The sequence below is a fragment of the Saccharibacillus sacchari genome (genome assembly GCF_037722395.1).
GTDB lineage: Bacteria > Bacillota > Bacilli > Paenibacillales > Paenibacillaceae > Saccharibacillus > Saccharibacillus sacchari_A.
On the sequence record NZ_JBBKAR010000035.1, the window covers coordinates 57,672 to 101,492 of the forward strand.

The 43,821-nt window shown below is 53.8% G+C and carries 37 protein-coding genes and 1 pseudogene (1 of these 38 cut by a window edge); 25 read left to right on the forward strand and 13 right to left on the reverse strand.

Going from position 1 to position 43,821, the window contains the following annotated elements:
- The 3 genes from rlmH to WKI47_RS13800 all read left to right on the forward strand — a co-directional run.
- Nucleotides 1-28, forward strand: the 3' end of a protein-coding gene (rlmH, locus tag WKI47_RS13790) for a 23S rRNA (pseudouridine(1915)-N(3))-methyltransferase RlmH (protein WP_340227720.1). It extends 452 nt beyond the left edge of the window; 28 of the gene's 480 nt are visible here — the last part of the coding sequence; its start codon lies beyond the left edge, outside the window; the stop codon is at nt 26-28.
- Between the two features lie 119 nt (nt 29-147).
- A complete protein-coding gene (locus tag WKI47_RS13795; protein ID WP_340227721.1) occupies nt 148-1,236 on the forward strand; it encodes a 5-methyltetrahydropteroyltriglutamate--homocysteine S-methyltransferase in 1,089 nt (362 codons plus the stop codon).
- Nucleotides 1,237-1,368: 132 nt separating this feature from the next.
- A complete protein-coding gene (locus WKI47_RS13800; RefSeq protein WP_340227722.1) occupies nt 1,369-2,859 on the forward strand; it encodes an aldehyde dehydrogenase family protein in 1,491 nt (496 codons plus the stop codon).
- Nucleotides 2,860-3,036: 177 nt separating this feature from the next.
- On the opposite strand, the gene WKI47_RS13805 is transcribed toward WKI47_RS13800, so the two are convergent.
- Both WKI47_RS13805 and WKI47_RS13810 read right to left on the reverse strand, forming a co-directional pair.
- Nucleotides 3,037-3,936, reverse strand: coding sequence for a phosphotransferase (locus WKI47_RS13805; RefSeq protein ID WP_340227723.1), 900 nt, complete (start codon nt 3,934-3,936; stop codon nt 3,037-3,039).
- Nucleotides 3,937-4,080: 144 nt separating this feature from the next.
- Complete coding sequence (locus tag WKI47_RS13810) at nt 4,081-4,761, reverse strand: hypothetical protein (protein ID WP_340227724.1); 681 nt, start codon at nt 4,759-4,761, stop codon at nt 4,081-4,083.
- Nucleotides 4,762-4,933: 172 nt separating this feature from the next.
- On the opposite strand from WKI47_RS13810, the gene WKI47_RS13815 reads away from it, so the two are divergent.
- Nucleotides 4,934-5,881 carry a YafY family protein gene (locus WKI47_RS13815; RefSeq protein ID WP_340227725.1) on the forward strand — a complete coding sequence of 316 codons (948 nt, stop codon included), beginning with the start codon at nt 4,934-4,936 and terminating at the stop codon, nt 5,879-5,881.
- Nucleotides 5,882-6,194: 313 nt separating this feature from the next.
- Nucleotides 6,195-6,602, forward strand: coding sequence for a VOC family protein (locus WKI47_RS13820; RefSeq protein WP_340227726.1), 408 nt, complete (start codon nt 6,195-6,197; stop codon nt 6,600-6,602).
- Between the two features lie 339 nt (nt 6,603-6,941).
- Here the strand turns inward: WKI47_RS13820 and WKI47_RS13825 are convergent, their stop codons facing one another.
- The gene (locus WKI47_RS13825) at nt 6,942-7,328 is read right to left on the reverse strand and encodes a MerR family transcriptional regulator (RefSeq protein ID WP_340227728.1); all 387 of its coding nucleotides are present in this window, start codon (nt 7,326-7,328) and stop codon (nt 6,942-6,944) included.
- 82 nt (nt 7,329-7,410) lie between these two features.
- Here WKI47_RS13825 and WKI47_RS13830 point away from each other — a divergent pair, with 82 nt between their 5' ends.
- The 4 genes from WKI47_RS13830 to WKI47_RS13845 all read left to right on the forward strand — a co-directional run bounded on the left by WKI47_RS13830 (nt 7,411) and on the right by WKI47_RS13845 (nt 13,574).
- The gene (locus WKI47_RS13830; protein ID WP_340227729.1) at nt 7,411-8,067 is read left to right on the forward strand and encodes an NAD(P)-dependent oxidoreductase; all 657 of its coding nucleotides are present in this window, start codon (nt 7,411-7,413) and stop codon (nt 8,065-8,067) included.
- A 106-nt stretch (nt 8,068-8,173) separates the two neighbouring features.
- Nucleotides 8,174-11,293, forward strand: coding sequence for an S-layer homology domain-containing protein (locus tag WKI47_RS13835; protein ID WP_340227730.1), 3,120 nt, complete (start codon nt 8,174-8,176; stop codon nt 11,291-11,293).
- A 168-nt stretch (nt 11,294-11,461) separates the two neighbouring features.
- On the forward strand, nt 11,462-13,201 hold the full coding sequence (locus WKI47_RS13840) for an ABC-F family ATP-binding cassette domain-containing protein (RefSeq protein WP_340227731.1): 1,740 nt from the start codon (nt 11,462-11,464) through the stop codon (nt 13,199-13,201).
- 109 nt (nt 13,202-13,310) lie between these two features.
- Entirely contained in the window at nt 13,311-13,574 is a 264-nt protein-coding gene (locus tag WKI47_RS13845; protein WP_340227732.1) for a hypothetical protein, read from the forward strand.
- 118 nt (nt 13,575-13,692) lie between these two features.
- Here WKI47_RS13845 and WKI47_RS13850 read toward each other — a convergent pair whose 3' ends face one another.
- The gene (locus WKI47_RS13850) at nt 13,693-14,784 is read right to left on the reverse strand and encodes a GntR family transcriptional regulator (protein WP_340227733.1); all 1,092 of its coding nucleotides are present in this window, start codon (nt 14,782-14,784) and stop codon (nt 13,693-13,695) included.
- A 539-nt stretch (nt 14,785-15,323) separates the two neighbouring features.
- On the opposite strand from WKI47_RS13850, the gene WKI47_RS13855 reads away from it, so the two are divergent.
- From WKI47_RS13855 to WKI47_RS13870, 4 genes are all read left to right on the forward strand, one after another.
- Nucleotides 15,324-16,931 (forward strand): FGGY-family carbohydrate kinase, encoded by a 1,608-nt coding sequence (locus WKI47_RS13855; RefSeq protein ID WP_340227734.1) that lies wholly within the window; start codon nt 15,324-15,326, stop codon nt 16,929-16,931.
- Nucleotides 16,932-16,953: 22 nt separating this feature from the next.
- Nucleotides 16,954-17,649, forward strand: a complete 696-nt coding sequence (locus WKI47_RS13860) for an L-ribulose-5-phosphate 4-epimerase (protein ID WP_340227735.1) — start codon at nt 16,954-16,956, stop codon at nt 17,647-17,649.
- Nucleotides 17,650-17,725: 76 nt separating this feature from the next.
- Nucleotides 17,726-19,150, forward strand: a complete 1,425-nt coding sequence (gene araA, locus WKI47_RS13865) for an L-arabinose isomerase (protein WP_340227736.1) — start codon at nt 17,726-17,728, stop codon at nt 19,148-19,150.
- Nucleotides 19,151-19,340: 190 nt separating this feature from the next.
- Entirely contained in the window at nt 19,341-20,891 is a 1,551-nt protein-coding gene (locus WKI47_RS13870; protein ID WP_340227737.1) for an acetylhydrolase, read from the forward strand.
- Nucleotides 20,892-20,894: 3 nt separating this feature from the next.
- Here WKI47_RS13870 and WKI47_RS13875 read toward each other — a convergent pair whose 3' ends face one another.
- Nucleotides 20,895-21,893 (reverse strand): MerR family transcriptional regulator, encoded by a 999-nt coding sequence (locus tag WKI47_RS13875; protein ID WP_340227738.1) that lies wholly within the window; start codon nt 21,891-21,893, stop codon nt 20,895-20,897.
- A gap of 153 nt (nt 21,894-22,046) precedes the next feature.
- Here WKI47_RS13875 and WKI47_RS13880 point away from each other — a divergent pair, with 153 nt between their 5' ends.
- The 6 genes from WKI47_RS13880 (at nt 22,047) to dnaN (ending at nt 27,219) form a co-directional block, all read left to right on the forward strand.
- Nucleotides 22,047-22,634: a TetR/AcrR family transcriptional regulator gene (locus WKI47_RS13880; RefSeq protein WP_340227739.1), complete on the forward strand. Its 588-nt coding sequence runs from the start codon at nt 22,047-22,049 to the stop codon at nt 22,632-22,634.
- A 138-nt stretch (nt 22,635-22,772) separates the two neighbouring features.
- Nucleotides 22,773-24,185, forward strand: coding sequence for a DHA2 family efflux MFS transporter permease subunit (locus WKI47_RS13885; RefSeq protein ID WP_340227761.1), 1,413 nt, complete (start codon nt 22,773-22,775; stop codon nt 24,183-24,185).
- Nucleotides 24,186-24,329: 144 nt separating this feature from the next.
- Nucleotides 24,330-24,707 (forward strand): VOC family protein, encoded by a 378-nt coding sequence (locus WKI47_RS13890; RefSeq protein WP_340227740.1) that lies wholly within the window; start codon nt 24,330-24,332, stop codon nt 24,705-24,707.
- A 92-nt stretch (nt 24,708-24,799) separates the two neighbouring features.
- A complete protein-coding gene (locus WKI47_RS13895; RefSeq protein WP_340227741.1) occupies nt 24,800-25,588 on the forward strand; it encodes a nitroreductase family protein in 789 nt (262 codons plus the stop codon).
- Between the two features lie 221 nt (nt 25,589-25,809).
- Nucleotides 25,810-26,046: a ribbon-helix-helix domain-containing protein gene (locus WKI47_RS13900; RefSeq protein WP_340227742.1), complete on the forward strand. Its 237-nt coding sequence runs from the start codon at nt 25,810-25,812 to the stop codon at nt 26,044-26,046.
- 24 nt (nt 26,047-26,070) lie between these two features.
- Nucleotides 26,071-27,219 (forward strand): DNA polymerase III subunit beta, encoded by a 1,149-nt coding sequence (gene dnaN / locus WKI47_RS13905; protein WP_340227743.1) that lies wholly within the window; start codon nt 26,071-26,073, stop codon nt 27,217-27,219.
- A gap of 79 nt (nt 27,220-27,298) precedes the next feature.
- Here dnaN and WKI47_RS13910 read toward each other — a convergent pair whose 3' ends face one another.
- The 6 genes from WKI47_RS13910 to WKI47_RS13935 all read right to left on the reverse strand — a co-directional run bounded on the left by WKI47_RS13910 (nt 27,299) and on the right by WKI47_RS13935 (nt 36,302).
- On the reverse strand, nt 27,299-30,163 hold the full coding sequence (locus tag WKI47_RS13910; RefSeq protein WP_340227744.1) for an alpha-mannosidase: 2,865 nt from the start codon (nt 30,161-30,163) through the stop codon (nt 27,299-27,301).
- A gap of 107 nt (nt 30,164-30,270) precedes the next feature.
- Entirely contained in the window at nt 30,271-31,095 is an 825-nt protein-coding gene (locus WKI47_RS13915) for a carbohydrate ABC transporter permease (protein ID WP_340227745.1), read from the reverse strand.
- 21 nt (nt 31,096-31,116) lie between these two features.
- Nucleotides 31,117-31,983, reverse strand: a complete 867-nt coding sequence (locus WKI47_RS13920; protein WP_340227746.1) for a sugar ABC transporter permease — start codon at nt 31,981-31,983, stop codon at nt 31,117-31,119.
- Between the two features lie 160 nt (nt 31,984-32,143).
- Complete coding sequence (locus WKI47_RS13925) at nt 32,144-33,511, reverse strand: extracellular solute-binding protein (protein WP_340227747.1); 1,368 nt, start codon at nt 33,509-33,511, stop codon at nt 32,144-32,146.
- A gap of 35 nt (nt 33,512-33,546) precedes the next feature.
- Nucleotides 33,547-34,800, reverse strand: coding sequence for a glycoside hydrolase family 125 protein (locus WKI47_RS13930; protein ID WP_340227762.1), 1,254 nt, complete (start codon nt 34,798-34,800; stop codon nt 33,547-33,549).
- A gap of 296 nt (nt 34,801-35,096) precedes the next feature.
- The gene (locus tag WKI47_RS13935; protein WP_340227748.1) at nt 35,097-36,302 is read right to left on the reverse strand and encodes a GntR family transcriptional regulator; all 1,206 of its coding nucleotides are present in this window, start codon (nt 36,300-36,302) and stop codon (nt 35,097-35,099) included.
- A gap of 256 nt (nt 36,303-36,558) precedes the next feature.
- On the opposite strand from WKI47_RS13935, the gene WKI47_RS13940 reads away from it, so the two are divergent.
- A complete protein-coding gene (locus WKI47_RS13940; protein ID WP_340227749.1) occupies nt 36,559-37,545 on the forward strand; it encodes a DNA-3-methyladenine glycosylase in 987 nt (328 codons plus the stop codon).
- Between the two features lie 74 nt (nt 37,546-37,619).
- The gene (locus WKI47_RS13945) at nt 37,620-39,344 is read left to right on the forward strand and encodes a family 10 glycosylhydrolase (protein WP_340227750.1); all 1,725 of its coding nucleotides are present in this window, start codon (nt 37,620-37,622) and stop codon (nt 39,342-39,344) included.
- A 98-nt stretch (nt 39,345-39,442) separates the two neighbouring features.
- On the opposite strand, the gene WKI47_RS13950 is transcribed toward WKI47_RS13945, so the two are convergent.
- A complete protein-coding gene (locus WKI47_RS13950; protein ID WP_340227751.1) occupies nt 39,443-39,784 on the reverse strand; it encodes a helix-turn-helix domain-containing protein in 342 nt (113 codons plus the stop codon).
- A gap of 183 nt (nt 39,785-39,967) precedes the next feature.
- On the opposite strand from WKI47_RS13950, the gene WKI47_RS13955 reads away from it, so the two are divergent.
- The gene (locus WKI47_RS13955) at nt 39,968-40,693 is read left to right on the forward strand and encodes an SDR family oxidoreductase (protein WP_340227752.1); all 726 of its coding nucleotides are present in this window, start codon (nt 39,968-39,970) and stop codon (nt 40,691-40,693) included.
- Between the two features lie 83 nt (nt 40,694-40,776).
- On the opposite strand, the pseudogene WKI47_RS26200 reads toward WKI47_RS13955, so the two are convergent.
- Nucleotides 40,777-41,836: pseudogene (locus tag WKI47_RS26200) on the reverse strand (aldo/keto reductase).
- 321 nt (nt 41,837-42,157) lie between these two features.
- Here WKI47_RS26200 and WKI47_RS13970 point away from each other — a divergent pair.
- The 3 genes from WKI47_RS13970 to WKI47_RS13980 form a co-directional block, all read left to right on the forward strand.
- Nucleotides 42,158-42,763 (forward strand): TetR/AcrR family transcriptional regulator, encoded by a 606-nt coding sequence (locus tag WKI47_RS13970; protein ID WP_340227754.1) that lies wholly within the window; start codon nt 42,158-42,160, stop codon nt 42,761-42,763.
- Nucleotides 42,764-42,767: 4 nt separating this feature from the next.
- A complete protein-coding gene (locus WKI47_RS13975) occupies nt 42,768-43,115 on the forward strand; it encodes a DUF4260 domain-containing protein (RefSeq protein ID WP_340227755.1) in 348 nt (115 codons plus the stop codon).
- A 220-nt stretch (nt 43,116-43,335) separates the two neighbouring features.
- The coding region (locus WKI47_RS13980; protein ID WP_340227756.1) for an SLATT domain-containing protein at nt 43,336-43,821 on the forward strand (486 nt) is incomplete at its 3' end.

Sequence of the window (43,821 nt, forward strand, 5' to 3'; positions counted from 1 at the left end):
TAATAGGAATGAACCGTATCATAAATAACGGACATGAGCCCAGCTATCACCCAACCATATGACTAGACATGTTTTTTTCCTATAACAACCCTCCTCTCCGTACATGGTATACTCATTAGAACCAAAAACGCAGAAGGAGTACTTCATATGATCCCTTTCAGACACGACCATGTAGGCAGCTTTTTACGCCCTGCGGACTTAACCCAGGCGCGCGAACAATATAGATCAGGCAGCATCACGCACGACGAACTAAGAGCGGTGGAAGACCAAGAAATCATCCGCATCATTGAAAAGCAAAAGGAAAACGGCGTTCTCGCAGTCACGGACGGCGAATTGCGCAGAAGCTGGTGGCATTTCGATTTCTTGGGCGGTCTGGACGGCGTCGAGTTGTTTGAACAAATCGATGGCCCGAAATTCCACAACATGCAGACGCGCAAAGGCGGAATCCGCGTAGACGGCAAAGTCGATTTCTCGACGCATCCTTTCGTGGAAGACTTCAAGTTCGTGCAGCAGCATGCAGGCGACGCTGTAGCGAAACAAACTATCCCGAGTCCGAACATGCTTCTATATCGTTTGGAAAAAGACGCCAACACCTACTACACAGACAATGAGGCGTTCATTCAGGACACAATCGCGGCGTATCAAAAAGCGATCCAAGCCTTCTACGATGCCGGCTGCCGTTACCTCCAACTGGACGACACGGCTTGGGCCGATCTGTTCTCGGAAGCGGGTCATGACAAGCTGCGCGCCAAAGGCATGGAACCGGCAGCAGAGTTGAAAACGATGCAGCGCATGATTAACGAATCGCTGGCTCACAAACCGGCCGATCTCGTGGTGACGATGCATATCTGCCGCGGCAACTACAAATCCAATTACTTCTCCACGGGCGGCTACGACTACGCTTCCGAAGTGATCTTCGGCGGTTTGGACGTAGACGGATTGTTCCTGGAATTCGACGACGAGCGCTCCGGCGGTTTCGAATCGTTGAAGCACGTCAATCGCAAAGATTTGAAAATCGTACTCGGCCTGCTTACGTCCAAAACCGGCGAGCTGGAAGATAAAGAACAAATCAAAGCCCGCATTGCGGAAGCCGCAACCTATGTGCCTCTGGAGCAGCTTTGCTTGAGCCCGCAGTGCGGATTTTCCTCGACGGAAGAAGGCAATATTTTAACGGAAGACCAACAATGGCGCAAGCTTCGCTATGTCAAAGAAATCGCAGACGAAGTGTGGGGTTAAGATCGTCTCAGATTAAATAGTAGGATTTCGTTCGTCTGAAACGCGCATGGTTCTAGTGCGATTCAGACGGACGTAACCTTTCAGCTAATGAGACGATCCGTCTTTGCCATTCAAATAACGGAGGGATATCAAATGACAACTCAAGCCAGCCCGGAGGCTATTACCGTCGAAGCGTTAATTAACGGCCAGAACGTAAAGTCCCTTTCCCAATCTGCCAAAGAGAATCCGGCCAACCCAACCGAGATTGTGGGCTACTTCCCGGACACGACGCAAGAACAAGCCGTTGAAGCGATCGAGGCGGCGGCGGTTGCGTTTAAAACGTGGAAAAAAACCAGTATCGAAGAACGCGTAGCCAGCATGCGCAAAGCGATCGAGAAGATCCGGGCAGCCGAGAACGAGATCGTGAACCTGCTGTCCAGGGAGCACGGCAAACCGCTGTATGACGCGCACGGCGAGATTTATGTGGCGTTGATGTGGATGGAGTTTACTTGCAACGAAGCGGCGGCGGCTCTGCAAGAACAAGTTACCGAACACGATCACGGAAAAACGATTCTGTCTTACGATCCGATCGGCGTCGTGTCCGCGATCAGTCCGTGGAACTATCCGATTGCGTTGTCCACGATCAAGATCGCTCCTGCGCTGCTAGCGGGTAACGCGATCGTGCTGAAACCGAGTCCGTACGCGCCGCTGGCGGCAGCGAAGGTAGCGGAGATCATCGCGAGCGAGTTCCCGGCCGGCGTGATCAACGTGGTACATGGCGGTGCGGACGTGGGTGTTGAACTCACGACGAATCCGAAAGTGACAAAAATCGCCTTCACAGGCGGTACCGAAACAGCCAAGCATATTATCAAAGCCGCTTCCGACACGATCAAAGACATGACACTGGAGCTTGGCGGCAATGACGCGGCGATCTTCCTGGAGAGCTTTGACGTGAACGACGAACGCGCGATGCGCCGGATTGTCGTGTCCAACTTCCTGACGACCGGCCAGATCTGCATGATCGCCAAACGCGTCTATGTGCACCGTTCGATCTATGACGCGTTCGTGGACAAATATATCGAAGCGGCAAACCGTTGGATTCGTATCGGAGATCCGTTTGATCCCAAAACGACGGTAGGCCCGGTAAACAACCTGAAGCAAAAAGAGTATGTGTCGAGCCTAGTCGAAGACGCGAAGCAGCGCGGGGCGAAGGTTACTCCTCTCGGCACGATTCTGGATCAGAAGCTGTTTGACCAAGGCTACTACCTTCAACCTACGCTGGTTACCGGTTGCGACGCGCATGATCCAATCGTCGTGGAAGAGCAGTTCGGCCCTACGGTTCCGATTTTGCCTTTTGACGACGAAGATCAGGTCATCACTCTCCACAACGAAAGTATCTACGGATTGACGAGTTCGGTATGGGGAGCGGAAAAAGAGGCGATCGCCGTAGCGCGTCAACTCGAAGCCGGCACGACCATGATCAATACCGCTGCCGTGCAAGGACTCGACGTTCGTTTCCCGTTCGGCGGTTTCAAACAATCCGGTATCGGCCGCGAATACGGCACGGAAGGCATTCGCACGTACACCGAGCCGCATGTAATCAATGTGCCGAACATGCTGGATCTGCCTTATATTCCGGAGTAACAGCGATACGCGCTAACTAAACGCCCTGTTTATCGATTCTCAAGAATCGGTAAACAGGGCGTTTTTTGACCGAAAGTCAGTCCGTTTTACTTACTGGCTCAAGCAAGCTCAGGCTGATCTTCAATTAACCTATCGATTCCCGAACTGCTCTCCGCTAACGAGACTCCGACGGCAGATTTAAGACATTTCTCGATAAAGCTGCTTCGCATCGTTTAGCAGATCAGGAATCCAAGCGTCAGACCCCGGAATGATCGCCGTGCCGCCGTGGACCAGCCAATGCAGCGTTTTGATCAGCCAACAGATTCCGCCGATCGGAAGCTGCCGGCGCAGATCGTTGATATGAAGATCGGATGCTTCCAGAAAGGCCGAGAGCATTTCCGTTCTTGCCACCTGACTGCGAAAGCTCGCTTCACCCAACAAACAGTAGAGGTCGCCGAGATGAGGACTTAGGTAAGCGTTGGGCCAATCGATCGGCGCGATGCCGTTTTCTTGGATCACTAGGTTTTTGGCATGATAATCATGATGGATGATCGAGTTCGGAACCGTGCGGTAGAGTTTTTCCAAAGGATCAGGCAGCTTTTTTGCGAGTTGGGAAAGCACTTCGTTTCCTGCCAAATGTTCGGAATTCAATAAGTCGTCCAACAGCTTCAGAAAATCCTCCGCGGAAACGTAATGAGCGTCGATGGTTTCCGGAGAAATCTTTCGGTCTAAAAGGCGTGATGCCCGCGTTCTTAATCTTGCCAGTTCTCTCGCCGCTTCAAGGAAATGAGCAGGATGCGGCTGTTGTTCCACATTGTGCTCGCCGACATCTTCCATGACCATAACTCCGCTGTTCTCCAGTTGAACGAATGCCAAGATTCGAGGCGCTTTGATTTGCAGAGGCTGAACGAGGTTCCGATAAATGCCGGCTTCTCCGGCCATCTCGCTCCCGCCCCATTTCACGATGCGCGTTTCGCCGTCGGCGAGCTTGATCCGGTAGACTTCTGAAAGCGTCCATTTCCTCAATAACGACCATTCTGCCGCTTCATTCAGTACAGGGATTTTCGAGCTATATTCCGAAAAGCATGCAGGAATCATTGCAATGCTCCTTTCGCGGACTTCATGTTATTCGTCTATTTTACATAGGTGACGCCAAAGAGATCGTATTTCTTCAAAAAACGCAAAGCGCTACTGATAGGATGCTTTCAGCAGCATTTGCTTAAGATGGAACATGATCGTCTATTACATTACTCTATCCGAGTTTTCGATGACCTGCCGTCGGGTCGGCCGATCGTGCTTGCCTAAAAGCTTTTCGCTGACATACACGTTAAAGAAATGAATGATCGGTCCCAATCCGAACATGCACACCAGCGTCCCCAGCCCGATGATGCCGCCGAACAAAAAGCAGACCAGCGCGCAACAAGCATCCGTAAACATGCGGTGCCAGAAGTAGCTGACTCGCGGCAAAGCATCTTTCATCATCAGCGACAAAGCGTCGTAAGGCGCGATGCCGACGTTGGAAGTCTGGTACAGGGACACGCCGAAGCTGCATACCACGACGCCGATCGCGACCGTCACTACGCGCTGCCACAGCAGTTGAGGCTCGACCGCCAACCCGATCCAGATGTCGTAAAAGAACGTCACGAAATAACCCAGAAGAACCGCGTTCACAAGCGTTCCGGCTCCGATAAATCGTCGGCCCCAGATCAGTTGCACCACGAATAAAATCAGGTTGAGCAGGATCAGAAACCGCGCGTACGCGATCCCGCTCGTATCCGCAAGAGCCATGACCATGCCGCTGAACGGATCGTTGCCCAAGCCGGATAGTTTGAAAATGCTGATGCCCATGCCCAAAAAAACATTGCCGATCAGCATAAGGATCAATCGTTTCGGATCGAGTAGCGTGCCGAAGAAACTCTTCATATCCAACCGTCCTATAATCAGATTGTCAAGCGTGCAAGCGTAAACAACGCCGTCATTATAGCACAGTTTGCACAGCGGGACAGTGTCATTTTTTCAACGTTGATGCTTTAGGATAAGAGTTATTCCGTGACGCCGTACGAGATTCATCCGTCAAGACTCGAAAGGAGCGCCCATGAACAAAACAGACCGCCTGCTAGCCCTCATCCTGGAGCTTCAACGCCAACATACGATACGTGCCGAAGATCTGGCGGCGAGCTTCGAAGTCAGCGTGAGAACGATCTATCGCGACGTGCAAGCACTGAGCGAAGCGGGCGTGCCGATCGTCGGGACTACGGGCAACGGTTATTCTTTGATGGAAGGGTATTTTTTGCCGCCGATCAGCTTTACCGTGGAAGAAGCCGCGACGCTGCTGATCGGGACTTCTTTTATCGACCGGCAATTCGACGACGCGTACCGGGATCGGGCGAGCGCGGCCGGCAAAAAGATCGAAGCTCTATTATCCGACAACGTCCGCAGCGAGACTTCGCGTATACGCGGTTCGATGCGCCTGCTTGATCCTTACGATCAGAAGGCTTTGCCACATGAAAAAGAAAACCTGCGTCAAATCCGCCAAGCTTTTTCGGAAGGTCGCAAGATCAGCTTTGATTATTCGAAAAAAAACGCCGATTCCGCCGACAGCGATCCCGGCAGACGAACCGTCGCTCCTTACGGGCTGGTGTTCGTCGAAGGGGCTTGGATGCTGGTCGCCTTTTGCGATCTTCGCCGGGATATTCGTCATTTTCGCTTGTCGCGCATGAAGGAATTGACGCGGTTGGACGAACGGTACGAACTTCCCGCGCAGTTTGATTTACGAGCGTACATCCCTGCGGACGATCGCCGCTTGCGCATCGTTCTTCGATTTCAACCGACGGTTGCCGACGAGGTTGGAAAGTCTGGCTATCCTTATATGGAGGAAACGCACGAAGTTCCGAGCGGGTTGGACGTCGTGCTGCGCGTTCGTCGGCCGGACGAGGTGCTGCGATGGGTGCTGGGCTGGGGAGCGGATGTGACCGTGCTGGAACCGAAGTCTTTTCGGGAACGGATTCGGGAAGAAGCGCAAAAAATGCTGGAACGTTACTGACAGCATGGTGTGAGTAACGTTTCAGCTTATCGAGAAAGTTACGTGTGCGGGGGAAGCGAGAAGACTGCGAGAGAAATTCGTTTCAGTCGCGTGTTGAAATCGAGAAAAGGATTGAAATTTTTAGCGGAATTTTCTCGATTTCAAAGGCGAACGCTAGCGCTCTTACACTGAATTTCTCTCTCCGTCTTCTCGCTTCCAGCTACGTTGGATTTTCTCGATGCGTTAAAACGTTACTGACAGGATGCTGTCAGTAACGTTTTTTTATAATAGGAAAAGTAATGATCCAGTTTCATATTCAGAAAGGATGATCTTCATGAATTTCGCTTCGATACGTATCATCACTCAAGACGTAGACCGTCTTGTCCGTTTTTACGAGCAAGTCACCGGGGTCACCGCAGAGCGGCCTGCGCCTGTGTTCGCTGAATTCGTATTACCGTCCTGCGCGCTTGCGATCGCTCATGTCCAGACTGCGCAATTGTTCGGGGCCGATTCCGTAGAAGCCGCCAGCAACCGTACCGTCATCATCGAGTTTCTGGTCGAAGACGTCGAGGCCGAATATGCGCGGTTGAAGCCGCTTGTCGAGAACTGGGTACAAGCACCGACCACGATGCCGTGGGGCAACCGTTCTTTGCTATTCCGCGATCCCGACGGCAATCTATTGAATCTTTTTACGCCCGTAACGGAAGAAGCGATCCAGCGATTCAACCGCAGATCCCTATAATTCTTTCTATATAGAGTATAGAATCGAGAAAAGCAATGGTCTTTACCCGTCTCAACCCACCGAGAAAGTCTAACGTAACTGGAAGCGAAAAGACGGAGAGAGAAATTTAGTGTAGGTGAAGGCTTTCAAAGAAAGGCTCAACCCGCCGAGAAGGTATAACGTAGCTGGAAGACAGAAGACGGAGAGAGAAATTCAGTGAAGGAGCGATAGCGTTCGCCTTTGAAATCGGGAAAATTCCTTATACAATTCAATTCATTTTCCCGATTTCAACACGCGACCGGAACGAGTTTCTCTCGCAGTCTTCTGTCTTCCCGCGCATACGTAAGTTTCTCGACAGCCTTACGAGCGTTGCTCGATTTTCTCTTTGTTTTTCAAAAACATTAATTTCTCGCTCAACACCCCCTGAATCCGCTCCAACTCCTCGATATTCTCCCGAATCTGCTGCTGGTACCGTTCAAGATACTCCCTGCGCTCCCGCGTTCCGGCTTGCTGCCGACCCACGAATTCGTTGATGCCGATGCCGGTCGTTCGCAGCATTTTAACGATCTTGAGCCAGTCGATCTCCGCTTGCGAATAGTGGCGGTAACGATTGCGGTCCCGGGCGACGGGGCCGAGAACGCCGATCTGCTCGTAATAGCGCAGCGTGTCTTTGGACAGTCCGGTCAGCTCGACGGTTTGTTTCATGGAGTAACCTTCTTTTTCCGAATAGCCTTCTTTTTCGTTCAATGTCGTTCCCCCTTGCTATGGAGTCTACTCCATACTTTACTATGAAGACATCGGAAACGAAATCGGAACAGGAGGGGATCTTATGCAATCTTCCCGATCGAAAATACTGGTGTTGGGCGCGACCGGGCGAACCGGGCGGCATTTCATGTCTTTGGCTTTGGAAAAAGGGCATACCGTCAGAGCGTTGACCCGCGATGCGAGCAAAATGGAGCAGGCAAAGGCGAATCCGCAATGGGTTCAAGGTTCGATCACGGAAGAGCTGGACATGGACGCTTTGCTGCATGGGATCGACGCCGTCGTTATAATGCTCGGAGACGCCAAAAAGCAGCAAGAACAGACGATCAACACTCTTTTTATGCAAAAACTGATCCCCGCGATGCGCAAACACGGCGTTCGGCGTCTTCTGTACCAGGCAGGAGGATTCACCGCCCCTTATCCGCGAAGACTGCCTGTAGTCACCTGGATATTGAAAAACACGGTTGTAAGGCGCGCCGGGCTGCTCGGTCAGCATCGGGACAACGAAGCGGTGATCGAGTATTTGACGCGAGAAGCGCAGGACATCGACTGGATCGTGCACCGGGCCTGCATCGTGTCGGACGGCCTTTCGAAAGGCGCGCTGCAACGGCACCGAACGAAGTTCAGCCTGGCGACGTTCGAAGATTGCGCGGCCTATAACTACATGCTTTTGCAAAACGACTCCGCGATTCATACATGCGATTTGAGCAGGTACGCCAAATAGCCGGTTTTTCGCAGATTCTTTGCCTGATCCCTTATAAGTAGGGCCTTTTCGCACGATAAAGTATAAAGAGAGCTAACCCTATTCATACGGCGAGAGGATCATGCTTATGCGAAAAAAGAAATCGTACACCAGCTTGTTATTAGTCGTTGTGTTATTGTTTTCGCTTCCGCAAATCGCTTTTGCCATGCAAGTTTTCGTCAAAACGACTACGGGCAAAACGATTACGTTAGACGTGGAACCCAGCGATTCGATCGAAAACGTAAAAGCCAAAATCCAGGATAAAGAAGGTATAGACCCGGACGACATGCGGTTGATATTTGCCGGCAAACAGTTGGAGGACGGGCGCACGTTATCCGATTACAATATTCAAAAAGAATCGACGTTGCATCTGGTCGTGAACACGGACTCGAGATGGAAAAACGTAGGCACCGCGGGCCTTTCGTCAGGCATCGCCAGCGATGTATCTTTGGCTATAGATGGCAACGGAATTCCTTACGTGGTTTATCGGGACGAAGCGAACTTCAATAAAGCTACGGTCATGAAAAATGACGGAAGCGGTTGGGCGCCTGTAGGGATCGAAGGATTTTCGGCAGGCGAAGTACAGGAACCGTCGCTGGCGCTAGATAGCAACGGAACTCCGTTTGTCGCCTACGAGGACAATGCGAACGCATCCAAAGCCACCGTGATGAAGTTGGACGGAAGCAGTTGGATACCCGTAGGCACTGCGGGCTTTTCGGCGGACGCGATTAATCATATCGAGATCGCGTTAGATAGCAGCAATACGCCTTATGTAGCTTACAGCGATCTATCGGTCGGCGGAAAAGCCACGGTGATGAGATACGGACCATCCGGCTGGGAAGTCGTGGGGCAAGCAGGCTTTTCGGCAGGCAGCGCTGATAATCTGTCGATCGTGCTCGACGCAAGCGGCGCGCCTTATGTGTGGTTCCGCGATGCGGGCAACGCCGATCAAGCAACGGTCATGAAGTACGACGGAGGAAGCTGGACATTTGTAGGCGCAGCCGGCTTTTCGGCAGTCGGAACTTCGAAGACGGCGCTTGCGTTATCCGCGAGCGGCAATCCTTACGTGGTGTATAGCGACGGGGCAAACTCCGGCAAAGCTACCGTCATGACATACAGCGGCGGCAATTGGGAGCCTGTAGGCAGCGTAGGTTTTTCGGCGGGTTCGGTGGATTACGCGTCGATCGCGCTGGACGGAAGCGGCATCCCTTACGTCGTGTACAGCGATAGTGAAAATCAGCAAAAAGCGACCGTGATGAAGTATAGCGGAACCGGTTGGGAACTCGTCGGCAAACCCGGCTTCTCGGCAGGCGAAGCTTACGGCACTTCGATCGCGCTGGATCGCAAAGGCACGCCTTTTGTCGCATACCAGGATAATCCGAACGGGCAAAAAGCGACCGTGATGACCTTTTATCAAAAGCCGCAATCGATGTATACGGCGAGCGCTTCGGCCGCTTCGCCGATCGTGGGCGTCGGAGCGGATAATACGATCACGCTGACGGTAAAAGATTCGGCGAACGCCACGGACACTTCGTTGAACGGGGCGCGTCAGGTGACGATCTCCGGTTATGCCGCCGCGCCGAACGGATCGTACGGCAGCTTGGGCGGAATAGATTTGACGGAAGGGTCGACGATCGTTAGCGCGATGTTCGTGAACGGCGTAGCCGAAATGAATCTGACGCTGAACCAAGCGGCGGAGCAAAATATCGCGCTGAGCGTGGAAAGCGTGGCAACGCCGCAAACCAATACGCTGAAGATCACGCCTGTGGCGGGAACCGCGGCTTATATGGAACTGACGACGGATCTTGCGGCTCCGACCGTCAACGGAAGCGCGTTCGCTGCGCAACCGGTCATCACGCTGCGCGACGCTTACGGGAATACGAGCACGGGCGATAACGGCACCGTCGTCACCGTCTCGAAAAAGGACGCCGGCGCATGGACGCTGACCGGAACCGTATCCGTAACCGCGAAGGCGGGCGTCGTAACCTTTGCCGATCTGGGAGCGACGAACGATGCGGAAGTGACGGGCATGCAACTGTCGTTCGATGCTGCGGGGTTGACGCCGGTGACAAGTCGCACGGAGCCGCCGGTAACGCTCCCCTGGCCCGGAATCGGCGAGGCGGCTCCGAACCTGGCCGTTGTCGAAGCCGGTGACGGTCGCGTACGGTTGAAATGGAGTGCGGTGCAAAGCTCGGTGACCTATTCCGTGTATCAGGGAACGGCTTCCGGCATCTACGGAGAAGCTATCGCTGCCGTAACCGCAAACGAATACGAGGTCACCGGACTAGCGAACGGCACGACTTATTATTTTGTCGTCAAAGCCGTGAATCCGTCCGGAACAAGCGCAGCGTCCAACGAAGTGACAGCAACGCCGCAAACGCCGTCGGTTCCGGCGGAGCCTTCGCCGACGCAGCCGGTGCCTTCCGTACCTGCGCAAACGCCGGTTATCGCAAATCCGACGGCTCCTGTAGCAACGTCGCCTACGGTAGTCATACCGCCGGTAGTCACGCCTCCGGCAGCAACGCCGACGTTGCCGGCGCAACCGGCGCCTTCAACCGGCCTGTTCCGGACAGGCGTGGTGAATACCGAAGATTTGATCCGAAAAATAACTTCTTTGGCGGCAGCGGCGCAAGCAACCGACGCAAGCGTTGCTTTTGCCGACATGCAAGGACACTGGGCCGAACAGCCGATCCGCACATTTGCTCGATTGCAATGGATTAACGGTTACGCAGACGGCACGTTCAGACCGAACGACAAAGTCACCCGCGCCGAATTCGCTACGGTTCTCGATCGGGCGTTCGATATCCAAGCCGGTAACGCCAATGCGGCGCTGACCGATATCGAAGGCCACTGGGCGCAAAGCGCGATCCGGAACCTGGTATCGACAGGCGTGATCAAAGGCTACGGCGATAACCGTTTCAAGCCGAATCAAACGATTACGCGCGAAGAGATGCTGGTCATGTTGTCGCGCGTCGTAGACCTGGACCATATGGCGAAGGATGGGGAAAAAGGCCGTTTTAACGACCTCGATCATTCTTATGCCGCAGCCGAGATCGTAGCCGGAGCGCAAGCCGGAATCGTGAACGGCAACGGAACCGGAAAGTTCTTTCCGAAAAGCAACGCCACGCGCGCGGAAGTCGTGCAAGCGGTCTGGAACGTGCTGGAATTTGATCCGCAGTTGAAGACCGTATTGGATTCGCTGAATTAAGACAAGCTGCTGCTGTTTGCGGAGGGCTCCCGTGCCGGGGGTCCTCCTTTTGCCGCGAATCAAAACTAACTGTGCAACGCGGCGGCGAAAAACGTATACTGATAACAGCAAAAGCAGCACGTAATCACTAAAATAACCGCCGTAACGGCGTTCCAGAAAGGTAACACCATGATCAAAGTAGAAAATCTCTCGTTCTCTTTTCCGCAAAAAGAACTTTACCAAAATCTCTCGTTCACGCTCGAAGAAGGGCAGCACTGCGCTTTTATCGGTACCAGCGGCAGCGGGAAAAGCACCCTGATCGAAATTCTGTTGGACCCGGAGAAGCATCTGTTCGAAGGGAAGCTGGAGATCGACCCGGAATGCACAATGGGATATGTCAGCCAGTTCTCGCAGGTCGATCCTTCGCGGGAAATGACCGTTTTTGAATATATCGCGCAAGAATTTATCAAGATCCAGGACGAACTCACCGAAATCTATGCCGAAATGGCGAACACGACGGATATGGACGCGCTGATGGAAAAGCTGCAATCGAAGCTGGACGCGTTCGCGGCGATGGACGGGGACAATTTCGAAAATACCATCAACAAACAGCTCAATCTCGCCAATCTGTTGAATCTGAAAGACCTGAACGTCGCTTCCCTGAGCGGCGGCGAGTTCAAGCTCGTTCAAGTCATCAAAGAAATGCTGCTCCGTCCCGATCTGCTGATCATGGACGAGCCGGACGTCTTTTTGGATTTCGAAAACCTGAACGCGCTCAAAAAACTGATCAATTCCCATAAAGGCATGCTGCTCGTCATCACGCACAACCGCTACCTGCTTAACCACTGTTTCAATAAAATCATCCATCTCGAAAACACGGAACTGCAAGAATTCGACGGGCGCTATATCGAATACAACTTCTCGCTGCTTCAGACCAAGATCGAGCTGCAAGAGATCGCGGTGGCCGAAGCCGAAGAGATTGAGCGGTACGACGGCATTATCGACAACCTCAGAGCGATCGCGACGATGAATTCGGAAGCGTCCAGAGGACGTGCGCTCAAAGCCCGGGTGAAGTTCCAGGAAAGGCTGGAAGCGCGCCGTATCAAAGCTCCGTTCGTCGATATCAAACAGCCGGACATGACGTTCGGGTTGGATCGCGAAGTCGAGGATACCCTGGCCGTAAAAGTAGAAAACTACAGCGTCGCTTTTGACGAGCTGTTATTGGAAAACGTGAGCTTCGAGCTGCGATCCACCGACAAAGTCGCGATCATCGGCCCGAACGGCACAGGGAAAACGACGCTGCTGCGGGATATTTTCAAAAATGATCACCCGGCGATCGAAGTCAATCCGGAGATCAAAGTCGCGTATCTGTCCCAGCTTCAAGGCGAGACGCTGAACGATTGTAATACCGTCCTGCACGAGTTCATCGACGCCGGCTTCGACACGTACGACGAAGTCAGAGCGCATCTGATCCACTACGGCTTCGAAGGCGAAATTTTGGAGCAGAAGATCGGATCGTTATCCGGCGGGGAAAAGAACATTCTGCAATTGGCGAAAGTCGCATGCAGCCAAGCCGATCTGCTGCTGCTCGACGAGCCGACCAGCCATTTGGATATCTACACGCAGCTTGCGCTGGACCAAGCCATTCAAGATTACAAAGGCGCCATCCTGATGATTTCCCACGATTTCTATTCGGTCGCGGGCGGCATGGATTACGTGCTGATCATCGACGGCAAGTCGATCCGCCGAATGAGCCTGCGCAAGTTCAGACAGATGATCTACGCCCGCCATTTCGACAAGGACTATCTGCAACTGGAACAAAAGAAAAAGTCCGTAGAGATGCAAATCGAAGTAGCGTTGAAAAACACCGACTTCGAGCGCGCGAAAGTGTTGGCCGAGGAATTGGAAGAGTTGATTAAGCAGCTTTAAACAACTAGTAAAAGGAAATAAACAAAGGCATTGAGGATCAGAACCTCAATGCCTTTTTGATGTACACTTATCAGTCCAACATAAGGAAGAATCGATTCAACATAAGTCAATGGAAGATTTAAAGTCGGAGCAGATTGCCGCCAAAGTCAATAAGAGAAAAAGAGCAACTGCTGCTGAAATGATCGAAGTTATTCTGGAGTTATGCCAAATAAAGGCTCTTGATATCCGAACAATCGCAGTGCTGATTAACAGGGGAGAAGCCACAACGTATAATCATTATGTCATGAAGCTTGTACGAGAAAAAAGATTAGCGAGAATTTACAACAAAGAAAATAGTTTGTGGGTCTATTCTGTAAATAAAGAAGAAATTTGATTCGGTTGTTTACTTATAAAAAAAGCAACTTAAATGTAGAAAAGACTCCTTATGCGGAGTCTTTTCATAGTGAAGCAACAATTCAAAACAAGCTAATAGTCACATATTGGGGGAAGTCTTATTCCACCTCAACCACCTTCACCGTCTCGCCTTCCACCAACACCGGCCGATAATAATTTTTCTCCGGCAAATCCTTTTTCCCTTGCAAACTCTTAATCACCCAATCCGCCGCGTCGCGCCCGAGCTGTTCCTGCGGATGCGTCAGCGTCGTGAGTTGGATATTCGCGTTTTTCGCCATGTACGAATTGTCCTGGCCGACGATCGACAGCTCATCCGGGATCGAAATGCCCAGCTTTTTGCATACATTCACGACTTCCAGCCCGACCTCGTCGTTGTAGCACACCAGCGCTGTCAGTTCGTCCGCATTCTCCGTCAGATACTTTTCCAGATTCGCGGACAACTCCGGCTTGCTGTCCGTATCGAACGAAAGCACATGCTCATGCTGGAACCGCAACTTATCCTCGCCCAGCGCTTTAATGAACCCTTTCATGCGAAACTTCCCTTGCAAATCGTCCATTTTCGCGATAATCCCGATCTGCGTATGCCCTTTGCCGATCAGCTCGCGCGTCGCCAGATAGCTCGATTGCACGTCGTCCAGGCAGAAAAACGGCACTTCCAGTTCCTCGTAGTAAGCGTTAATCATCGTAAAAGGCACGTCTTGTTCTTTAAAAGACAAGTAATACGCGATATTTGGATTGTATACATTGCTGCGCGTCGGCTCCACGATCAGTCCGTCCACCCCGTACGACAGCATCATCTCCAACGCTTTTTTCTCCTGGGCGATATCGTTATTGGTACTGGCAAGCAGCAGCGAATAATTATCCTCGTTCAACCGACTTTCGATCCCGCGAATGATGGAAGGGAAAATGTAATCCGAGATGTACGTCGTGATGACCCCGATCGTTTTATTCGAAGACTTCGCCCCCGACTTCGACCGATACTGACTGCTCACATACGTCCCCGACCCTCTCTCACTCCGCAAAAACCCTTCGTTCGACAGCTCCAACAGCGCTTTCCGAACCGTCTGCCGACTCACGTCGTAACTATCCTGCAACGCCAATTCCGAAGGAATCTTTTCCCCTACCTTATACGTCCCCGACAGAATATGGCTTTTGATCTCTTCTATAATCACTTGATACTTAGGCTTCATCGTAGGTTTCACTTCTTTCGTTTCTTTCATATCTTTCTTGATTTTAAATGAAGTTGTACGTACACATCTTAGCACGAATCCCCCAGTTAGCAAACGCTCCAAAAGATGTACCCTCCAATCTTTTACGGAAAGCCAATGCCGCAGGCGAGGCGCTTTCCCTTTCCTCCCCCTCCCCCATAGGTAGTTCTCCGCCATGAATCCTTTTCGCCGTTGCCCGAGCGCGCCAAGCGGAGGGAGGGATTGAGTGTAGGAGCGATAGCGTTCGCCTTTGACTTGGGGAAGCTTCCTTATTCAAATCCAATCCAGCTTCCCCAAGTCAACACGCGACCGAAACCAATCCCTCCCGCAGCGCCCTAGCTCCAACCTCGAACAGGAACTTCATGTTGGTATAACTACCAAACTGGATTGACAAATGTACGTACAAAAAATATACTAGACTCGTCACTTCATGAAACCGCATACTTTCGATCTTCTCCGCCAAGTTGTCTCATCATCTTCCCGGGAACATCGAAAGCCGTTCGTATAGAAAGGGGACCACTATGATTAGCAGTCAAGCAGACTTGCAAGAAATCATCACCCAGGGGAAAACCGCGCTCGGCATCGAATTCGGATCGACCCGGATCAAAGCCGTTTTGATCGATCCAAGCTTCGACACCATCGCCTCCGGCAGCTACGAATGGGAAAACCAGCTCAAAGACGGCTTCTGGACCTACGACCAGCAAGAAATCATCAAAGGCCTTCAAGCCGCTTACCGCGAAATGAAGCAGGATGTCGCCGACAAATACGGCGTGACGCTACAAACCGTCGGCTCGATCGGCTTTTCCGCCATGATGCACGGTTATATGGCGTTCGATCCACAAGGCGAGCTGCTCGTTCCGTTCCGGACCTGGCGCAACTCCACGACAGGCGCATCGGCCAAAGCGCTGACGGACCTTTTCCAATTCAATATCCCGGAACGCTGGACCATCGCGCATCTGTATCAAGCTATTCTGAATGGCGAAGAGCATGTACCGAATATCGACTTCGTGACCACGCTGGGCGGCTATATCCATTGGCTGTTGACCGGCAGCAAGTACATCGGCATCGGCGACGCTTCCGGCGTTTTCCCGATCGACGAAGCGACGCATGACTACCACCCGGCGATGGTGAAGCAGTTCGACGACCTGATCGCTGCCCGAAATTATCCGTGGACGCTCCGGGCCGTTTTGCCTCAAGTTCTGGTTTCCGGCGAGCAAGCGGGGACATTGACGGCAGAAGGCGCGCGGTTGCTGGACCCGGAAAACGATCTGCAACCCGGCATCCTGCTGTGTCCGCCCGAAGGCGACGCCGGAACGGGCATGGTCGCGACCAACAGCGTCAAAAAGCGCACCGGCAACGTGTCCGTGGGCACGTCCGTGTTCGCCATGATCGTGCTGGAACATGAACTGTCCAAGCTGTACCCGGAGATCGATATGGTGACCACGCCGGACGGCAGTCCGGTCGGCATGGTGCACGCGAACAACTGCTCCAGCGATCTGAACGCCTGGATGGGACTGTTCCGCGAATTCGCGCAGGCGATGGGCTACGAATCCGATTCCGCCAAGTTGTACGGCACGCTGCTGACCAAAGCGCTGGAAGCCGATCCCGACGCGGGCGGTTTGCTGAGTTACGGCTATCTCTCGGGCGAGAATATTACGGGACTTGAGCAAGGCAGACCACTGTTTGTCCGTTCGCCGGAAAGCAACTTCAACCTTGCCAACTTTATGCGCACCCATCTGTTCAGCGCGTTCGGCGCGCTCAAGCTGGGCATGGACATCCTCACCGAGAACGAGAAAGTAGCGATCGACAGCCTGCTCGGCCACGGCGGCCTGTTCAAGACTCCGGTCGTTGGGCAAAAAGCGTTAGCCGCCGCGCTGAACGTGCCGATCTCCGTCATGTCCACGGCGGGCGAAGGCGGAGCCTGGGGCATGGCGCTGCTGGCATCCTACATGACCAATAAGGAACAATCCGAGACTCTGGAACATTTCCTCGGCGAAAAAGTGTTCCGAAACGTTGCGGGCGAAGAAATCGCGCCGGACGCCGCCGATGTCGAAGGTTTCCGCGTATTCATCGAACGTTACCGAGCCGGTCTTGCGATCGAGCAAGCGGCCGTCGACCATTTGAAATAACAAGCAAAAGGAGTGACCTATCATGTTGGAACAACTGAAGCAAGAAGTGTACGAAGCGAATCTGGAACTGCCGAAGCACGGCCTGGTGAAATTCACCTGGGGCAATGCCAGCGCGGTCGATCGGGACAGCGGATTGTTCGTTATCAAGCCGAGCGGCGTCAGCTACGAAGCGATGAAGCCGAGCGATATGGTCGTGGTCGATTTTGACGGCAACGTGGTCGAAGGCGAGATGCGCCCTTCGTCCGATACCGCGACGCACGCCGTGCTATACAAGCATTATCCGCAAATCGGTGGCATCGTGCATACGCATTCGACGTGGGCGACGATCTGGGCGCAAGCGGGACTCGACGTGCCGGTCATGGGAACGACGCACGCCGATACCTTTTACGGAGCCGTGCCTTGCGCGAGATTTTTGACCCAGGACGAGATTGATCGCGGGTACGAAGCGGAGACGGGCAACGTGATCATCGAGACGTTCGACAAGCTCGGCGTGGACGTGCTGGAGATTCCGGCCGTGTTGCTGCAAGGCCATGCGCCGTTCACGTGGGGCAAAGACGTGAAGTCGGCGGTCGTGAACAGCGTCGTACTGGAAGAAGTATGCAAAATGAACCTGTATGCGCGTCAACTGAACAACTTCGCCAAAGAACTGCCGCAAGGCATTTTGGATAAACACTACTTGCGCAAACACGGCAAAGACGCTTATTACGGTCAAAAGTAACGTTTAATCGGATAGGAATATCACGTTCAACCAATGGACATAGCGCTCAAAAATCGACGAAAAGAGGATGATTTGCATGACAGTAGCCGTTGAAAAGCAATTTTGGTTCGTGGTCGGTTCGCAGCATTTGTACGGGGAAGAAGCGTTGGCCGAAGTCAAAGCCCATGCTCAAGAAATGACGGACGCGCTTAACAAAAGCGGCGTGCTGCCTTATCCGCTCGTGCTTCAGGATCTGGCGGTCAGCGCGGACAAAATCACCGAAATCATGAAAGAAGTCAACTACCGCGACGAAGTGGCCGGAATCATCACGTGGATGCACACGTTCTCGCCAGCCAAAATGTGGATTCGCGGCACGAAATTGCTGCAAAAGCCTTTGCTGCATCTGGCGACGCAATACAACGAAAGCATTCCGTGGGCGACGATCGACATGGACTTCATGAACCTGAACCAAGCCGCGCACGGCGACCGCGAATACGGCTTTATCAACGCGCGCCTGAACAAGCAAAACAAAGTCGTCGTCGGCTACTGGGAGCGCCCGGAAGTGCAGCAGCAGATCGCGGACTGGATGGACGTGGCGGTTGCGTATAACGAAAGCTTCAATATCAAAGTGGCTCGTTTCGGCGACAACATGCGCAACGTCGGCGTCACTGAAGGCGATAAGGTAGAAGCTCAGATCCAATTCGGTTGGACGGTGGATTACTACGGCATCGGCGATCTGGTCGAAGTCGTGAACGCCGTGACCGAGCAAGAAATCGACGAGTTGATGGCCGAATACGCGAACCTATACAACTTCGATTACGGCACCTACGAAAAAGAAGCCTGGGAAGCCAGCGTGCGCGTGCAAGCCGGCTACGAGATCGCCCTCAAGCGCTTCCTCGATGCCAAAGGCTATAACGCCTTCACGTCGAACTTCGAAGACCTGCACGGCATGAAGCAGCTTCCGGGTCTTGCCGTTCAACGCCTGATGGCGCAAGGCTACGGCTTCGCGGGCGAAGGCGACTGGAAAACGGCCGCGCTCGACCGTCTGCTGAAAGTGATGAGCCACAACGAAAATACCGGCTTCATGGAAGACTACACGTACGAGATGTCACCGGGCAAAGAAGCGATTCTGCAATCCCATATGTTGGAGGTCGATCCGTCGCTGGCGAGCAACAAACCGACGATCCTCGTTTCCCCGCTGGGCATCGGCGACCGCGAAGATCCGGCTCGCCTCGTGTTCGACGGCAAAGCAGGCGAAGGCGTCGTGGTTTCCATGGCCGACCTCGGCACCCACTACAAGCTGCTCATCAACGAAGTGTCCGCGTTCGAACCGACCGAACCGGCTCCGAACCTTCCGGTCGCACGCGTGCTGTGGAGCGTGAAGCCGAACTTCCAGGACGGCGTAAGAGCCTGGATCGAAAACGGCGGCGGCCACCATACGGTCGTATCGCTGAACCTGACGACCGATCAGATCGTGACCTACGCGAAGCTGGTGAATCTGGAGTACGTCGTAATTAAATAAGGAAACATGAAGGAAAGAAAATAGATCAAAAGAACCGCTTTTCGGCAGATGACCACGTCATTGATCCGGGGCGGTTCTTTTTATTTCGAATATTTCTCCGATCCCCCCTTGAACCTCCGGTTACCGGAGGTCTTAAGATGAATCCGTGGCAAAATATGCCGAACGATTCATTCAGGGAGGTTTTTGCAAGATGAGAGTTTACGAAGGAATCCTGATCGCGGTCACGATTGCAGCGCTGATCGGATCATTGTTTATTTTTAAAAAGTCGCGGTGGATGCTGCGAACAAGCGCTGGCCTCGCCGCTCTTTTGTTCGCCGCACATGCTTTAGTCGAAGGGCTGAGATGGCCGATGCTCCCAGCTTACGCGACGGTCGCTTTACTGTTGCTACTCGAACTCCGGCAAGAGCTTTTCCATTCAAAAATCACCAAGCAGCGTAAAGCGCGTAACGACTCGCAGGCTGCTGAACCCACTTTCCTCATGCACCGATCGCGAACTAAACGTGCAACGACTAAACGTACAACGGTACGTCGCGTACTGTCCGGTGCAGCCATTCTCGTTTACGCAGCCGTCAGTATCGCTTTGCCTGTACTGTTCCCTATTTTCTCTTTCGATACGCCAAAAGGACCTTACGGAATCGGTACCGTATCCTACGCCTGGACCGACGAAGCGAGAGAAGAGACGTTTGCCGCCGGAAAAGGAAGTCCAAGGCAGCTGCGCGTCCAAGTCTGGTACCCGGCTGATCCGAACGCTCAAGGTACAGCTTCCGCTTACGTGCCTGACGCTCAAGTGTACCTGCAAGCTTTTCGCGACATACTGGGCCTGCCGGAGCTTTTGTTCAGCAGTCTCAAAGACGTCCGCACCCATGCGATACAAGCTGCGCCGTTATCTACGGAAGAATCCGCCTATCCCGTGCTGATTTTTTCCCACGGCTTGCATGGTTACGAGAGTCAGAACACCTTTCAGATCGAACGATTGGTGAGCGAAGGCTATATCGTGGTCGGCATCAATCACACTTACAGCAGCCTCGCTTCCGTTTTCCCGGATGGTCAAGTCGCGTTGTTCGATGGTCAGGGCAAGCAAGGATTTGAAGAGCTGCAATTTGATTTTATGGATAATCTGAACAAGATCTGGGTCAAAGACGTCCAATTCGTACTCGACCGACTGGAACGACTGAACGCCAATGATGCCGATCGGCGCTTCACCGGACATCTGGATATGCAGCGGATCGGGATGTTCGGGCACTCCTTCGGCGGCGCGACCACGGTGCAGATGCTGCTGAACGATCCCCGAATCCAGGCAGGCATTAACATGGACGGCGTGTTGTTCGGCGAAGACCGTATCCCCGCAGAAGGCGTCGGCAAGCCGTTTATGATGATGAGCGCGGACAGTACGTTGGCGGGAGCCGAGGCGATGAGCGACGAGCAGATTGCGGCGATGGGCACGACCCGTTCGGAAGCTGAAGAATACTATAAACAAGTCTACGCACGTTATGCACCGGTCACCGCAGACGGCAATACGTGGGTGACGTTGGACGATACGCTGCATTTGAGCTTTTCCGATCTGTTTCTCATGTCTCCGCTGCTGGAATGGACGCAGGGCGTGGATGCCCGGGGCACGCAGCGGCTGGTGAATGCGTTGACGTTGGACTTTTTCGATCATTATTTAAAAGGCCAACCGCTGAATATGCTTAATCAACCCGCTGGGCAATACGAAGGGTATACGTTGCAGCGGGAATCCTGACGTTTATTGCCGGTCTTCGACGAGCACCTTCATGCCCCGCATCAACAGATCCATGCCGCTCGCGATATCGCGCCACTCCGGATTCACGATCGCGCAGAGTTGATTGAAGCGCAAAATGCGTTCGGTCGTAGCGTCCAACAAATGCTGTGCCTGTTTGCGAACAAACACTTCCGGCTGCTTGCGCTGCTCGACATCCGCATACAGCAGCAGAAAATCGGCAGTGAGCTTTTGAACGGCAGCACTTTCGGGTGACCATTGATGCTTAACCGCTTCTTGTGCGCGAATGCGGATCAGCTCCATATAGTGCACCCAATCGTCCGCTTGCAGCCCGGGTTGAAGCGCCATATGCAGAAAAGGCAGCTCGTAGTTCGCCAATTCTTCGAGATATACCGGATCGTTCAGCAAATTTTGCACTTCGCTCCAAGCCTGGGTCTGCCGAGCGGTAAGCTTCGATGTCGGCAGAACGTATCGGTTAAAAAAGTGCAAAAAAGAGTTTTTCCATTCATCCGGCATCTGTTCGAGCAAGCCGATCTCTTGCACTTTGCGGTCGACGAATTGCTGGCGTTTGGATGAATGGGCAGAGCGTGAAGCGACTAATTCTGTCAGATAAGGAGCAGACTCCTGCGAATCGCCTTGCTGCTGCTTCTGCTGGGCTTGTTTTAAAATAGAGAGCATCGAAGACAGCGCGCCGATCTCGACTTCCAATGCTTCGATCTGCAAAAGTAACGCTTTCGGCATAGTGATTTCACCCAAAATGACCTTGCGTATATCGTCGAGACTGAAATTCACGTAGCGCAAAGTTCCGATCAATTCCAGCTTCCACAGGTCATCGGGCGAGTAAAGCCGGTGTCCGCCTTCGCTGCGTGTGGAAGGGCGGAGCAGTCCGATCTCGTCGTAATAGTGGAGCGTTTTGACCGTCGTTTGAACCATCTTGGCCGCTTGGCCGATCGTATAGGTTGTCCGCGGTTGATCTACCGTCATCGTTTTCACCTCGGTTCTCATTATAGCGCGTCCGGTTGTCGGCTTCCGACGAAACCGGATGCTTCTTTTTTTGCGGCTATGTAAACATTTAAACAAAAGCATTGACAAGCATTGGCGGATAAAGATAATGTGTGTAGACCGATTGGTATAATTTTTCGAAGGAAGTGTCTTTTGTTGAGCGAAAAGTCCAATGCTAAAGAGTCGATCGTCAATACGGCAGCCAGACTATTTTTTTCGCAAGGGTATCACGCGACCGGCCTGAATCAGATCATCAAGGAAAGCCAAGCGCCGAAAGGATCGTTATATCATTATTTTCCGCACGGCAAAGAACAACTCGCGCACGTATGTATTCACAAAACGAATGAGCATATTTTGCGAAAGTTCGAAGAAACGTTTGCCGCGCATTCGAATACGGCGGAAGGACTTCAGCAGTTCGTGCGCGATATGGCGGATGAAGCGGAAGCGGCCGGATTTACCGGGTTTATGCCGTTCAGCTTCTGGGCCGCTGTCGAGACGTCGTGCATCAGCAGCGATCTTCGCGCGGATTGCCAAAGCGTATTCGCCGATTGGCAGGTCGTCATTGGCAAGCATTTGGTCATGGACGGCATGAGCGAGGAAAAAGCGCGTACGACTTCGCTGTTGGTGGTGGCGTTGATGGAAGGCGCGCTGATCATCAGCCTGACGAATCAGAGCAAAGAACCGCTGCTTGCGGCAGCCGATCATTTGGCTGCCGTGGCGAAGCATGTACAAGACAGGCCGTAATAGGGATTCAACAGAACGTTCGAGATGTTCGAGGAGGATGGGATTGTGGCAGGTTCGATAAAAGCCGATTCGTTGGAGAATCGGCAAGATAGGCAGCAAGAAACACAGCAGTATAAAGTATTTCCGATTTTGTTCGCGATGCTGCTGAGCGGATTTATCGGGTTGTTCGGGGAGACGGCGCTGAACGTAGCGTTGACCCCGCTCATGTCGATGCTTCAAGTGGGGCCGACGACGATTCAATGGCTGACGACGGGTTATTTGCTCGTATTGGGCATCCTGGTGCCGGTATCGGGCATGCTGCTGCAATGGTTCAGCACGCGGCAGCTATTCACGACGTCGCTGATCTTCTCGATCGCGGGCACGTTCGTGGCCGCAATCGCGCCGAGTTTTGAAATTTTGCTGCTGGCACGCGTGCTTCAAGCCGTTGGTACGGCTTTGCTGCTGCCGCTTATGTTCAATACGATTCTGGTTATTTTCCCGATCGAAAAACGCGGCGCCGCTATGGGATTGATCGGTCTGGTCATCATGTTTGCTCCGGCCAGCGGTCCGAGCATCTCCGGCTTGATCCTGGCGAACCTGAGCTGGCACTGGATTTTCTGGATCTCTCTGCCGTTCTTCGTTATCTCTCTGGTGTGCGGCTTGCTGTTCCTGCCGAATATCTCCAAGCTGACCAAGCCGAAGATCGACGTGCTGTCGATCGTGCTGTCCACGCTCGGCTTCGGCGGCATCGTCTATGGCTTCAGCAGCGCGGGCGGACACGGCGAAGCGGGCAGCGGCTGGACCAGCCCGATCGTGATCGGCACGCTGGCGATCGGCGTATTGTCTTTGCTGTTCTTCAGTATCCGTCAGCTTAAGATGAAGCAGCCTCTGATGGACCTACGGGCGTTCAAATACCCGATGTTCACGCTCGGATTGATCCTGATCTTCATCTCCATGATGATGATGCTGTCTTCCATGCTGATCCTGCCGATGTACTTGCAGCAAGGCATGGCGGTAACGGCGCTGACCGCAGGACTTGTGCTGCTGCCGGGCAGTCTGCTCAACGGCCTGCTGTCTCCGGTCATGGGCCGTCTGTTCGACAAGTTCGGTCCGAAATGGCTGGTTACTATCGGCCTCGCGATCGTGGTTGTCGTCTTGTTCATGTACACGGGCATCAATCCGGCAACGACGCTGGGCACGATCATCACGCTGCATATCTTCATGATGGTCGGTATTTCCATGATCATGATGCCTGCGCAGACCAACGGTCTGAACCAGTTGCCGCGCGAATATTATCCGCACGGCACGGCGATTATGAACACGTTGCAGCAGGTTTCCGGCGCTATCGGAACCGCGGTAGCGGTCAGCATTTTGAGCGCAGGCCAAGCCCGTTTCTTGAGCGGAATCGCGAACCCGGAAAGCCCGGAAAACAAGCTCGCCGGATTCACGTCGGGCGTGCAGGGCGCGTTCGTGTTCGCGATGGTGCTTGCGATCATCGGCTTGATCGTATCGCTGTTCGTGAAGCGCGTCAAAGTTAGCTCGGGAGCGAAAGCGGAAGGTCCGACGCATTAATCGGGTTTCCGTTCCGGCTACCGCTATAGAGAAAAGAGCGACGACTCCTCTGCGGAGAATCGTCGCTCTTTTTGCGTTTTTGCGAAAGCTTCCTGTATATTTTTAGGATAGGTTTTAAAAAATTTAGAGAACGGAGAATGCTGAATGAACCTTACTCTCAATTGGATCACCCTGCGCGTCCGCGATCTCGAAGCGTCGATTGCTTTTTACCATGAAATCCTCGGTCTGCCGATCCAGCGCCGTTTCGAAAGCCGGGGCAAGCAGATCGCCATGCTCGGCAGCGACGGTCAGCCCAAGATTGAATTGATTCAAGCTCCAAGCGACGAACCGACCGTGCAACCGGAAAACGGGGTATCGGTCGGATTCGAAGTAGAGTCGTTGGAAAACGCGATGGAGGAGCTTCGGCATCAAGGCGTTCCGATCGCGCGCGGACCGATTACGCCGAATCCGCGTTTGAGCTTTTTCTACGTGCTGGACCCGGACGGATTCGAGATTCAATTGGCGAAGCATCACGAACTCTAGGATAGAAAACGTTTTAGACTCTTTCCCGAGTCGGTAAACTGGTTTATCATAAGAAGAAAACCAAGCATCGTTTACCGGAAGGGGACCCCATTATGGAATTCAATGACGTGATTCACGGACACCGATCCATTCGCCAATACGAGGATCGCGAAGTCAGCCAAGAAGTTCTGGGCAGAGTGTTGGAAGCGGGGATTCGGGCCTCGTCCAGCGGCAATATGCAGTCTTATTCGATCGTGGTCACGCGGGAAAAGGAACTTCGGCAAAAACTTTACACGCCGCATATGGACCAGTCGATGGTGCTGGACGCGCCGGTGCTGTTGACGTTCTGCGCCGACTTCAACCGGATGCGCAAATGGCTGGAGCTGAACGACGCCCCGGTGCATTTCGACAACTACATGAGCTTTATGATCGGCACGATCGACGCCACTTTGGCTTCGCAGAACTGTGCATTGGCGGCGGAAAACGAAGGGCTCGGCATCTGCTACATGGGCTCGACGCTCGCGAACTGCGACCAGATCGGCGAATTGCTGAATCTGCCGCCGGGCGTGGTTCCTGTGGTCGGCTATTCGCTGGGCTATCCCGCCGAAGCGCCCGCGCTACGCGACCGCCTGCCGCAGCACGGACTCGTCCATTACGAACAGTACCAGGACTACACGGACGAGCAGATCGAAGACATTTATAAAGACCGCAATGAAAAAGGCTGGCAGCGTTACATGGACGTTCCGAAGCTCAAAGCGATGACCGAAGAGCTTGGACTCCAAAACCTGGCTCAAGTGTACACGATCGCCAAGTATACGAAGGAATCGCATCTGGAGTATTCGCAGACGATTCTGAATTATTTGCAAAAGCAGAATTTTATGAACAACGACGATTCGAAGTAACAGCGAACAAAGCGATACCATAGCAAATGCGATCAATCGTTTATGCTTTCAAAACCGGAATCCTCGCGTAAAAGCGGATTCCGGTTTTTGGCATGCCGAACATTTCAAAAGGACGAGAGTGCCTGCCCGCAAGGCGATTGCCAATCTATAGGCGCGCATGATACGATATAAGAAAAAGAAATTGAATAAAGTAACTTAAATCAAAAAAAGGAGAATTTATATTGAACGAGAAACCGATCAAAGTCGACGTGTCCAATAAAGAAGGCCAGTTGGGATTCGTATTCACCAAAGGCGGTCTTCGCGAAGGCGCCGGACGAAAAAAGATCGGCGTGACTCGAAAAGTTTCGTTGACGCTGACGGAAGAGATATGGGAAAAGATCGAAGCGGACTGTGCCGAGAGCGGATCGTCGCGCTCGGAGATCATTCGCCGTATTTTGGAGTCTTTTTATTCCGCATAATTTTGGAGAAGGAAGGTGCAGGGATTGCTCATCGAAATCGCCAAGTCTTCGCTGATCTATGCTGTGCAAAACGTTGTCAAAGCATTGTCTTCGAATCCGGCGCAGCCCGCTTCCGCGGCAATCCGGATTCGGGCCGATCTGAACGGCGTTACGCTGACGGCGAGCGGCGCATCCATGAAGATCCGGATCGTTCTTCCGCGAGACGATACTTCCGCGAATGTCCGGCAAGCAGGTTCGATCGCCGTATCCGCGCACCATTTTTATCGGACAATTCGCCGGCTTGAAGAAGGGACCGTCACGCTCGAGGTCCGGGAACCGTTGATGTTGACGATCGCTTCAAGTCGTTTTCGCATGCGGCTATGCGGAATAGGCGATGCGGAATTTGACAATAACGGACTTGCAAAAGAAGCTTTTTCCGTTCGGTTTCGTATCGACGGCACCACGTTTGGCTCGGCGATCCGGCAAGTGGCAAAAGCCGCTTCGCTATCGGAAAACCGTCCGATTCTGACCGGCTTGCTGCTTGAATGCGATCAGGCAAAGCTTCGTCTGACGGCGACCGACGGTATCCGTCTGGCTTCCCGCTCGCTGGATATCGAAACACTCGAAGGCGGCGGCTCCCAAGCGATCGTTCCGGCAAAAACGCTGAACGAGATCGCCAAAATGCTGAAGCAGGCGGGTAAGGCGGTCGAAGTGGAGTTGAGCCGTAACCGGGCGACGTTCGTCGCCGACAGGCTGCATATCGAAGCGAATTTGCTCAGCGGAAATTTTCCGTCTGTCAAAAGCGTCGATTCCGCATCGGGCCTGTGCGAGTTCAAGGTTGATCGGGCCGAGTGGTTACAGGCATTGGAGCGCGTGACAATCGTGGCAGAAGACCAGATCGTCAGATTGGCGGCGGATCGCACTCGGCTGCATCTGTCTTCCAAAGCGCCCGCTATCGGAGAAGTGGAGCATGAAGTTCCTTTGCAAGCGATGGTAGGCGGGAGCTTCGTGCTTTCGCTGAATGGGAAATTGTTGACCGATATCGTTCGCGGCAGCGACTGCGCCTTTTTTCGTATTACGTACACGGGACCGATGACGCCTTTGGTGATCCGTCCGGACGATTTGTCCGAATCCTCGCTGTTTTTGATCACTTCCGTACGCACTCAAGAATCTTGGCGACGCGAAGAACGGTGATTTGCTGCATTTATGATATCCGCAAAAAAAGACTCCCGACCGACTAACGGAGGGAGTCTTTGCTTTGAATCGGATAGATTTAACGGTTTTGGCGCGTCACATAAGCACGCGTCACGATCTTATACGCGCCGATCGTGTCATGCCGCTCGCTGAGCAGCTCGCGGCGGCGTTCCAGCACGTCGCTCTCGTAAGCCGTTTCGTGTCCGAAACCGGCCGATGCTTGAAGAGAAGCTTCTTCGCCGCTCAGATTGTACCAACGCGCGATCACGTCGTCGGTTTCCGCCGACAGCTTCAGCGCGGAGAACGCCAAGGTCGTGTCCTGCTCGTTCCAGCTCACGACTTGCGAAGACAGCGGCAGTCCGTTCGCGGAACCTGCCGATGCTGCGGTTGAAGCCACGCCTGTTGACGCGGCGTCCGGTTTCGCGCCGCCGACCGGTTTTTCCGCTGCCCGCTCCGAATGATCCGCCAGCGTCCCCGCCTGTACAACCGTCCACGGAATCGGATAGCTGTACGCGTCGCCGATCGCGCCTGATTTCGCCGCGTCGCCTGCGAACGGACGGATCGCGTATTCGACCGTTTGCTCGCCGAGGCATTGCGCTTCCGGCGTCTCGAACACGCCCCAGTCTCCGAGTTCGGACGAAGCGCGAAGCAGCGTGACGGCGATCGTGTTCTGTCCGTCCCGTAGCACTTCGTATTCGTTCAGCCCCTGGTTCGCGATCAACAGACCGCGTTCGCCGTCCGTGACATGAACGAACGCCTGCTGATGCTGCGCGTTGCTCGGATTGATCCATTCTTTCGCCGGCACGTTATCGCGCTTCGCCGCTTCGAAGATCGAATCGACATAGTGATGATCCGCGTTCAAGCCGGTCGGGAACAGCGCCCGCAGACGGTGGTCTTTGGCCTGGTTGTCGAACGATGTCCGCACCTTCACCAGCTCGCTTCCGGCTTCCAGCGTGTACCGGGTCGTGATGACCAGCGGCACCGTTTGCTCCGTGCGCTGCGCGGTACGTTCCGTGAACGGAACCATCTGCCGCTTCTCGCGGATGAACGTCTCGTCCGCGCTCGCCGGGATTTCCCAACGGACGACGCTTTCCAATACCGCACGGAAAGGGTTCTGCTCGACGATTCGTACGTCGGCTTGCAGATGCTCGGTCGTCAACGCCGTCTCGCCTTCCGGTTGACGGTAGACGTATTCGTTACCGATATCGCCCGTGTTTTCGAAGATGTTCAGTCCGCTGTATACGGTGCCGTCCTGCTTGCGTTCGACGGTCAGCGAGCCGTTCGATGCTACCGTCACCTTGAGCTTGCCGTTTTCCAGCGTCGTGCCGTTGACGTTGACCGTGTCTGTTCCGGCTGCATCCGCCTGCGTAGCTTGAGCTGCTGCTCCGACAGCTTCCGCCGGAACCAGCGCATACGTCCGGTAAGCCAGCGAAGGCACGTCGGTCGCCTGGAAGGTCACTTTCACTTTGCGCGCCATATACGGTTGGCGGAACCGGTCTTTCGGCAGATCGTAGCCGAAATGCGCGCCGAGATCCGTGATCTCCGCCGCGTAGACGCGGCCTCCTTCGTCCTGAACGACGAAAGTCGGCAACGGCGTCGATTCCAATTGCCCTGCCAACGCCTGCGGGTTCGGACCTTCCGGGAAAAACTTTTTGTCGACCAGCAGTTCCGTCTCCAGCACGCCGCTACGCGTCCAGCCTGCCGTATTGAACGCGACGAACGGCACGGCGCCTTCGCCCCAACGCGCCAAGCTTTCCGCGTCGATCGCGGACGCGATCGCTTCCGCGCTTTGGCGCGCGAGCTTTTCCGCGACGTGGCTGCTTTTCGCGAAACGCGTCAGCATCTCGCGATGCACTTCGTCCACGCTGCACCCGCAGATGCTGTCATGCGGATGGTTTTGCATCAATGTTTTCCAGGCGTAGTTCAGCAGATGGTGCGAATAAGCTTTGACTCCGGCCAGATGCGCCATCGTCGCCAGCGGCTCGGTCACTTTTTCCAGCAGCGTCTGGCCTTGTTGGTTGAGTTGTTTCAAGTAGACGCGCGCGGAAGCGGTGTTCACCAGCGTCCCCCAGCCGTCCGTATGCTGACTGCGCAGTTCGCCTTCGATCACGGCCAGATCGTCCGGGACTTCCTTCGCGACCGCTTCGATATAATCGTCGAAGTTCGAATGCACGAAGTCGATATCCGGGTACAGTTCCGACGAGACGCGGATCGCTTCCGGCAGATCCGTCTGGATCGGCTGGTGGTCGCAGCCGTTCATGAACAGCAGATGCGGCGTCGAAGCGAACTTTTCGGCTTCCGCCAAGTTTTTGTCCCAGTACGCTTTGGCTTTTTCCGCGTCGGCAGGCACTTCCATCCCGTTGCAATACCAGTTCGCGAACAGGATGCCCAGCACTTCCGAACCGTCCGGCGAACGCCAGATCATCTCGGAGTACGGCGATTCGTAGCTGTCCGCGTCCACCACCGCATTGTTGAAGCCGGTCGGCTTCACGCCTCGCCCGAACACCGCATTGCCGATGCCCGCTTGTTGCAAAATTTGCGGAGCCTGGCCCATATTGCCGAACGAATCGGGGAAGTAGCCTGTTTTGGACAGAACGCCGAACGGCTTGGCATCCTGGTGGCCGATCAGCAGATTGCGCAGATTCGCTTCGCTGCTGGTCAGAAACTCGTCTTGCAGCACGTACCACGGACCGAACTGGATACGGCCTTCGCGGATATAGTGGTCAAGCCGTTCCTGCTGATCCGGTCTTACTTGCAGATAATCTTCGCGGATGATCGTTTGCCCGTCCAGATGGAAATAGCGGTACTCCGGGTCTTGATCCAGCGTGTCGAGCAGTTTGTCCATCAGCTCGACGAGCAGGACGTGATGATGCTCGTAAGGCATATACCATTCCCGATCCCAGTGGGTGTGCGAGATCAGGTGAACCGTTTTCTTTTCCGACATGTGAGAACCTCCTGTAGTAGCGGCTTGCCGGGTTCGGCCGTCTCCGCATCAGCTACCTGCCTGCGCCAGCCAACGATCCGATCCGGACAATCCGCTTAACGATGTGATTAGCCCTTCGTCGCTCCGCCCATGCTGAAGCCTTTGGACATGTAGCGTTGGGAGAAGATATAGAGAACGACCGACGGCATGGTGTACAGCAGCGAGAACGCGGCGAGCCTTCCGTATTCCACCATACCGTGACTGCCGAAAAATTGATAGATCGTGACCGAAGCGGGAAGCTTGTCGGGCGTCTGGAGCAGGATATACGGAACGAAGAAGTTGCCCCAGCTCCCGGAAAACGTAAAGATCGCGATCGTCGAGATGCCCGGCAGCATCAGCGGCGCGACCACTTTGCGCAGTCCCGTCCAGACCGAAGCGCCGTCCATCCAGGCCGCTTCTTCGAGATCGATCGGCACGGAATCCATAAAGTTTTTCATCATCCAGATGCCGTACGGCAGCGAAGACGAAGTCAGGAACAGCATCGTGGCGAAGATCGAGTTTTGCAGATTCAGGTACAGGAACATTTGGAACACCGGAACCATGACCGCGGTGATCGGCAGCGCCGTCATGAACAGGATGGAGAGCAGGAAGCTTTTTTTGAACCGCATTTCGTACCGGGACAGCGGATACGCCGCCAGTACCGAGACGATGACGACCAGCAGCGCTTGACCGCCGGATAAGACAAGCCCGACGCCGAATGAGCGCAGATTGCCGGAATCCGTCAAGACGTCTTTAAAATTTTGCAGCGTCCAGGTGTCCGGGGCTTTGATGCCCTGCTGGGCGTTGGGATCGAACGAAGCGAGAATAATCCACAGCAGCGGCAGCAGGAAGCACAGGCCGAGCACGACCAGGATGCCGTACTGGATATTGCGCTGGAGTCTATGTTTGACCATTACGGGTGCACCTCCTTCATGTTAGACCTTGACCTTCATCGAACGCATGTAGAACAGGCTGGCTACGATTCCGATCAGCAGCAGGATCAGCGAGATCGCCGTTCCGTAACCGAACTGATAATTCACGAACGCCTGATTGTACATAAAGATCGGCAGCGTCTGGGTGGATGTGCCGGGACCGCCTCCGGTCATCGTATAGACAAGCGTGAACACGCCGAGCGTTTGCAGCGTGACCAGCATCATATTCGTGACGATAGAGCCTTTGACCATCGGAATGGTGATATGGCGAATGATCTGGAAACCGGTCGCGCTGTCGATGATCGCCGCTTCTTCGACTTCTTTGGGAATATCGTCGAGCGCGGATTGGTAGACCATCATGGAAAAAGCGGTACCGTGCCAGATGTTGGCGATAATGACGCTGACCATCGGGAACGAGAACAGCCAGGAGATCGGACTGACGCCGAACCAACCCAGAATCTGGTTAAGCGAGCCGTTATCGCTGAAGAATGCGACCATGCAGAACGCGACGACGATCTCGGGCGTAACCCAACCCGCGATGACGATAATGCCGATAACGCGGCGGAAGGTGACGTTTTTTTCTTTCATGAGCAGCGCCAGGATAAAGCCCAGCAGCACCTGCCCGATCACGGCGGAGAAAATCAGGAAGATCAACGTGCGCCAGACGCTGATCCGGAAATCCGGGTCGTGGAACATGTTGACGAAGTTTTGGAAACCGACGAATTCGAGGCTTTTCGCCGCTGCTCCGGTCAACGCCATATTGGTAAACGCGAGTCCGATCGTCAGGAAGATCGGCACGATAAAGAAAATCAACAGAAGCAGGACGGAGGGCATCAAAAACAGAAACGCTCCGGGCATTTTTCGGGTCATGGTTCACACTCCATTCGCGGAAGGGGCGGAGGAGCCTGTGCTCCTCCGCCCCGTAGATGGCAATCGGGTCAGAGCTTGTCCGCCGCGCGACGGGATCGGCCGTATCGGCTTGCTTCGGAGCCGGCGTACGCGCTCTGGATCTGGCATGTATTCCCCGCGCTTATTCGATGCTGTCCGCACCAAGCGAGCGGGAGACGTTTTCTTTCAACTGGTTCACGGCGTCTTCGGGCGACAAGTTGCCGGAAGCGATACTTTCGACGGTGCTTTGGAGTTGCGCCGATACCGTCGCGTATTGATCGTTGGCCGGACGGAAATGGGCGACGTTCAGCAATTCCTGCGCTTCTTCGACGAACGGACGGTCGGTGTAGCCTTCCACGTCCACCGAGTCGTTGCGCGGGCTGAGACTGCCTTCCGCCACGACGCGTCCGGTCGCGTTTTCTTTGTTCATCAGGAACTCCATGAACTTCCAAGCGGCTTCTTTTTCTTGTGCCTGCGCCGGAATCGACCAAGCCCAGCCGCCGGACATGGTCGTCGAACCCGGTTCTTGGCCGTTTTGCGTCGGGAACGGGGCGAAGCCCATTTTGTCTTCCACGTTCTCGATCGGAGCGGCGCCGTTCGCCGCCCAGGTCGAACCCGCCCAGCTTCCGTCTACCGCCATCGCCAGCTTGTCTTGCGGAAGCAATTGCTGGAACGCGATGCTGCCCGCCTGGCCGTTGAGCGCGACCTGCATCGATGGGCCGACTTTGTCGACGTTGAATACTTGGTTAATGAAGTTGAACGAATCGAGCAAGCCCTGGCTGTCCAGATCCCACTTTTTGCTGTCGTCGTTGTACAGGGCGTCTTCCGTGCCGTACAGCAGCATTTCCAGCGTCTGCATCGTCACGCCTTCGCCGTTCGATTTGCCGACGATCAGGTTGAGCGGAGTCACGTCCGGCAATTGCTGCTTGATCGTGCGGGCGGCGTCGAGCACGTCGGCCCAGCTTGTCGGTTCGAACGGAACCGGCAGACCGGCCTGCGTGAACAGGTCTTTGTTGTACCAGATGCCGCGCGTGTCGGACGTGGCCGGGACGCCGTACACTTTGCCGTCTTCCCCGGTCACGCCGGCTTTCAGGTTCTCGATAATATGCTCGTTCCAGTCGGCCCAGCCGGCCACCTGCGTATCGAGCGGTTCGAGATAGCCGGCCGCCGCGTCCGATTTGATGATCGACGTATCTTCCGCGATCAGGTCGGGCGCCGTATCCGGCGATTTCATTTGCAGCACCATTTTGGACGTGTAATCGCCTTCGCTGGCCAGGACCGGAGCGATATTGATTTTGATATCCGGGTTTTGTTCTTCGAACGTCGCGATCAGGCCGGAATCGAAAAATTTCGTCAGCGTGTCTTCCGAACCGGAAGAACGGAACGATACGGTGACTTCCGTTTTGCCGTCCGCGGCGTTGCTGCCGGAGCCGCCGCAAGCGGTAGTCAGGATCAGGGCGGAAGCGACGGCTGTGGTGAGCATGGCTTTGAACGGGATCGTCTTTCTCATAGGGATTCTCCTCTGTCGGGATCGATGATCCCGGATTATTTGTGGATGCGCAGCCCGCAGTAATCCATCACAAGTTCGCTGAATAGCATATTGGACCAGGAAAACCAGGGACGGGTGTATTGATGCGGATCATTGGCGGAAAAGCCTTCGTGCGTCAGTCCCGTGTCGGCATCCGTATCGCGAATCAACGCAAGCAAGCGCAGCTTTTCTTCCCGCTCCTGCGAAGTCAGCCCCTGCATCGACAAGGCGATATGCCAGATGTAGCCTTCCGGCGTATGCGGACTTCCGATGCCCGAAGCGGCCGTGCCTTCATAAAAATAAGGATTGGACGGGCTGAGGATAAAGCGGCGCGTGTTGAGGTACACCTCGTCGTTCTCATCGACATAGCCCAGATAAGGCAACGCGAGCAGGCTCGGCACGTTGGCGTCGTCCATCAGGTTGTGGTTGCCGAAGCCGTCCGTTTCGTACGCGTAGATGTGTCCGAACTCCGGATGCTCGACGATCGCGTGGTTGTCGATGCCTTGTTGGATCTCTTTGGCTAATTCGCGCGCTTGATCCGCCAGCTCCTGATCGCCGTATACCGCTTCCGCGATCTCGGTCAGATATCGCAGCGCCACGATCGCGAACATATTGGACGGAACGAGATAACCGTATTGACAGCAATCGTCGCTCGGGCGGAAGCCGGACCAGGTCATGCCGGTGTAGGCCGTCTCGCTGCCTTTTCCGTCGCGGACCAGCGTATCCGTCAGCGGCGCGTTCAAGCGTTGGAACGTGTACGGCGATTGCGTTTCGTGATGCTGCTCGGTGCGCCATAGCTCCAGGATCGTTTGAGCCGCCGCGCGGAACGATTCGTCGAACTGGGAGGTACGGCCGCTGTTTTTCCACAGCAGATAGCTCAGTTGGATCGGATACGCCAGCGAGTCGATCTCGTATTTGCGTTCCCAGATCCAGTCGTTCATCTCGGTCAGGTCATCCTGATGCCCGTTGCCGCTTTGTTGTTCGTTAAAAGCGTTTGCATAAGGATCGAGACGAATATACCGAATTTGCCGTTTGACCAGACCTTCGATCATGGAGGCGATTTGCTCGTCTTCCTGGGCGAGAATCAGATACGGTCTGACCTGAGCCGCGGAATCGCGCAGCCACATGGCAGGGATGTCGCCGGTAATCACGAAGGTCGTGCCGTCGTCTTTTTGCTGAATGGTGGTGAGCAGTGTATTGGTAAAGCAGTTCTCGAACATGCTGACCAATTTGGGCTGATCGGGCAGGTCTTGCCGGATACGTTCAATCATGCTTTGTAGAGATTTCGGAATTGTCGAATGGTTGGGAACCGTCACGTTTCAGCCTCCTCGTAAAAAGTCGTTGTAAAGTGAATCGCTTTCATTATCCTAATTCGATTGTAATGTCATGTCAATATGTTTATTTGGTGAATAGAGCACATTATTTTGCATAAATAATTAAATAGTATATCATTATCGCTGAATAGACTCCCTGTTTTTCGCGATAATTCGCATATCTGCACAGCAAAAAGGAGACCCGGAATCCCGGATCTCCATCGGTTGCGAACTATTTGTCTTGCTTTTGCCTTTTACTGACGATCGGACGGTATTTTAGCTTCCGCAACCGTCGTTCCCTGAATCAATTCAGCCGGAAGCTCAATGCGTTGAACCCCGTGATCGGTGCTTTTCATCAACTCGATCACCATTTCGAACGCCTTTTTGCCCATCTCGAATTGGTTCTGTCTCAGATGCGTGACCCGAATATGCTCCGGATTCTCCGGGCTATCGAAACTGATCAGCGACAGGTCTTCGGGAATGCGCCGTCCCAGCTTGGCCGCCGCTTGTTCCGCGAGAAGAGCAATCGGGTATTCGGCAGCAAAAAGGGCGGTGATCTCCGGATGGGCTTCCAAATGGCGCACCAGTGTATCCACGTCCGTCACCCGGTCTTGCGGATCGAACGAATTCGGCAGGGTGGATACCAGCGATTCGACCCACAGCTCCCGATTCACCAGCACGCCTTGTTCCGTATGGGCTTCAACGATTCCTTTGATCCGTTCTTCGATCGCGGTCGTGTTGATCGGAGGCTGGGTCAGGAAGGCGATATTCCGGTGTCCCCGTTCAAATAAATGCCGTGTGCCTTCTTTGGCCGCGCTTGCGTTATCGGTGCTGACGGACGAAGCCGGAATGCCTTTTAGGAACCGGTCGATCATCACAAAAGGGAACTTTCCAATGACCAGCTTCAGAATCTCTTCGCTGAAATATTCGCCTTGCGCCGGGAAAATAATCAGGCCGTCCACACCCAGCTCCAGCAGCTCCAGAATATTGCGTTGCTCCTGCCCGGGCACGCCGAACGAACGCCGCAGCACCAAAAAGCTGTCGTGTTCGCGGGAAGCTTCTTCCATCCCGTATACCAGCTCCGTGCCGTACATATCGCTGAAGTGGGTAATCACGAGTCCGATCATTCGCTTGCGGTTCGGCGCGGAAGAACGCTCGGATTTTGGTTCCGAAATGCCCGGCAGCGCCGTTTCTCCCGCGTCGTGCGTCGAGGTCGCGTTGGCAAGCAGCGCCGGATCGGCCACGAACGAACCCCGACCGGGCTGACGGACAACGAGCTGCTGGGCCACCAGCATTTCCAGCGCTTTTTTGGTCGTGATCCGGCTTACGCCGAATTCGCCGCACAGCTCTTTCTCGGAAGGAACCCGGTCCCCGATTTTGTATTGTTGCAGGCGTATGCGTTCCCGCAAAGCTTCGAATATTTGCTCGTACATCGGCCTGGAGGCCGAATCGTTTCTCAAAGCAAGTACCTCCTCCAGAAAACCTTTTCTTATTCTGTTCAATATAATATATCATGTTATATCAGCAAAAGGAAGAATATCGTTTTACCCGTATATGATTCTTAAACAGTATACGCTTTTTCTGAAAAAAGAAAAACATGGAAAAGTCTGTATCTCCGAAGCGGACCAACCGGTCAACTTTGTGTGCGGAAAGGTTAATAACGAATAGATTTAAACCCTGTTTACCATTCACGCACAAGGAGGCTGTCGTCCCCATATGATAAGCGCTAACGAACCTTTTGAACGCCGACATCCTTCTCAAACGAATCTTGATCCCAAAACTTCTTTTTCTTACGAAAACGAAGGCTCCGATATCCGGCTTCCGGTTCCCGCCGAATTCAGCTTCGCCGAAAACGTGGCTCACCTGTCGACCGCAACCAACGAATCGCTGTATACGCTGCGGGAAGGCCGGATCTACAAAGCGATCGCCGTCGGCCGAGAAGACACGGTCGTAGAGATTGCGGCCGACGGCGACACGCATCTGCGTATTCGGTTTATCGAGGAGCCTGCAAGCGACAGTCCGACACTGCGCGAAGGCGTCGCCCGGTACGTTCACGACTGGTTCGACCTCGGCACCGATCTCAAGCCTTTTTACGAGATGGCCCGGCAAGATCCGCTGCTGAAGCAGGCGGTCGTGTCTTTCTACGGACTGCGCAATATGGGCATACCCGACCTGTACGAAGCGATCTGTTGGGGCATCCTCGGACAGCAGATCAATCTGGCTTTTGCTTATACGTTAAAAAGGCGGTTCGTCGAAAAATTCGGCCGTGTGATCGAGCGGGCCGGGGAGAGCTACTGGTTGTTCCCAACCGCCGAAGATCTTGCATCGTTCACGCCGGAGGACCTATCGGCAGCGGGCATGACCACCGTCAAAAAATGCGAGTACCTGGTCGATACCGCGAGACTGATCGCAAGCGGCGAGCTGACCAAGGAACAGCTTCTGCAAACCGGCGACGTCAAGCAAGCGGAGAAGATGCTGGTCAAAATCCGCGGCATCGGTCCCTGGACCGCCCATTATGTGCTGATGCGCTGCCTGCGGATGCCGGACGCTTTTCCGATCGACGACGTCGGTCTGCACCATTCGATCCGGCATGTGCTGGGCCTGGATACGAAGCCGAGCAAAGAGCGGATTTTGGAATTATCGGCCGGATGGACGCAGTGGGAATCATACGCGACGTTTTATTTGTGGAGATTTTTATATTGACGAAAGTAAGCCTTCAAGCCTGCCGATAGTATAACGAGAGAAGCGTTATTCAGAACAAGAACGGAGGCTATGCAATGACAGGGACAAAATTTTGGAAAAAGCGGTTGGCGGCGGTGTCTGCTCTGCTGCTGATCGTTTCGTCGGTCGGAGCTTCCGCTCTGGTATCGGCCGAAAACGGGGATTATCCGCCGTTCGAGACCGAGGTTATCGTCCGAACGGTCAATCAATTCGCGGACGAACAGGACGTCGAAGACTTTATCGGGCTGGCGGAACGCTACGGCGTCGACGTGATCAGCCTGAACGTGAAGCAGGACGAAGACGACGAAGTGCCGTCCGGCCAGGTCTTTTACCGGAGCAACATCGCCCCGATCGCCGAAGGGTACGAAGAGTTCGACGCGCTGCGCGAGGTGGTGGATCAAGCCCATGCCGTGGGGATCAAGGTAAACGCCTGGATTCCGCAGTTCCACGACCAGGAAGCTTTTCTGAACAACGAGGATTGGCAGATGCAGTCGTTAGTGGACGGGAAACGTACGCCTTTTACCGGATCGAACGGCAGCGAGTATTTCGTCAATCCGCTTCATCCTCAGGTGCAGCAGTACGAACGTTCGATTGTCCGCGAAGTGGTCGAAAATTATTCGGTGGACGGCGTGGTGCTGGACTGGGTTCGTTTTGACGATTACAACATGGACGTAAGCGATTATACGATTGCCCAGTATCAAGCCCGGTTCGGTTACTCGCCATTGACGATCGATTTCGGCAAAGACTCTCCGCAGCGCAGGCAGTGGAACGAATGGCGAACGGAGCGGATCGGCAACTATGTCCGCGACGTGCGTCAGGACATTTCCCGTTCGTCGAACCCGGATGTACAGCTCGGCGTCTACGTGCTTCCGCCGGAATTCGCCGAAGCGGGCCAAAATGTCGCCAAGTTCAAGCAGCATGTCGACTTCGTCGCGCCTATGGCTTATTTCGACGATTGGGGCCTAGGCAGCGAGTGGGTGTATAGCAGCGAATCCGGCATTCTCAAAGACACGCGCGACCGCCTTGCCGGAACGTCCGCGCGGATCGTGCCGACGCTGGATCAGGATTGGACAGAGGAAGAGTATCAGGAAATCTACGGAGGCATCCGGCAGAATTACGCTGAGGTCAATCGCTTGTCCTTCTTCGCCTACGGAGCTTGGACGGAGGATGAGTTGGCCGCGATCGACGAACGTGTCGGCTGGCCGTCTTCGGGCGAAAAGGATTATGTCGCCAAGCTGCCGGAAGGCTGGAGTGCGCGAAATATCGGCTCTATGCCGGGAAAAGTCAGCTATAGCGCATCCAAAAAGCAGTTTACGCTCAGCGGCGGTTCTTCGGACGTATGGGGAGAATCGGATCTATTGAATTTCGTCTACCAGCCGTTAAAAGGGAATGCGGAGATGGTGATTCAGGTGAAATCGCTCAGCCGTTTGGACGATTGGGCGAAGGTCGGAATTTCGGTCCGGGAATCGCTGGCCGCGGACGCCAAACATGTCGATATGGTGCTGACCCCGGACAACGGAGCATCTTTCCAATACCGGGAGCAAACGGGCGCAGATACCGCGGATCGCACTGCCGAAGCGCCGGCTCCGGGTTGGTTGAAGCTGAGCCGTCAGGGCAATACGTTCGTCGGCTCGTTTTCCGCAGACGGCAAGCGCTGGGAGCGGGTCGGAACGGCGCGGATCGCGATGAACGCCCAAGCCTATATCGGCCTTGCGCTCAGCAATCCGGGCACGGATTCGGCGGGGAAAGCGGTGTTGGGCAACGCGAAAATCACGCGTTAAATGTCTCGCAGAACAAGACGATAAGTTCGGCGTTCGTATGTCCGGCAAAATCCGCAAGACATTGAAGGGACGCCGCAATCGGAGGCAGACGCACTTCGTTACGAAGAACGCGCCTCCTCCAACACCTCCAGATGGGATCGTCCCCAGCCGCACATCGCATCCAGGATCGTGCCCAGCGTACGGCCATGCTCGGATAGACTGTACTCGACTTTCGGCGGAACGTCGGGGTAGAGTTTGCGTTCGATCAGCTGCGCTTCTTCCAACTCCCGAAGCTGCTTGCTGAGCGTTCCTTGCGATACGTCCGGAATCAACCGCCGCAGCTCGCCAAAGCGCTTGGTGCCGTCGATCAGCAAAATGAATAGGATCAGCGGCTTCCATTTTCCGTCGATCGCATCGAGCGTGGCGATAACGCCTTTAAGTCTCGGTTCCTGCAAATCCACCTATTCAGCCCCCTTTAATCAATAACCGTTCTACTCATCATACCGAACTTCCTGTTTTTTCGCATCCGTTAAGGCATTGCAGGCGTGAAAGTACGAAATTTCGGACCAGGTACGAACAAAGTGCCTACTGGTGCATCCCCGATAATCCCCGCCATAATGGAACGAAAAAGGGAGCTGGGGAATATGGCCGGAGAGAAGTGGAACGGGCAAAAAATCGTTATTATCGGAGGAAGCTCGGGAATAGGTCTGGCAACGGCGGTTCTGGCAGCGGCAAAAGGAGCAGAGGTGATCGTCGCCGGACGTTCGGAGGATAAGCTGCGGGAAGCGGCCGAGGTTGTACGCGCACAAACAGGCCAATCTATTCGTACCTATCCGCTGGATAACCGAAGCGACGAGGAGCTGGAACGCTTTTTCGAAAAAGTAGGCCCTATCGACCATCTGTTCACGCCGGGAGCCGCGTACACGCGCGGACCGCTATCTTCGGATCGGGAGACGGCGGTCAGCTGCTTCGACGGAAAGTTTTGGCCGCAGTATTTTGCCGCCAAATATGCCGCTCCCCATCTATCCGCAAGCGGTTCGATCGTGCTCATGTCCGGCGCCTTCAGCCAACGCCCGCTGCATGGCGGCGCTTCGTACGCGGCTTGCAACGGAGCGATTGAGAGCTTGGGCAAAGCGCTGGCCGTCGAACTCGCGCCCATACGCGTCAACGTCGTCTCGCCGGGCACGATCTGGAGAGAAGGGCAGGAAGGAACGCCGCGCGGGGATCATTTCAAAGACTACGAAGACTTGGCACTGGTCCGTCGCGTTGGGTACAGCGAAGAGATCGCGGATACGGTGCTGTACTTGATGGGCAACGGCTTTACGACGGGCAGCACGCTGTTTGCGGACGGCGGATATACGATGATTTGAGTTTGGAAAAAGGCTGTTCCCGAAAACCGCATCTGCGGCACGGAACAGCCTTTTTCTATGTGCATAGACTCTTTCGGCAAAACTTAGAAAGTCCCGAATCGCCCGCCTGCCGCTACGCCTTTCGGCGAAATGCGTTCGATCTCCAACAGATCGTCAGCGCTCAACCGGACCTCCAGCGCGCCCAAATTCTCGCGCACGCGTTCCAGCCTTTTCGTACCCGGAATCGGCACGATCTGCTCGCCTTGCGCCAACAGCCAGGCCAACCCGAGCTGCGCCGGCGTGACCCCTTTTTCCGCCGCCAACTGCTCGATCAGAGCGACGACCTCCACGTTTTTCGCAAAATTGTCCCCTTGGAACCGCTCGTAATATCGACGATAATCATCCGCAGGCAAATCGTCGAACGTCTTGATTTGCCCGGTCAAAAACCCTCGCCCGAGCGGACTGTACGGAACCAACCCAATCCCCAGTTCCTTTAACACCGGCAGCACTTCTTCTTCGACTTCGCGACTCCACAGCGAATATTCCGTCTGCACCGCAGACAGCGGGTGTACCGCATGCGCGCGCCGAATCAAATCCGCCGGAGCTTCCGACAACCCGATATACCGAATCTTGCCTTGCCGCACCAGATCCGCAAGCGTCCCAATCGTATCTTCTATCGGCGTATTCGGATCAGGCCGATGCTGGTAGTACAGATCAATATAATCCAGTCCTAGACTATATAGACTGGCCCGTTGACCGTTTTGAGTCTGCGATTTGGCGCGGCGAACCCTTCCTAAAGCGTGAAGGTTTCGATTCGAACGTAACGCTCATATCGTGCGCGGTCAACGTACATGCATCTACAGACTTCTTGATATAAGCCGGATCGCCTTTCGGCCCTTGCCCATGCGTCACGCCAAACTTCGTCGCCACAACCGCTTCATCCCGCCGCCCACGCAGCGCCCGTCCAACCGTCTTTTCATTCCCTCCAAACTGCCCCAATGCAAAATCCCCATACAAATCCGCCGTATCGAACATCGTCACCCCCAAATCCAAAGCCCCGCGAATCGTATCTGCCGACTCTTCGCTATCCGGCATCATCATCGTCCCCAGTCCCAGCGCCGATACCTCAAGCCCCTGCGATCCCAACTTCCTTTTCCGAACCATATCCGTTCACCTCTCATCTCTGCGGCCGATCTTTCGATCCCGCGAATACCCCTATCCTAATCCCGCCAACCCTCGCCTAACCAGACTCTGCTTATACAGGTAACACGATTAACAGGCAAAAAAATCTTGACTGTTCAATCGAACAGTTTTATATTAAACACACAAACTGACTGTTCGATCAAACAGTTTCGCATTAAAAAGAGAAGCTGAAAACTTGAAATACCAAGTTTTCTACGCACTTCCTGCCCCAAAATTTTTTTAAATCCTATTTTGTGCAGCGCCCAGCCCCAATCGAATAGGATTTTAAAAAGGAGCCCGCTCATGTCAAAAGAAGACGAACGCAAACTCGCCATCATGCAATCCGCTTTCACCCTGTTCGGCCAAGTCGGCTACGCCAAAGCTTCAATGAAAGACATCGCCGCCAAAGCCGGAGTCGCCCAGGGCCTGATCGGTTACCACTTCGGCACCAAAGAAACGCTGCTTGTCGAAGTCGTCCGCGAATGGATGATCAACCGCGGAATGAAAAAGGCTTTTGCCCAGATCGACATCCAAGCTACGCCGCAGGAAATGCTTCAGCAGGGACTTCGCCATGTCACCGAATTCCGCAAGTCCAACCCTGAATGGTTCATGCTGCTGGTCAGCCTATGGTCGGAGAGCGCCAATAACGAGAAGCTGGCCGCCGAATTGGTAGGGATCTACAAAGAAATGAAAGCCGGCATCATCCAAATCATCGACCGTTTGGAACTGCCGATCGAAGACCGTGAGAAAGAACTTCTCGCTTCGCTGATCCAGAGCGTTTTCGACGGACTCACCCTGCAAGCGCCGACGCTACTCAACGAACAACCTTTTTCCTACGAGCAAATCTCGCAAAGCATCGGCTGGATTCTCGAAGGCATTCAATCCCGATCTTCCCACAAAGGAGACTAAACCCATGAACCAAAACCTGATTCGCGCAGAAGGCTTGTTGGTTCTGGTTGTATCCGCCACGCTTTATTTCATGAACGGTTACGGCTGGCTCGCTTTTGTCTTGCTGCTGTTCGCCCCGGATTTGTCCATGATCGGCTACGCGTCCGGCAATAAGATCGGCGCCTACGTCTACAATGCCGCCCACACCTATACCGTGCCGCTGCTGCTCCTGCTGGCCGGCCTGATGTTCCCTGCGGCATGGCTGACCATGATCGGCTTGATCTGGACGGCGCATATCGGACTGGATCGCATGATGGGCTACGGCCTTAAATATGCTTCAGGCTTCAAGGATACGCATATGCAGCGGTTGTAACAGAAAACAAAAAAATAAAATAAAGGACATATTTACTAATTTCTAAAAATGTGCAATGATCATATTTGGTAACCCTCTATCTGTTTTATAAAGAGATTCCTAAAGGAATATAACTAATCAACAGGGTGCTTTATCCCCTAATTTGACCTGGATTTTTCAGGTAATAATCGGAACTGAAATTAGAGGGTTACCGCATTTAATTTTTTTGAGAGGTGATTGAGTGCTTCATCTTACGCTATTACAGCAACTTGAAAGTCTTTCAAATAAAATATGGATCACGAGAAAATCTCGTATTAGAGCAGAAGACAGGCTTAGAAAAAATGATTTTTTGACTCAAATATTAGTGAATTATTATACCCTTATAGTCGTAGGATTAAGCATCTGGACTCTTTACGATAACAGTCATGCTCAACTAATTTCAGTGCTTTTAATTATTGCTTCGGTTCTTCTATTCGGTTTGTCTATTTTTTTAACATCAAGAGATTTTAGAGGTAGGTCCTTAGCTTTCAAAGACTGTTATATTAAGTTAGATGAACTTTACAACGAAACAGAACTGTTAAAAGCAATATCAGTAAATTTATCTCCTCAAAAAATCAATGAATTACAAAAAAAATATAACGACATAATTTATAGCGTTGAAAATCATACTTCTGTTGATTATTTTGGTGTTTTAAACGATACAAATAAAATCAGTACAACACAAAAA

Excerpts from the sequence above, each read along its gene's own strand:
- WKI47_RS13795 (WP_340227721.1), top strand. The coding sequence starts at position 148 with ATGATCCCTTTCAGACACGACCATGTAGGCAGCTTTTTACGCCCTGCG.
- WKI47_RS13800 (WP_340227722.1), top strand. The coding sequence starts at position 1,369 with ATGACAACTCAAGCCAGCCCGGAGGCTATTACCGTCGAAGCGTTAATT.
- WKI47_RS13805 (WP_340227723.1), bottom strand. The coding sequence starts at position 3,936 with ATGATTCCTGCATGCTTTTCGGAATATAGCTCGAAAATCCCTGTACTG.
- WKI47_RS13810 (WP_340227724.1), bottom strand. The coding sequence starts at position 4,761 with ATGAAGAGTTTCTTCGGCACGCTACTCGATCCGAAACGATTGATCCTT.
- WKI47_RS13815 (WP_340227725.1), top strand. The coding sequence starts at position 4,934 with ATGAACAAAACAGACCGCCTGCTAGCCCTCATCCTGGAGCTTCAACGC.
- WKI47_RS13820 (WP_340227726.1), top strand. The coding sequence starts at position 6,195 with ATGAATTTCGCTTCGATACGTATCATCACTCAAGACGTAGACCGTCTT.
- WKI47_RS13830 (WP_340227729.1), top strand. The coding sequence starts at position 7,411 with ATGCAATCTTCCCGATCGAAAATACTGGTGTTGGGCGCGACCGGGCGA.
- WKI47_RS13835 (WP_340227730.1), top strand. The coding sequence starts at position 8,174 with ATGCGAAAAAAGAAATCGTACACCAGCTTGTTATTAGTCGTTGTGTTA.
- WKI47_RS13840 (WP_340227731.1), top strand. The coding sequence starts at position 11,462 with ATGATCAAAGTAGAAAATCTCTCGTTCTCTTTTCCGCAAAAAGAACTT.
- WKI47_RS13845 (WP_340227732.1), top strand. The coding sequence starts at position 13,311 with ATGGAAGATTTAAAGTCGGAGCAGATTGCCGCCAAAGTCAATAAGAGA.
- WKI47_RS13850 (WP_340227733.1), bottom strand. The coding sequence starts at position 14,784 with ATGAAGCCTAAGTATCAAGTGATTATAGAAGAGATCAAAAGCCATATT.
- WKI47_RS13855 (WP_340227734.1), top strand. The coding sequence starts at position 15,324 with ATGATTAGCAGTCAAGCAGACTTGCAAGAAATCATCACCCAGGGGAAA.
- WKI47_RS13860 (WP_340227735.1), top strand. The coding sequence starts at position 16,954 with ATGTTGGAACAACTGAAGCAAGAAGTGTACGAAGCGAATCTGGAACTG.
- araA (WP_340227736.1), top strand. The coding sequence starts at position 17,726 with ATGACAGTAGCCGTTGAAAAGCAATTTTGGTTCGTGGTCGGTTCGCAG.
- WKI47_RS13870 (WP_340227737.1), top strand. The coding sequence starts at position 19,341 with ATGAGAGTTTACGAAGGAATCCTGATCGCGGTCACGATTGCAGCGCTG.
- WKI47_RS13875 (WP_340227738.1), bottom strand. The coding sequence starts at position 21,893 with ATGAGAACCGAGGTGAAAACGATGACGGTAGATCAACCGCGGACAACC.
- WKI47_RS13885 (WP_340227761.1), top strand. The coding sequence starts at position 22,773 with ATGCTGCTGAGCGGATTTATCGGGTTGTTCGGGGAGACGGCGCTGAAC.
- WKI47_RS13890 (WP_340227740.1), top strand. The coding sequence starts at position 24,330 with ATGAACCTTACTCTCAATTGGATCACCCTGCGCGTCCGCGATCTCGAA.
- WKI47_RS13895 (WP_340227741.1), top strand. The coding sequence starts at position 24,800 with ATGGAATTCAATGACGTGATTCACGGACACCGATCCATTCGCCAATAC.
- WKI47_RS13910 (WP_340227744.1), bottom strand. The coding sequence starts at position 30,163 with ATGTCGGAAAAGAAAACGGTTCACCTGATCTCGCACACCCACTGGGAT.
- WKI47_RS13915 (WP_340227745.1), bottom strand. The coding sequence starts at position 31,095 with ATGGTCAAACATAGACTCCAGCGCAATATCCAGTACGGCATCCTGGTC.
- WKI47_RS13920 (WP_340227746.1), bottom strand. The coding sequence starts at position 31,983 with ATGACCCGAAAAATGCCCGGAGCGTTTCTGTTTTTGATGCCCTCCGTC.
- WKI47_RS13925 (WP_340227747.1), bottom strand. The coding sequence starts at position 33,511 with ATGAGAAAGACGATCCCGTTCAAAGCCATGCTCACCACAGCCGTCGCT.
- WKI47_RS13930 (WP_340227762.1), bottom strand. The coding sequence starts at position 34,800 with ATGATTGAACGTATCCGGCAAGACCTGCCCGATCAGCCCAAATTGGTC.
- WKI47_RS13940 (WP_340227749.1), top strand. The coding sequence starts at position 36,559 with ATGATAAGCGCTAACGAACCTTTTGAACGCCGACATCCTTCTCAAACG.
- WKI47_RS13945 (WP_340227750.1), top strand. The coding sequence starts at position 37,620 with ATGACAGGGACAAAATTTTGGAAAAAGCGGTTGGCGGCGGTGTCTGCT.
- WKI47_RS13955 (WP_340227752.1), top strand. The coding sequence starts at position 39,968 with ATGGCCGGAGAGAAGTGGAACGGGCAAAAAATCGTTATTATCGGAGGA.
- WKI47_RS13970 (WP_340227754.1), top strand. The coding sequence starts at position 42,158 with ATGTCAAAAGAAGACGAACGCAAACTCGCCATCATGCAATCCGCTTTC.
- WKI47_RS13975 (WP_340227755.1), top strand. The coding sequence starts at position 42,768 with ATGAACCAAAACCTGATTCGCGCAGAAGGCTTGTTGGTTCTGGTTGTA.